Annotated in this window: 43 protein-coding genes, 1 pseudogene and 2 riboswitches (1 of these 46 running past the window's edge); of the genes and pseudogenes, 37 read left to right on the top strand and 7 right to left on the bottom strand. The window is 69.8% G+C overall.

What is annotated here, in order from left to right; genetic code table 11:
- The 5 genes from AC1D2H_RS27035 to AC1D2H_RS27015 form a co-directional block, all read right to left on the bottom strand.
- Positions 1–2368, bottom strand: partial view of a beta-galactosidase gene (locus AC1D2H_RS27035; protein WP_478013006.1) — the 5' portion only. Its footprint begins 29 nt before the window's first position; the window shows 2368 of its 2397 coding nt (coding positions 1–2368); the start codon lies at positions 2366–2368; its stop codon lies beyond the left edge, outside the window.
- 42 nt (positions 2369–2410) lie between these two features.
- Positions 2411–3028: a 2-dehydro-3-deoxy-6-phosphogalactonate aldolase gene (locus tag AC1D2H_RS27030; RefSeq protein WP_477934370.1), complete on the bottom strand. Its 618-nt coding sequence runs from the start codon at positions 3026–3028 to the stop codon at positions 2411–2413.
- A gap of 1 nt (position 3029) precedes the next feature.
- Positions 3030–3929: a 2-dehydro-3-deoxygalactonokinase gene (locus AC1D2H_RS27025; protein WP_477934292.1), complete on the bottom strand. Its 900-nt coding sequence runs from the start codon at positions 3927–3929 to the stop codon at positions 3030–3032.
- The gene (gene dgoD / locus AC1D2H_RS27020; protein ID WP_477934294.1) at positions 3923–5071 is read right to left on the bottom strand and encodes a galactonate dehydratase; all 1149 of its coding nucleotides are present in this window, start codon (positions 5069–5071) and stop codon (positions 3923–3925) included. Before dgoD ends, AC1D2H_RS27025 begins: the two co-directional genes overlap by 7 nt.
- A 395-nt stretch (positions 5072–5466) precedes the next feature.
- Positions 5467–6843, bottom strand: a complete 1377-nt coding sequence (locus AC1D2H_RS27015) for a hypothetical protein (protein WP_477934296.1) — start codon at positions 6841–6843, stop codon at positions 5467–5469.
- A 573-nt stretch (positions 6844–7416) separates the two neighbouring features.
- Here AC1D2H_RS27015 and AC1D2H_RS27010 point away from each other — a divergent pair.
- The 32 genes and pseudogenes from AC1D2H_RS27010 to AC1D2H_RS26855 all read left to right on the top strand — a co-directional run bounded on the left by AC1D2H_RS27010 (position 7417) and on the right by AC1D2H_RS26855 (position 49614).
- Positions 7417–7707, top strand: coding sequence for a hypothetical protein (locus AC1D2H_RS27010; protein ID WP_477934298.1), 291 nt, complete (start codon positions 7417–7419; stop codon positions 7705–7707).
- Between the two features lie 27 nt (positions 7708–7734).
- On the top strand, positions 7735–8289 hold the full coding sequence (locus AC1D2H_RS27005; protein ID WP_478013005.1) for a hypothetical protein: 555 nt from the start codon (positions 7735–7737) through the stop codon (positions 8287–8289).
- Positions 8214–8828 carry an OmpA family protein gene (locus tag AC1D2H_RS27000; RefSeq protein WP_478013004.1) on the top strand — a complete coding sequence of 205 codons (615 nt, stop codon included), beginning with the start codon at positions 8214–8216 and terminating at the stop codon, positions 8826–8828. Before AC1D2H_RS27005 ends, AC1D2H_RS27000 begins: the two co-directional genes overlap by 76 nt.
- 211 nt (positions 8829–9039) lie before the next feature.
- On the top strand, positions 9040–10053 hold the full coding sequence (locus AC1D2H_RS26995; protein ID WP_478013003.1) for a sigma-54 interaction domain-containing protein: 1014 nt from the start codon (positions 9040–9042) through the stop codon (positions 10051–10053).
- 161 nt (positions 10054–10214) lie between these two features.
- Positions 10215–10526, top strand: coding sequence for a DUF3467 domain-containing protein (locus AC1D2H_RS26990; RefSeq protein WP_478013002.1), 312 nt, complete (start codon positions 10215–10217; stop codon positions 10524–10526).
- A gap of 20 nt (positions 10527–10546) precedes the next feature.
- On the top strand, positions 10547–11137 hold the full coding sequence (locus tag AC1D2H_RS26985; protein WP_478013001.1) for a Pvc16 family protein: 591 nt from the start codon (positions 10547–10549) through the stop codon (positions 11135–11137).
- On the top strand, positions 11134–11904 hold the full coding sequence (locus tag AC1D2H_RS26980) for a hypothetical protein (protein ID WP_478013000.1): 771 nt from the start codon (positions 11134–11136) through the stop codon (positions 11902–11904). Before AC1D2H_RS26985 ends, AC1D2H_RS26980 begins: the two co-directional genes overlap by 4 nt.
- A 31-nt stretch (positions 11905–11935) precedes the next feature.
- A complete protein-coding gene (locus tag AC1D2H_RS26975) occupies positions 11936–13804 on the top strand; it encodes a phage tail sheath family protein (RefSeq protein WP_477934310.1) in 1869 nt (622 codons plus the stop codon).
- Between the two features lie 20 nt (positions 13805–13824).
- Positions 13825–14268 carry a phage tail protein gene (locus AC1D2H_RS26970; RefSeq protein WP_056197049.1) on the top strand — a complete coding sequence of 148 codons (444 nt, stop codon included), beginning with the start codon at positions 13825–13827 and terminating at the stop codon, positions 14266–14268.
- Between the two features lie 13 nt (positions 14269–14281).
- The gene (locus AC1D2H_RS26965) at positions 14282–15775 is read left to right on the top strand and encodes a hypothetical protein (protein ID WP_478012999.1); all 1494 of its coding nucleotides are present in this window, start codon (positions 14282–14284) and stop codon (positions 15773–15775) included.
- A complete protein-coding gene (locus AC1D2H_RS26960) occupies positions 15772–16251 on the top strand; it encodes a phage tail protein (protein ID WP_056197047.1) in 480 nt (159 codons plus the stop codon). Before AC1D2H_RS26965 ends, AC1D2H_RS26960 begins: the two co-directional genes overlap by 4 nt.
- Positions 16248–17192, top strand: coding sequence for a CIS tube protein (locus AC1D2H_RS26955; protein WP_478012998.1), 945 nt, complete (start codon positions 16248–16250; stop codon positions 17190–17192). The genes AC1D2H_RS26960 and AC1D2H_RS26955 overlap by 4 nt, the downstream gene beginning before the upstream one ends.
- 14 nt (positions 17193–17206) lie before the next feature.
- Positions 17207–17398, top strand: a complete 192-nt coding sequence (locus AC1D2H_RS26950; protein WP_457322840.1) for a hypothetical protein — start codon at positions 17207–17209, stop codon at positions 17396–17398.
- A gap of 12 nt (positions 17399–17410) precedes the next feature.
- On the top strand, positions 17411–18505 hold the full coding sequence (locus tag AC1D2H_RS26945) for a phage late control D family protein (RefSeq protein ID WP_477934317.1): 1095 nt from the start codon (positions 17411–17413) through the stop codon (positions 18503–18505).
- Between the two features lies 1 nt (position 18506).
- Positions 18507–19220, top strand: a complete 714-nt coding sequence (locus tag AC1D2H_RS26940) for a phage baseplate assembly protein V (RefSeq protein WP_478012997.1) — start codon at positions 18507–18509, stop codon at positions 19218–19220.
- Between the two features lie 20 nt (positions 19221–19240).
- Entirely contained in the window at positions 19241–20836 is a 1596-nt protein-coding gene (locus AC1D2H_RS26935; protein WP_478012996.1) for a hypothetical protein, read from the top strand.
- A 9-nt stretch (positions 20837–20845) separates the two neighbouring features.
- Positions 20846–21250, top strand: a complete 405-nt coding sequence (locus AC1D2H_RS26930) for a GPW/gp25 family protein (protein WP_057299552.1) — start codon at positions 20846–20848, stop codon at positions 21248–21250.
- 5 nt (positions 21251–21255) lie between these two features.
- Complete coding sequence (locus tag AC1D2H_RS26925; protein WP_478012995.1) at positions 21256–23529, top strand: putative baseplate assembly protein; 2274 nt, start codon at positions 21256–21258, stop codon at positions 23527–23529.
- A gap of 83 nt (positions 23530–23612) precedes the next feature.
- A complete protein-coding gene (locus AC1D2H_RS26920; protein WP_478012994.1) occupies positions 23613–26162 on the top strand; it encodes a phage tail protein in 2550 nt (849 codons plus the stop codon).
- Positions 26163–26182: 20 nt separating this feature from the next.
- Positions 26183–26494, top strand: coding sequence for a hypothetical protein (locus AC1D2H_RS26915; RefSeq protein WP_477934329.1), 312 nt, complete (start codon positions 26183–26185; stop codon positions 26492–26494).
- A complete protein-coding gene (locus AC1D2H_RS26910) occupies positions 26491–26718 on the top strand; it encodes a hypothetical protein (protein WP_478012993.1) in 228 nt (75 codons plus the stop codon). Before AC1D2H_RS26915 ends, AC1D2H_RS26910 begins: the two co-directional genes overlap by 4 nt.
- Complete coding sequence (locus AC1D2H_RS26905) at positions 26715–27629, top strand: hypothetical protein (RefSeq protein ID WP_477934333.1); 915 nt, start codon at positions 26715–26717, stop codon at positions 27627–27629. The genes AC1D2H_RS26910 and AC1D2H_RS26905 overlap by 4 nt, the downstream gene beginning before the upstream one ends.
- A gap of 13 nt (positions 27630–27642) precedes the next feature.
- Positions 27643–29523, top strand: coding sequence for a hypothetical protein (locus AC1D2H_RS26900; protein ID WP_478012992.1), 1881 nt, complete (start codon positions 27643–27645; stop codon positions 29521–29523).
- Positions 29524–29539: 16 nt separating this feature from the next.
- Positions 29540–34168, top strand: coding sequence for a hypothetical protein (locus AC1D2H_RS26895; RefSeq protein ID WP_478012991.1), 4629 nt, complete (start codon positions 29540–29542; stop codon positions 34166–34168).
- 54 nt (positions 34169–34222) lie between these two features.
- The gene (locus tag AC1D2H_RS26890) at positions 34223–35506 is read left to right on the top strand and encodes a hypothetical protein (RefSeq protein WP_478012990.1); all 1284 of its coding nucleotides are present in this window, start codon (positions 34223–34225) and stop codon (positions 35504–35506) included.
- The gene (locus tag AC1D2H_RS26885; protein ID WP_478012989.1) at positions 35503–37458 is read left to right on the top strand and encodes an ATP-binding protein; all 1956 of its coding nucleotides are present in this window, start codon (positions 35503–35505) and stop codon (positions 37456–37458) included. Before AC1D2H_RS26890 ends, AC1D2H_RS26885 begins: the two co-directional genes overlap by 4 nt.
- A gap of 9 nt (positions 37459–37467) precedes the next feature.
- Positions 37468–41472 (top strand): eCIS core domain-containing protein, encoded by a 4005-nt coding sequence (locus AC1D2H_RS26880; protein ID WP_478012988.1) that lies wholly within the window; start codon positions 37468–37470, stop codon positions 41470–41472.
- A gap of 19 nt (positions 41473–41491) precedes the next feature.
- Positions 41492–41836, top strand: coding sequence for a hypothetical protein (locus AC1D2H_RS26875; RefSeq protein ID WP_478012987.1), 345 nt, complete (start codon positions 41492–41494; stop codon positions 41834–41836).
- A gap of 78 nt (positions 41837–41914) precedes the next feature.
- A pseudogene (locus tag AC1D2H_RS26870) lies at positions 41915–42793 on the top strand (lysophospholipid acyltransferase family protein); the annotation flags it as partial.
- A complete protein-coding gene (locus tag AC1D2H_RS26865) occupies positions 42790–43707 on the top strand; it encodes an aspartyl/asparaginyl beta-hydroxylase domain-containing protein (RefSeq protein WP_478012986.1) in 918 nt (305 codons plus the stop codon). The pseudogene AC1D2H_RS26870 and the gene AC1D2H_RS26865, both read left to right, overlap by 4 nt.
- A 1-nt stretch (position 43708) precedes the next feature.
- Positions 43709–46285 carry an ATP-binding protein gene (locus AC1D2H_RS26860; RefSeq protein ID WP_477934348.1) on the top strand — a complete coding sequence of 859 codons (2577 nt, stop codon included), beginning with the start codon at positions 43709–43711 and terminating at the stop codon, positions 46283–46285.
- 65 nt (positions 46286–46350) lie between these two features.
- Entirely contained in the window at positions 46351–49614 is a 3264-nt protein-coding gene (locus AC1D2H_RS26855; RefSeq protein ID WP_478012985.1) for an amidohydrolase family protein, read from the top strand.
- Here AC1D2H_RS26855 and AC1D2H_RS26850 read toward each other — a convergent pair.
- Positions 49611–50447, bottom strand: a complete 837-nt coding sequence (locus tag AC1D2H_RS26850) for a hypothetical protein (RefSeq protein WP_477934352.1) — start codon at positions 50445–50447, stop codon at positions 49611–49613. The genes AC1D2H_RS26855 and AC1D2H_RS26850 overlap by 4 nt on opposite strands.
- A gap of 92 nt (positions 50448–50539) precedes the next feature.
- A riboswitch (glycine riboswitch) is annotated at positions 50540–50624 on the top strand.
- Positions 50625–50644: 20 nt separating this feature from the next.
- Positions 50645–50753, top strand: a riboswitch (glycine riboswitch).
- 27 nt (positions 50754–50780) lie between these two features.
- On the opposite strand from AC1D2H_RS26850, the gene gcvT reads away from it, so the two are divergent.
- The 4 genes from gcvT to AC1D2H_RS26830 all read left to right on the top strand — a co-directional run bounded on the left by gcvT (position 50781) and on the right by AC1D2H_RS26830 (position 56703).
- The gene (gene gcvT, locus AC1D2H_RS26845; RefSeq protein ID WP_478012984.1) at positions 50781–51893 is read left to right on the top strand and encodes a glycine cleavage system aminomethyltransferase GcvT; all 1113 of its coding nucleotides are present in this window, start codon (positions 50781–50783) and stop codon (positions 51891–51893) included.
- Between the two features lie 19 nt (positions 51894–51912).
- Positions 51913–52287, top strand: a complete 375-nt coding sequence (gcvH, locus tag AC1D2H_RS26840) for a glycine cleavage system protein GcvH (protein ID WP_056197006.1) — start codon at positions 51913–51915, stop codon at positions 52285–52287.
- A 21-nt stretch (positions 52288–52308) separates the two neighbouring features.
- Positions 52309–55197 carry an aminomethyl-transferring glycine dehydrogenase gene (gene gcvP, locus AC1D2H_RS26835; protein ID WP_478012983.1) on the top strand — a complete coding sequence of 963 codons (2889 nt, stop codon included), beginning with the start codon at positions 52309–52311 and terminating at the stop codon, positions 55195–55197.
- A 117-nt stretch (positions 55198–55314) separates the two neighbouring features.
- The gene (locus tag AC1D2H_RS26830) at positions 55315–56703 is read left to right on the top strand and encodes an L-serine ammonia-lyase (RefSeq protein ID WP_478012982.1); all 1389 of its coding nucleotides are present in this window, start codon (positions 55315–55317) and stop codon (positions 56701–56703) included.
- A 123-nt stretch (positions 56704–56826) separates the two neighbouring features.
- On the opposite strand, the gene AC1D2H_RS26825 is transcribed toward AC1D2H_RS26830, so the two are convergent.
- Positions 56827–57474 carry a hypothetical protein gene (locus AC1D2H_RS26825; protein WP_478012981.1) on the bottom strand — a complete coding sequence of 216 codons (648 nt, stop codon included), beginning with the start codon at positions 57472–57474 and terminating at the stop codon, positions 56827–56829.
- Here AC1D2H_RS26825 and AC1D2H_RS26820 point away from each other — a divergent pair.
- Positions 57473–57671 (top strand): transposase (locus tag AC1D2H_RS26820; protein WP_478012980.1); only part of this gene is annotated, 199 nt, incomplete at its 3' end. The two genes, AC1D2H_RS26825 and AC1D2H_RS26820, sit on opposite strands and share 2 nt — an antisense overlap.

Below are 57671 nucleotides of genomic sequence, written 5' to 3'. Positions count from 1 at the left end.
GCAGCAGGCGGGCGCCGCGCAGCTCGGCGATCTGGGTCTGGCCGGCAGAGAAAGTCGGGCGGTGCGCAGCGTCGATGTAGATGGGCGCATCGGCGCGCAGCGGCAGCACGCTGAGCTGGAGTTCCTGGCCCGGCTTCAGCGCGAACTGGCGCAGGCCGATCTGCCAGCGCTGGCCGTTGTAGTACCAGTCGTCCAGCATGCGGGGGCCGGCAAAGACGCGGCCGATGTCGCCGACGAAGTCCAGCTCCAGCAGCACATCCTCGGCATCAGCCGTGAGCGGCTGCTGCAGCTTCAGCGACCAGGTCGCCGCGCTGGCAAAGGCCTCGGGAATCGGCTGCACGGCCGCCTTGGCGAGGCCGCCCTTCAGCACGGGCGGTGCCTTGCCGGCGGGGCGCATGGCGGTGATCTGCAGCGTCGGCTCGCTCGCCTCGGGCTTGAACTCGAGGTGCTGCAGCGGGCCGTCCTGGCGGGTCTGCAAACCCGGCGCCCTGGGCTTGGCCAGCGCAGGGAAGACGGCCGCATGCAAGGGCTGCGTGGCCAGGCCGCGCAGTTGCAGCTTGCCATCGGCCACCCAGGCCTGCTGCTCGCTGAAGACGAGTCGGCGCTGGCCGGCGATCTCCAGAATCTGCAGCTGCGACAGTTCTTCCTGCGACAGCAGCAGCACGCTGACCGCACGACCGCCGGTCTTGCCGATGGTCAGCAGCTGCCCGCCCTGGGACGACATGGTCTTGACGCCATCGGCCAGCGCGAACTCGGCCTGCACGCCCGGCGTCGGCGCGAACACATGGACGATGCCCTGCGCGCCCGCATCCAGGCGCGCCACCGGCTGGGCCGTGGCGTAGCGCAGCTTCACACCGTCGAGATCGAGATTGAGGGGCCAGATGAAGTAGGCGCCGTTCGGGATGTCGACAGCCTGGCTGGGCAGCGTCAGCGTGCCGCCCGGCAACTGCACCTCGAAGCGCACACCGGTCTGGGCCGGCATCGCGTACTGGCGCACATGGTTGTTGAAGAACAGGAAGCCGCTGTCGCCCGATGCGCGCACGGACCAGCGCGGCGTCTGCAGGTCGGCCGGGTTGGCCGGCGTGCGCGCGGGCTGGCGCACCGTCATCGTTGCGAGCCGGGCGCCGTAGTCGCGCAGGAAATAGTGGAAGGGGCGCAGCTTGGCCAGCACCGGGCGCTGCTGGCCGTCGGGGCCGAGCGGCGCCTGGAAGTCGTAGCTGATGCGCGGCGTGTCGTTGTAACCGCCGCTGAGAGTGCTTTCCTCCAGGCCGGTGCCGCCCACACCCACCGGGTTGCGGCCACCGTGGAACATGTAATAGCCGAACAGGTTGACGCCCGAGCCGAGCTGCACCGGCAGCATGGCGGCGATGTCGTCGGGCGACACCAGCGTGCGGCGGCGGTACATGGCCGGCAGGCCAGGCCCGTATTCAGCGCCGAGGAAGGGCACCTTGTCCTTGTCGGTCTCGGCGGTGCCAGGCGCGTGGGACTGGGTCTGCGCGCCGAGGTCGCCGCTGACGCGGGTGTCGAAGCGGAAGGCGTGCGTCTCTTTGGGTGGCAGCTCCTGGGTGCTGGTCGCCCAGGGCTCGTCCGGATAGCCGCCGAACACGGGCGTCACCTCGCCGGAGGGGTAGACCGTGCCGTCCCAGCCGGTGACGGTGTACAGCGGCACATCCATGCCGGCCTTCAGCGCCAGTTTCTTCAAGGCGCTGATGTGTTCCTCGCCACGGCCAGCGCCGCGGAGGTTGTATTCGTTCTCCAGCTGCACGCCGATGACCGGGCCGCCGTCCTTCCACAGCAGGCCCTTGATCTGCGCGCCGATCTCGGCGTACAGGCGCTCGACATGGCCCATGTATTCGGCGTCGTTGCCGCGCGTGGGCATCTTGTCGACAACCCAGTCGGGGATGCCGCCGTAGCGCGCCTCGCCATGCGCCCACGGTCCCAGCCGCACGACCACCTGCAGGCCCGCGGCCTGCGCCAGTTGCACGAAGCGGCGCAGGTCGTGGTTGCCCTTCCAGTTGAAGGCGCCGGGCTGCTCCTGGTGGTGATTCCAGAACACATAGCTGGCGACGATGTCGATGCCCGAGGCCTTCATCAGGCGCAGCTGCGCATCCCATTGCGACGCCGGCGCGCGGCTGAAGTGGTACTCGCCCATGACCGGCAGCCAGGGCTGGCCGTCGCGCAGCAAATACTGGCTGTTGACGGCCAGCGTCTGGCCCTTGGGCGTGCGCGCCGTGCCGAGCTGCAGATGGCCGGTCGTCGGCGCCGGCACGTCGGCGCGGGCGTCCAGCCTGAGCAGCGTGTCGGCGCCGGCGGCGGGGCCGAGCGCCGCCAGCAGCAGCGCCACGCTCAGCGTGCGGATGCGGTCCATGGGAGTCTCCGGTGTTGTTGTTCTGGTTTTTTGGGTCGCGCGTCAGTACGCGCGCCAGGCCTGCACGAAGGCTTTCGCCCGCGCGGCCACATCGGCGGCGCCCATGCCGGGGGCATAGAGAGCCGAGCCGAGGCCGAAGCCGGCAGCGCCCGCCTTGCGGAAGGGCGCCATCGTCTCGGGCGTGATGCCGCCCACGGGGAGCAGGCGAAACTCCTTGGGCAAGACGGCGCGCATGGCCTTGACGACCGGCGGCGTGACGAGTTCGGCCGGGAAGAGCTTGAGCGCGTCGGCGCCGGCCTGCAGCGCCGCAAAGGCCTCGGTCGGCGTCGCCGCACCGGGCACGCAAGCCAGGCCGCGCGCCTTGGCGACGCGGATGACGGCCACGTCGGCATGCGGCATGACGATGAGGCGGCCGCCGGCGATCTGCACGTCGCGCACCGCGTCGGCACTGAGCACGGTGCCGGCGCCGATCAGCGCATCGCCGGGCATGCGGCGCGCCAGGCGGGCGATGGAGTCCAGCGCCTGCGGCGAGTTCAGCGGCACTTCGATGACGCGAAAACCTTCGGCGTAGAGGCTGTCGGCGATGGCCTCGACCTCGTCGGGCTTCACGCCGCGCAGGATGGCCACGAGAGGGAGTTGTTGCAGTGCCGGGTCGAGCATGTCAGTCAAGCCCCATGGTTTGCGCCAGCTGCCAGAGGCCGGCGGGCGCGGTGTTGTCGAGTTGCAGCGGCGCTTCGATGCCGAAGCGGCTGAGGGCGAGGGCGTAGCGCTCGCACAGCGCCGGGTCGCCGATGAGGGCGAGGCCCTCGGGCTGGCCGGTCTTCAGTTCGCTGGCGATCTCGTGGCCGATCAGCAGGCCGGAGAGGTAGTCGGGCAGTTGCTCGGGCGGCAGACGCTTGAAGAGGCCGAGCGTGCGGACGGCAAACAGCTGGTGTCCCAGGCCACCGTCCTTGCGCGCAGCATCGACGCCGGCGAGGAAGGCCTGAGGGGAGGGCGGGGCGCCGCCGTCGGCCGGCATCAGCCGGGCCAGCACGGAATGCTGGCGCAGCAGCGCGTACAGCTCGCCGGTCATGTGGGTGGCAAAACCCGTCACCCGGCCGGCCTGGACACGCGCCCATTTGGAATGCGTGCCAGGCAGCACGAGGCAGGACTGCGCGGCCAGCTCGGGATGCAGGGCGAGGGCGCCGACGATCTGCGTCTCCTCGCCGCGCATGACGTCGGGCTGGCCATCGTCATGCATCAGGCCGGGCAGGATGGCGATGCGCTCGTCGAGCTTCAACGCATGCCGGACCAAGGCAGCGGCATCGGCCGGGCAGGGCGCATAGGGCGCCTCACGCCAGCCATGCTGGCTGCCAACCATGCCGCAGGCCAGCACGGGCAGGGCGGGCCAGTCCGCCGTGATGGCAGCGAAGGCCTGCGCGAAGGCCGCCTCACCCGACAGCGTCGAAGCGCCCTGCTCGGACTGACGCGAGGCCAGCATGGCGCCGTTGGCCCCGAGCAGGAAGGCGCGCAGCCGTGTGCTGCCCCAATCCAGCGCGATGAGGCGGCCGTCGTTCACCATTCGGCCACGCTGCCATCCGCGTGGCGCCACAGCGGGTTGCGCCAGTCGGGCGCGTTCTTGCTCGCCTCGATGACCTTGTCCTCATCGACCACCACACCCAGGCCGGGCTTGGTCAGCGGCTTCATGTAGCCGTTCTCGATGTGGAAGTCTTCCTTGTTCAGCACATAGTCCAGCAGCTCGCCACCCTGGTTGTAGTGGATGCCCATGCTCTGCTCCTGCAGCACGGCGTTGTGCGAGACGAAGTCCACGTGCAGGCAGGCCGCCAGCGCGATGGGCCCCAGCGGGCAATGCGGCGCGAAGGCCACGTCGTAGGCCTCGGCCATCGAGGCGATCTTCATGCACTCGGTGATGCCACCGGCATGCGACAGGTCGGGCTGCACGATGGACAGGCCGCCGGCCTGGAAGACGCGCTTGAACTCGAAGCGCGAATACATGCGCTCGCCGGCCGCCAGCGGGATGGCCGTGTGTTCGGCCAGGCGGGCATAGGTCTCGTCCTGCTCCGCAAGCACGGGCTCTTCGACGAACAGCGGGCGATAGGGCTCCAGCGCCTTCAGCATGACCTTGGCCATCGGCGCGCCGATGCGGCCATGGAAGTCGATGCCGAACTCGATGTCGTGGCCGAAGGCGTCGCGGATCTCGGCGATGCGGGCCACGGCCTCGTCCACCTTGCGGGCGCTGTCGATGAGGCCCATCTCCTCCGAGCCGTTCATCTTGAAGGTGTCGAACCCCCCTTCGCGCAGCCGCTTGATGTCGCGGATGACGTCGGCCGGGCGGTCGCCACCGACCCAGGAATAGACCTTCATCTTGTCGCGCACCAGGCCGCCCAGCAGTTCGTGGACGGGGGCGCCCAGCACCTTGCCCTTGATGTCCCACAGCGCCTGGTCGATGCCGGCGATGGCACTCATCAGGATGGCGCCACCGCGGTAGAAGCCGCCGCGGTACATGACCTGCCAGAGGTCATTGATGCGGGACGGGTCCTGGCCGACCAGATAGGGCTCGAACTCGTGCACGGCGGCTTCGACGCTGCGCGCCTTGCCCTCGATGACGGGCTCACCCCAGCCGCTGATGCCGGCGTCGGTGTCGATCTTCAGGAACATCCACCGCGGGGCGAGGCGGTAGGTCGTCAGCTTGGTGATTCGCATGGGCCGTGAGGGAGACAGGAACGGCCGTGAGCTTAGGAGGGGCTGCTAGTTCTGAAATATCGATTCTTTGCGGGCAGCTATATGGATTTCGTATTGCTGTGTCGGAGCCAGAAAAGCAAAAGGGCTGCAGAAGCAGCCCTTGAGACGGTGGTGAAGCGATTTCAGTCGCGCTTGGTGGTGACGTCAGCGAGTTGAGCGATGACGGCCACGGTGGACAGCGCCAGAGCAACGATGAGCAGTTCCATTTGTTTCCCTTTCTTTGTTGATGCAGCGCTATCTTAGGGTTTTTACTTGGTTGTTGCGGGTTAACCCTATGCATTGCCGGCATGGAACGATGCGGTACCGAGCCTGCGAGCACTGCGGCGGCGCTATTTCGTGCAAAACGGCCGCGCCTGCTACTGCCGGGGCAGGGCCTCGTTCAGGTTGCCCTTGCGCGCGGTCAGGGCCTTGTGCAGCGCCGAGGGCGCGGCCGTCTTGAGCGGGCAATTCGCCGTGTTGATCGGCGGCGACGCCTGCTTGCACACCGACGGTGTCGTGCCTTTCAGGTCGCCACGGGCGCAGGCCTGGCAAATCCGGGTGAAGGCGGTCTGCAACTGCAGCGAGTAATCCAGCGGCGCCGCGGGCAGGGGCGTGGTCTGGTCAGCCTGCGGGTTGATCAGGTGGCCGCTGGCCACGTTGACGAAATAGGGCGCGAACTTGGCCGTGATCTCGGCCGGCGTGAGGGAGTCCGTAGCCTTGACGCCGCGCGGTGGCGCACCGAGTTGCGCGTCGCGCGGGTATTGGGCGGAGGCATGGCAGGCCAGGCAGGCCGAGCGCCAGTTGTCAGCCGGGCCGTTGAGCCGGCCCTGGAAGCCAGGGTAGGGCCGTTGCGGCCAGCCGCTGCCGTTGGCCTGCCAGACCTTGCCGGCCAGCGCGTCGTTGAGCTTGGACTCTTGAACCGGTGCGAAGGCAGCCAGGGTGCTGGCCTGCACGCCGGGGTCATTGCCCCACATCAGGCCGACCGGCTCGAGGTTGTCGAACAGCTTGTCGCCCTTGGCCGGCCCGACCCAGACATAGGTCCCGAACACCCAGCTGGTTTGCGTGGCGCGGGGATCCCTGACCGCCACGTCGACCTGGATCAAGCGAAGGAGGGTGGACGTGCCCGCCGCCATGGCACGCACCGTCGGCGCGCCCGCCAGGTAGGCGACCTCGGACACCGGAGCATCCGTGAACAGGAACTTGAACGCCACCGTTTGCGGCTTGAACGTCCAGCGTGCGCCGCCTGGGAGCTGCGGCAGCTTGGGGTCGCAGGGGTCGCTGAAGATCTCCTTGAGCGACGCGGCACCTTCGGCGTTGTACCAACCGATCGCCAGCGTCTTGTGCCCGGCTTTCGACTTCGGCGACAGATCGCCGGGATCCGGCCCGCGCTCCGTCGTCATGCCGATCAACGGATCCCGGCCGGTGGCGGTGTAGTCCATCCACGGGGTGATCCACCACGGCGAGTTGGCCGGCATGGTGATCTTGTTGCCCTTGATCGCGATCCCCGAGGCCTTGACCTCGCCCATCACCGCCGCGATATAGCCGCGCCAGTCGCTCTCGAAGTCCATGCCCGCCGCCTGCCAGGCATGCTGTGTCGCGGGAACTGTGCTGGGCAGGTCGGTGCGCCACGGCAGCTTGATCTTCTTGGCCGTGGCGTCGTAGGCGCTGCTGGCCTTGTCGGGGAACCTGGAGCAGAACCCGGCCTGTGCTGCCGTCGCGATGCCAAGGAGTCCGGCCAACAAGATCGCGCGCATATCGCCTCCCTGTGGCCCGTGGCGGGCCGTGGCTGATTCGCGCTGAATCTATGCCTGGTGGTCTGTGCGGTCCAGGGTGACGGGCGGAACTCTCGTCTGAATTGATGAGCGGCAGCGGGCGACCTGTCGGCGCGCAAGCACGCACGACGACAGAGGGAAGGGCTTCTCGCCAAGTCCCCAATCTTGTGGATACAGCTTCGATCAACTTGGTGTGAGATGCGAGCTGAGGAGGCGCTCCCGCAGCGGGGTGGACGGATGGGCACAAAACTCAGTCTCACGGCCGAAGGCGTCCTGGTATTGGACGACGGGCGTCGGACCATCGAGCTGCAGCGAAGCCGCCTTTTCGCCATGGGTGGTCTCGACTTGCCTTTTGACAGGCGCCGCTTCAGATACCCGGGTGAAGCGACCTCGCCGCCGCCGCCGCCGCCACAGAACGCGCCAGCTCCTCAGCCCCCCGAGCAGTCGACCAGGCCGGGCCGGCCGCGAATTCCGTTGCCCTCGATGTTCAGATCCCCACTCGACTCGGGACTGGAACTTCCCAGTCGACTCGTCCACGTCGCGCGGTTGGATTTGATGGATCCGGAGCTCAAGGAGGCATGGGGCAAGTCCATTCGCAGGGCGGCACCTGTCGCGCGGTACGCCGCGCTATGGAGCGACCTGAACAGGTATTCGGCCAAAGCCGTTGCCGAGCATCTGACTAGCCAGACCGAACACGGGGTGCTCGCCAACGCGCACACGCTGAACGTTCTGCTGTTGAAGCAGGATCTGACTGCGCCCCTGGACCTGGGCGACGTGGCGAGCAGGGGGGCTGAGCTGAGCCCTGGCATCCAGACCGTGCAGCTCTACTACGTGCCGGGCACGTAGTCGGCGCGCTATCAAGGACCCGGCCCCATGAGTGACAACGTGGATGCATACGCGACGCCGCGGGCAAATCTCCGCGAGAACGTCAAGACGATGTCGACCATTCTCGCCGGGACGGCGGGCGCGGTCATCGCCGGCTCGCCGTTTTCAGGAATAGGCGCACTGGACCTGCTGTCGCTTCGATTCTTGGCGGCCGTCGTTGGCCTGGCGACGGTGGCGGTCTGTCTGTACATGGGGTGGAAGGAACTCACCTTCATGCTGCGGCCGGACCTGCTGAATCCGATCATCCTGCGCGACTCCTTCACCAACGAGCAGATTCAGCAGCTGGGTCTGCCACCAGCGGAGACGGAAGAGCTCCTCCATGTGAAGGCGGAGTTCGACCGGACGCGCAGCGACCTGCTGCCGGAGAAGATCAACTCCTACGAGGCTTTCGAGAAATACCTCGACGACGAGTGGCAGGAGATCGAGACGCTGAAAAGGCGCTCGCGCAAAAGACGCTGGACGCGGCCGTGCTTGAAGCGCTTCGAAAGAAGTATGCGCAGTACGAGCAGAACCTGCGGGACATCGGCTTCTGGGCCACCGTGACCAGGCTGGCCGACAGAGTTGAACAGGGCCTGAAAAAGGTTCAGAACCTGGGCGCGGCAAGTCTGATCGCGCTGCTGGTGTTCGCCTGGGCCGCCAACCCGCCAAAGAAGGACGACGGGCCGGCCAAGCCCCCGGTGGTCCAGGTTGCGGTGTCCTGCGCGTCCTGTCCCGCAGGCCAGCCCACGCCAGCAGCGCGCAAGGTCACCTTCGCGAACAACTCGCATGAACTGGACGGCGCGGCATATGCCGTGCTGAACGAAGCCTCGACGACTCTTCGTCAGCAGCCGAGCCTGGGCTTGCTGCTGCTGGCCCACACCGACATGGTGGCAGGCGGACAAGTCAACCGCGCGCTTGCCGCCAAGCGGGCTGCAGCAGTCCGGCACGCACTTCAGGATCAGGGCGGCGTTGCCGCGGCCCGAGTGTTCGCCTCGGAACTGGCAAAGGCCGATCTGCCGGTCGTGACAGGCCCCGAAGTCGCCCAGCCGGAGAATAGAAGCGTCGAGTTGCTTTTCGTGCCGCTGCCTTTGCCGACACGCTGAACTTGCCGAAGTGCATGGCCTCCAATATGGCGACAATGTGCATTATGTTAAATAACAAATGCACGCCCCCCTAAGCTGTCTGCGAATTTCCGAGCGGTTAAGGATGACCTCTGCCGGGTTCCGGTCGTACAACCCCGGTTCGCTGCATGAAGCCATGACAGCCGCCACCGCAACGTGGCGACGTGGCAGGCAGCGAAGGAAGGCCCAGCCCGTGACCTCAGTGAGCACGCCCAAGCAGTTGCCTGCCCTGGTGTCAGGACAGGCCGGCGCACGGCCGGCGCGCGCGCTGAAGGACGCCTTGGCCGGCATCGTCGGCCCGAGCCCGGCGCTGGCTGCGCTGCGTGCGCGGCTGCCGCTGCTGGCGCGCTCGCAATGCAGCGTGCTGATCACCGGTGAAACCGGCACCGGCAAGGACTGCGTCGCACGCGCCCTGCACGAACTCGGCGAGCGCCGTGCTGGCCCCATGGTCAGCATCAATTGCGCGGCGCTGCCTGACACGCTGCTGGACAGCGAACTCTTCGGCTACGAGCGCGGCGCCTTCACCGGCGCGCATGCGGCCTATCCCGGCAAGATTTCCCTGGCCAGCGGCGGCACGCTGTTCCTCGACGAGATTGGCGACATGCCCTTGCATGCCCAGGCCAAGCTGCTGCGTGTGCTCGAGACGCGCGAGGTCTTCCCGATCGGGGCGATGCGCAGCCGGCATGTGGACGTGCGCATCGTCGCGGCAACGCATTGCGCGCTGGAACAGGCGGTGCGCAAAGGCACGTTCCGGGCCGACCTGTTCTACCGGCTGAACGTGGCTCGCGTCGAGCTGCTGCCGCTGCGGCAGCGACCCGAAGACGTGGCACCGCTGTTCGAGCATTTCGCGGGTCAATTGAACGACGCCGCCGGCGGCGCCGGCCCGGTGCGCGTGACACCGGCGGCCATGGCCCTGATGCAGCAGCACGACTGGCCCGGCAATGCCCGCGAACTGCGCAACCTGGTCGAGGCGGCCGGGCTGGTGTTCGACGGCCGGCCGCTGGACGCCGGCGAGCTGCCGCTGTCCTGCATCGCGGCGCACGACGGCAACGATGAATCGAGCCGCGTGATCGAAGCCCTCGAACGCTGCGAATGGAACCGCACGCGCGCCGCGGAGATGCTGCAGTGGTCGCGCATGACGCTGTATCGCAAGATGAAGCAGTTCCACATCGCGCCGGAACCTGGCCGCAGCGCACGTGCGCCGTAACACCAGCCTGTGACACCGCAAGTGCCTGATTCGCCGAGGCTTTCCCGGCGCCGTGTCACATCCGCCTTGTGACATCGTTCACGCACGAAGACGCAAGCCATTGATTCATATAGGCCCACACGGGCCGCCCGACATGGCACGCCCCTTGCGGAACAGCGTGCATGAAGTCGCCAATCGACGTACGACGTGACTGGGCCGCCGACGGTTGCGTCGTCGCGGCGGCCTCGGCCGGCTATCAATATGCCAACCAGTTCGAGGTCGGATTCAGCCGCAACGAGGTGCTGCTGCGCATGGCCCAGGCCTATGACGGCGAGGCGCTGACGCATGGCATGCCGACCCGCGTGGTGATGACGCCGGCCTATGCCAAGGCCCTGCTGCAGCTGCTGTCGGAGTCCATGCAGCGCTACGAAGCCGAGTACGGCCCGGTGACGGCCGCCGGCAGCGGCGTCGTGCCCCAGGACTCCACCTACTGATGGCCCGCTGACCTCCCGCCATGGCCAACGAGTCCGCCCTCCTCTCCCTCGCCGAATCGCTGGCGCAAAGGCTGGACAACGCCTGGACGCCCGCGCTGCGCCAGCGCCATGGCGACGTCTCCTTCCAGGCCGTCGGCAGCGGCGCCTTGCTGGCCGACCTCAACATACAGGGCGCGGTGCTGTCGGTCTGGCCCTATCGCGTCACCATCAACGAGCAGATGCGCAATCTGAGCGCGAGCGACGCACGCCGCACGCCTGGCCTGTCCAACCGCCCTCTTTCGCTGGACGTCCACCTGCTGCTGTCCATCTGGTCGGCCAACACCGCGCTGGAGCTGGCCGCGTTTGCCTGGGTGCTGCGCGAACTGCATCGCGAGCCCATCCTCGATGCGTCCACGCTGTCCAGCAACGGCGGCTGGTCTGCCGAGGAGGTCGTGCAGCTGATCCCGGCCGAGATCACGGTGGAAGACATGATGCGCGTCTGGGATGCCATCACGCCCAGCTACCGGCTGAGCGCGCCCTATGTGGCGCGCATCGTGCAGCTCGACGTCGAGGAGCCGGACGCCGTGCCGGTGGTGGCGCGGCGCTTCGACTATGGAGGCGTGCCCGCATGAGTGCCGTCTTCCACTCGATAGAGACGGACGTTCGCCGTGTCTGGGGCGCACTGCGCTTTGTCGATGCCATGTCCGGCCACACCATAGCGAGCCCGCTGCGGGTGGACCTGCCCGGCGCCCGGCTGCAGCGCAACCGCAGCGGCTTCTTCGTCGTGACGGCCCTGGACGACATTGCCAACCGCGACGCCCGCCGCGACTACGAGAACGCCTTCGATCCCATCCCGCCTGCGCCGGCGCTGTCCCTGCCCGGCACGGTGAGCGATCCGGCCGGCCGCTATCTGGCGCGTCGCTTCACGCTGGACCTGCCGCGCTCACCGCTCGCTGCCGCTCCCGGGGCCACGCCCGCCCTCTTCGACGCGGCGCCGGTCACGCTCGATCCCTCCGCCGCCACCAGCCTGCTGCCCACCTGGGCCGCCCTGCGCCTGAGCGTGCGGCGCACCGGCGCTCCCGCGGCCCAGGCCGTCATCCGCGTGCAACGCGCCGGCAGTGACGCCGTGCTGGGCCGCGGCATGACGGACGCGCGCGGCGAGGCCCTGGTGGCCGTCGTCGGCGTCGCCCAGGTCACGCCGGGCGCCGACGAGCTGGTGGTCGAAACCGAGATCGCCGTCGACGTCATCGTCAGCGCAGAGACCGCGCTGGCCCCCGGCGCCCTCGTCGACCCCGATCTGCTGGCCGCACGCGTCCTGGGCGCGGGGCTCTCCCGATTGATCGTGCCGCGCAACCTCGCCAGCGGCCGCATCGAAGTGATGAACCTGACGCTCCCCTGAGTCCTGCTTGAACGATTGAAGGAGGCACACCATGCCCGAATACCTCGCCCCAGGCGTATACGTCGAAGAAACCAGTTTTCGTGCCAAGTCCATCGAGGGCGTGGGCACGAGCACGACGGCCTTCGCCGGGCCCACGCGCAAGGGCCCCATCGCCACGGCCGAGCTGCTGCCCGAGATTCTGACCAGCTTCGCCGACTTCGAGCGCATCTACGGCGGCACGGCCAATCTCGACCTGCAGGCCGACGCGATCAACTTCCTGGCGCATGCCGTGCGGGCCTATTTCAACGAGGGCGGTTCGCGGCTCTATGTGGCGCGGGTGTTCCTGGCGCGCGGCGCCAACGACTCCGGCCTGGCGAGTACCGCTGACCTGCGTCCGGCCGCCGTCTTGCCCGCCGTACTGCCGGCCGAGGACGACACCAACCGCATCCGCTTCGTCGCCCGCTTCCCGGGCGCCAGCGGCAACGGCGCCGTGCCCACCCGTGAGCAGCCCCAGCTGCGCGGCATCCAGACGCGCGAAATCATCGCGCCCGCCCCGCAGCGCGTGCTGGACAGCACGCCCATCGGTTCGCTGGCCCGCAGCGGTGTGGCCGCACCCCACAGCTACTTCGTCAAGCGCGCCGATGGCTGGCATGCGCTGACCGACGCCGGCGATGGTGCCGTCACCGCACCCGACGCTGCCGCCCAGGCCGCCATCGCCGCCGCCGGCAACCAGGCCCAGCGCGACGCCGCGGCAGCCCTGCTCGCCTCCGTCTCGCTGATCACGCTGGCCGTCATTGCGACCGACGCCGATGGCGGCAGCCTGGCCATCGACGACCTCGGCTACGACCGCGGCCACCCACGCTGGCTCGGCACCGTGATGCCGCCGCAACCCAACCGGCGCGTCGACCAGATCGAGAACCTCTACGCCGCCAACCTCGGCAGCGCCGTCAACGCCTTCCAGCTGCTCGCCGCCCTGTTCCCGACGGCCGCTAACGCCACCGGCCGCCGCGGCTCCTTCGCGCTGACCGGCGGCAACGACGGCGCCGAGCCCATGGACGCCAGCTACATCGGCGCCTTCGCCGCCCTGGCCAAACTCGACGACATCGCCATCGTCGCTGCCCCCGGCTCCAGCGCCTATGCCGCGCGCGACGCCATCCGCAACTCGCTGATCACCCACGCCGAAGGCCGGCGCATGTACCGCATCGCTGTGCTCGACACCAACGCCGGCCTCAACGCCGGTGCCGCGCGCGAAGCCCGCGCCACCATCGACAGCAAATACGCCGCGATGTACTACCCCTGGGTCGTCATCGCCAACCCCAATGCGCGACCCGGGCGCGACGACATCCCGCGCGAGATCGCCCTGCCGCCTTCGGGTTTCGTCTGCGGCATCTACGCGCGCAACGACATCGAGCGCGGTGTCTTCAAGGCACCCGCCAACGAGATCGTGCGCGGCGCGCTGCGTTTCGAGCGCGACGTCAGCTTCGGCGAGCAGGAGGTGCTCAACCCGCTCGGCGTCAACTGCCTGCGCTACTTCCCGGGCCGCGGCTATCGCGTCTGGGGCGCCCGCACGGCCAGCAGCGACCCCGAATGGAAATACGTCAATGTGCGGCGTTACTTCAACTACCTGGAAGCCTCCATCGACCGCAGCACCCAGTGGGCCGTGTTCGAGCCCAACGGCGAGCGCCTGTGGGCCAACATCCGCGAAACCATCGCGCAGTTCCTCTACAACGAATGGCGCAATGGCGCCCTGCTGGGCGGCAAGGCCGAGGAGGCCTATTTCGTGCGCTGCGACCGCTCGACGATGACGCAGAACGACCTGGACAACGGCCGCCTGGTCTGCCAGATCGGCGTGGCGGCACTCAAGCCCGCCGAGTTCGTGATCTTCCGCATCGGCCAGAAGACCGCCGACTCGCGTGATTGACCAGCAGCAGGAGCACTTCCATGGCACGCAAAGTCCCCTACGGCGCCTTCAACTTCCTCGTCAACTTCGACGGCGCGGAAGCCTTCGGCGGCTTCTCCGACGTCTCCGGCCTCGGCTCCGAAATCACCGTGGCCGAGTACCGCTACGGCAACGACGCCGAGAACCATGTGCGCAAGATCCCCGGCGTCCACAAGGTCGGCGACGTCACGCTCAAGCGCGGCATCATCAGCTCCAAGTCGCTGTGGGACTGGGTCAAGGAGACCCGCACCACCGGCGTCAATGCGCAGAAGAACATCTCCATCACCCTGCTCGACGAGGCCCGCAACCCGGTGCAAGTCTGGCTGCTGCGCAACGCCATCCCGCTCAAGTACACCGGCCCCACACTGGCCGCCAAGGGCGGCGGCGACGTCGCCATGGAAGAGCTGGTGCTGTCGTCCGAAGGCCTGGAGATCGAGGCCGCGTGAGCGGGCCGCTTCCATGTACGGACTGAGCTTCGAGTCGACCCGCCCTGTCGAGCGCCCGCATCCGGCCCGCGCCGACATCGCGCTGTTCGTGGGCTGGACGACGCGCCGCGCCGGCGTGGCGCTGCCGCGCACGGTGTCGGACTGRCTCAACGCAAGGGRCTTCAAGGACGCCGCCGTGCGCGAGACCCTGCTCGGCATGCCGGCGCCCATCGACACCTGGGACGCCTTCGACAGCCTGTTCGACTGGCATGCCCGCGCCGTGCAGGGCCGCRGCGAACTCGCCGACGACTGGCTGGGCCTGGCGGTGCGCGACTTCTTCGCCAACGGCGGGCGCAAGGCCTATGTGCTCTGCCTGGGTCTGCCTTGGCCGCTGGGCTCGACACCCGCCGTGACGCTGTTCGACGCGCTGGACGTCGCCATGCAGCAGGCCTGGACGCTGGAGGACGTCAGCTTCGTGCTGGCGCCCGACCTGCCCGAGCTGCACGCGAATCTGAACCAGCCTCCCATCCCCGGCGACCCAGGCGTGGCTGCCGTCGTGCCCGAAGTCTTTGTCGAATGCGGCACGCCCACCTTCGCCACGCCGCCGACCAACGGCGTGCGGCAACTTGCGGCGCCGCGGCTGTCCGACGCGGCCTTCGAACTCTGGAACAGCAATGTGCTGAGGCTGCGCAACACGCTCGCGCGACAGCGCCGCGACCTGATGCTGCTCGTCGCCGCGCCGCTGGCCGCCCGCGACACCCAGGCCGCGCGCCAGCTCAGCGCCGCCATCACGCTGCAGACCAGCATGGTGGAGTGCGCCACGCCCTGGCTGCTGCCACTGCGCGAGGTGCGCACACCCGAAGGCCTGATCCCGCCCGATGGCGCGCTGGCCGGCCTGATCGCCGCTTCGGTGCTGGCCAATGGCCCGGTACGGCCGGCGGCAGGCCAGGCGCCCATGGGCGTGCTGGCCGTCGTGCCCCAGCCGCGCGACGAGGAGCTGCGCTCGCCCCCGCGCGGCCAGTTCGCCGGCTATCTGTCCAACCTCGACAGCCGCCGCAGCGGCTGGCCGCTGTCCGAAACCTTCGCCCTCTTCGGCCCCACGGCCAACGGCATCCGCCTGCTCAGCGATCCGTCGTTGAGCGCCGTGCGTGAATGGCGCAGCGCCGGCGTCGTGCGCCTGCTGGGCCAGTTGCTGCGCACGGCCCGCATGGTCGGCGCGACGCTCGTCTTCGAGACCTCCGGCGAAGCGCTGTGGGCGCGGGTGCGCAGCCGTTTCGAGGACATGCTGGCCAGCTACTGGCAGGCCGGCGCCCTGCGCGGCAGCAGCGCGGCCGAAGCCTTCAGCGTGCGCTGCGACCGCAGCGTGATGACGCAGAGCGACCTCGACGCCGGCCGCGTCATCGTGCTGGTGCAGTTCGCGCCGCAAGCCGCCATCGAGCACATCCGCATCGAGCTGGCCCTGGCCGAGGACGGCAGCGTCAACTGGCAGGACGCCGAGCCGCTGGCCCACACCGCGGAGGCTGCATGAGCGCCGATGCACGGGGCGCCCCGATCGGCGTGTTCAATTTTCATGTGTCCTTCAGCCGCGACCCGGTAGACGGCAGCGGCGGCGACGACGCGACGCTCTGCCAGGGCGCCTTCAGCGAGCTGACCGGCCTGGAAGCCACCATGGAGCCGCGCAGCATCCGCGAAGGCGGCCGCAACTGGGGCAGCGTGCAGCGCCCCGGCGGCGTCAACTTCGCCACCGTCGTGCTCAAGCGCGGCATCACCCGCTCGCGCGACCTCTGGCAGTGGTTCGAGCTGCTGGGCCAGGGCGGCTATGTGAACCGCCTCAAGGCCGAGATCGAGATCCGCAGCACGACCGGCGAGCGCGTCATGGGTTGGACCCTGCGCCGCGCCATGCCCGTCAAGTTCAAGGCCGCCGACCTCAATGCGCGCGGCACCGACGTGGGCGTGGAAGAGCTGCACATCGTCCACGAAGGACTGGAGCACTCGACATCATGACTGCTCCCAATGTCGTGAAGGCCAAGATCGTCCTGCAAAGGAATGGGCAGGACATCGACACCGTCGAGGTGCACTTCAACCCGGTGTCGCTGCAGGTCGAGATCACCAACTCCACCAGCCCGCAAAGCGGCAGCGGCAGCACCACGCAGACGGCCACCCAGTCCAGCGCCAAGCTCGGCCTGGACCTGCTCTTCGACACCACCCACACCGGCGAAGACGTGCGCACCATCACGCGCCGCCTGCGCGCCGCCGTGCGCTCGCCGGATGCCACCGGCACCCAGAGCGCCGAGTCCAGCGCCGCCTTCACGCCGCCCACGCTGCGCTTCGAGTGGGGCACCTTCACCTTCACCGGCATCTCGGACAGCTATCGCGAGACGCTGGACTTCTTCTCGCCCGAGGGCGTGCCGCTGCGCTCCAGCGTCGCCCTGGCCCTGAAGGAGCAGCCCAACGAGTTCAGCGCCCTGGAGCGCGACAACCCGGCCGCCGCCAACGCATCGCGCGCCCGCAGCAGCGCCTTCGAGGTGGCGGGCGGGCTGGGTGGCGCTGCCGGCATCGCGGGCCTGGGTGGTGACCTGCGCGCCGCCCGCGCCATCGCCAGCATGAATGGTGAGGCCAGCCTGCGCTTCTCGGCGGGCGCGACGCTTGCGGTGGGCGCCAAGGTCGAGCTCAAGGCCGCGGTGTCATTCGCCGGTGGTGCAGGTGTGAGCATCGGTGCCGGCGTGGGTGCAGGAATCGGCGCGGGTGCCGGCATTGGCCTCTCCGCCTCCGCGCCGACGCTGCGTTTCGACGCCGGTCGCCTCGCCCCGCCACCAGCGGCCCAGCAACTCGCCACCGACGTCGGCGCCGGCTTCAGCATCGACGGCCGCGCCTTGCCCGCCGGTGCGGCCGGCCTGCGCGCAAATGTCGGCCAGGCCCCGCGCGCCTTGCGCTTCGACGACTGAAAAGGAGCACCGACATGCCCGTCTTCATCGATGAAATCGTCGTCGACGTTCCGCCGCCGGAGAGCACCGCCGGCCAGCAGTCCCGCGACGCCCAGGGTGCGGCCAACGCCACGCCCACGCCGGCCTGGACGCCCGAATTCGCCCACATGCTGGACCAGCAACTCAGCGTCGCCCTCGAGCGCCGCGCGCGCCTGCTGGCCGACTAGGACAAACCGGTCATGCCTCCCGAAACCACCGAACGCCCCGTCTCCTCGCGCACCGCCTACAGCGCGCGGCCGACGCTGCGCGTGGACGGCCAGGCCCTGCCCGCGCTGGACGACCTCGTGCGCACCTTTGCCGTCACCGAGGCCGAGGGCGGCATGAGCAGCTTGTCTCTGGGCATGGGCAACTGGGGAATGGTGGACGGCAGCCTGGGCCTGGTCTTCGACGCCGGCAGCCCGATCAAGCTCGGCGCCCGTGTGCAGCTCTATGCCGGCGAGACCTCCGGCCCCACCGAGATCTTCGATGGCCAGATCCACGCCATCGAAGCCAGCGGCTCGGTCGGCGCGCCGCCGAGCCTGCTCGTGCTGGCCGAGGACAAGCTTTTCGCCGCCCGCATGAAGCGCCGCAGCAAGAGCCATGTGGATTCGAGCCTGGAAGACGTCGTGCGGGCCATTGCTGGCGACCACGGCCTCACCGTCGACGCCAGCGGCCTGCCCGGCGGCACTGGCCTGTGGGTGCAGTTGAACGAAAGCGACCTGTCCTTTTTGCGCCGCCTGCTGGGCCGTTGCGATTGCGAGATGCAGGTCGTCGGCAGCACGCTGCAGGTGCGCAGCAGCGCCGACATGGACCGCGGCACGCTGGACCTGACGCTCTACAGCCAGCTGCAGGAGGTGCGCGTCATCGCCGACCTGTCCAGCCAGGTCACCGAGGTCATGGCCCGCGGCTTCGACCCGGCCGCCGGCAACGGCTTCACCAAGACCAGCACCGGCGCTCAACCCGGTCCGGGAAGCGGCCGCACGGGCGCCTCGCTGTTGTCCGAGATCGGCATCGAGCGCAGTGAGAACCTCGGCGCCCTGCCCTGCCGCAACGACACCGAAGCCCAGGCCCTGGCCGACGCCGCCTTCGACCAGCGCGCCCGCCAGTTCGTGCGCCTGCACGGCCGCACCGAGGGCAATGCAGGCCTGCGCGTGGGCAGCCGCGTGAACCTGCACGGCGTCGGCCGGCGCTTCGACAACTGCTATGCCGTGGTGGAAGCGCGCCACCGCTTCGACCCCACCAGTGGCTATGTGACCGAGTTCGTCGCCCAGTCGGCCTTCATCGCCGACAACTGATATGGACCGCGCTCCCTTCAGCTTCGCCCCCGCTGGCAACCCGCCGGCCCTCGGCCCGGCTTGGCTGGGCGGCGGCGTCTTCATGGCCGACGTGACCGACATCAAGGATCCCGACAACCGTGGCCGCGTCAAGGTGCGCGTCCATGGCGTCGACGAGCAAAGCGGCGACGCCGAGATCTGGGCCATGCTGGTGGCTCCCTTCGCCGGCGACAACCGCGGCTCCTGGTGGGTGCCCGACGTCGGCGACCTCGTGGCCGTGGCCTTCGTGCAGGGCGACGCACGCATGCCCATCGTGCTGGGCGGCCTGTGGCATGGCGCCGCTTCGCCGCCCGAGAGCATGGACGGCGCCGGCAACAACTTCCTGAAGGTGATGCGCTCGCGCAATGGCGTGAAGGTCACCCTCGACGACCAGGATGGCCAGGAAAAACTCATCCTCGAAACCCCGGGCGGCCAGAAGCTGACGCTGAAGGACGGCCCCGGTTCCTGCGAGCTCGTCGACTCCAACGGCAACAGCATCAAGCTCGAGAGCAGCGGCATCACCATCACCGCCTCGGCCACCGTCACCGTCAATGCGGCGACGGTCAAGGTCAGCGCCGGCATGGTCAACGTGGATGCCGGCATGTCCAAGTTCAGCGGCGTGGTCCAGTGCGACACGCTGATCACCAACGCCGTCGTGTCGTCGAGCTACACGCCCGGCGCCGGGAACATTTGGTGAGGCCGGCAATGGCAGCCGTCATGGACCCCCACCCCCATCACGCCGTCGCCGTGGGCGGGCCGTCGCGCCAGCGCCCGCATGCGCCGGCCATCCTCGTCGACATCGAGGCCGGAGACTTCGTCGCTGCGCTCAGCGACGCGATCACCTCAACCACGTGGCCCCGCTTTGGCTGGCCGGCCTCGCTGTCCATCGCGCGGCTGCCCGACCAGGGCGCCCCGCGCGCGTTGTTCCAGCCCATCCACCGCCGCTTCAACCTGATCCTGTTCGACACCCACTGCGAAGTCTTCGGCTCGCCGCGCCTGGACCCGAAGAAGATCGAGTCCAGCGGCTTTGTCGTGCGCCGCTGGGCCGGGCCCGAGGACATCAACACCCAGGCCCTGGCCGACCCGCACAACTGGCAGGCCTGGCAGGCCGAGGGCTGGCGCAGCCTGCCCAGCGCCGCCGCCTTCGACGCCGATCCCGACCCGGCACGTCGCCCCACGCCGCGCACCGGCAACCCGGGCGTAGATGCCCGCCTGGCGGCCCTGCGCGCCGTGCATCCGGCCGAGGCCGTGAACCCGCTGCATGCGCTGATGCCCGAGGTCTGCAACGCCGCCCGGCGCAGCCTGCTCTATGGCCTCGTGCCCACCAGCGAGGCCCTGCGCAAGCCCAACAACGCCGCCGTGGATTACAGCGCCGTGCGCACGCCGGGCTCGCCCGCGCGCGACAGCTTCATGGCCCATCTGTCGCCCTATCTGTCCCGCGCCAGCATCCGCCCCCTGCCCGGCGCAGGCACCCGCTTCGACGCCACCTGGCTGAACGGCAGCGACCCGGTGGACGCGAGTGAGCCCGACAGCGGCGACAGCGCCGCCATGCGCGAGCAGTTCGCCGCCTTCATCCGCCAACTGGCCTTCGAGTTCGACATCAACGGCCGCGGCACCAGCCTGCTGCTGCTGCTCGACGAGCTGCTCATCGGTCGCAACATCACGACCTTCGGCGTCACGACCCGCGTCGCCATCGGCGGCGCGGCCTTCCTGCAGGCCTGCGTGCACGTCGCCACCGACGTTGACGCCGGCGGCGTCGACATCCCCGATGACTTCGGCCCCGTGCCCGACGGCTGGCTGGACCGCTTCACCAACGCCGCCCTGACCGTGCTCGAAGGCCGCGCCGCCGAAGCGCGCACGCTGGAGGGCCGCTTTGACGACGCCGAGGCGCTTTACGCCATCCGCGCCTTCGTGCGCGTGCGCGGCGAGCCTGGTTGCCCGACCCGGCTGGTATGGAGCGACATGACGCCGCTCTACCGCGTGGCACCCTGGTTCGCCTCCACCGGCACGCCGCAGGCTCGCATCTCTCTGCCCGCCTTCGACCGCGCTTCGCTGGCCGCCATGAAGCCCAACGTCGCCTTCGACGTGCCGCCGGGCCTGGCCAATCTGCTGATGCGCAACAAGCCCGAGGACTTCATGAAGAAGCCCAAGGCCGGCAGCGAGATCGGCCTCGGTTGGCTGTGCTCCTTCTCGATTCCCATCATCACGATCTGCGCCTTCATCCTGCTCAATGTCGTGCTGTCCCTGCTCAACCTGGTGTTCTTCTGGTTGCCGCTGGTGAAGATCTGCCTGCCCGTGCCCAAGAAGAAATAGAGAACAGCCATGGCCCGCAAGCTCGCCCCCGAACTCTCCCCGCCCATCGGTTTCCCGCTGCTCGGCCGGCCCGACGCCGACGGTCGCTGGGCCTGGCCGGGCCTGGCCCGCAGCGTGGCCGACGGCCTGCGCTGCGTGCTGGCCACGCGGCCCGGCGAGCTGCTGATGCACCCGGACTTCGGTGCCGGCGTGCAGGACTTCCTGAACCAGCCCAACAACCTCACCGTGCGCGCCCGCCTGCACGAGCGCATCGGTGGCGCCATCACCCGCCTCGAGCCGCGCGCCCAGGTGGAACGCATCGACGTGGACGAAGACCCCGAAGACCCGCGCGTCGTCCACATCGCCGTGCACTACCGCTTGCGCCGCACCGGTGAGCCCCAGCGCATGGCGCTGGCCTTGACCTTGGGGAGCTGATCACGATGCCGCTGCCCATCCCTCTGCTGGACGACCGCCGCGCCGACGACCTCGTCGCCGACCTGCTGGCCCGCATTCCCGCACACACGCCGGAGTGGACCGACCCGCGCGTGGGCGACCCCGGCCGCACGCTGATCGAGCTGTTCGCCTTCCTCGGCGACGCCCTGCTCTACCGCGCCAACCAGGTGCCCGAGCTGCAGCGCCGCGTCTTCCTGAACCTGCTGGGCATGGGCCTCAAGCCCGCACGCATGGCCCGCGGCCTGGTCACGCTGCGCCTGCCCGATGAAGCCCGCGAGGCCTTGGACCTGCGCGAGCGCGCCACCATCAGCCGCCCGGTGCCCTTCGAGACGGCGCAGGAGATCAGCGTCGCGCCCGTCACCGGCGAGGTCTACCTCAAGCAGCGCGTCACGGCCGACGACCACCCCGAGCTGGCCGACACCCTGGCCCAGCTCGGCGCCCTCTACGGCGGCCGCACGCTGGACGCCTACCAGACCCAGCCGCTGTTTGCCGACGGCGCGGTGGACGCCGGCGTGGACATCGTCGCCGACAGCGTCGACGGCTGCCTGTGGATCGCGCTGCTGGCGCCCAAGCCGGCACGCGGCGAGTCGCTGGTCACGCTGCGCGATCGCTGCGCTCAGCAACTGGCCCGCAACACGGCGGGTGCCGCGCGCCTGCTCAATATCGGCCTGGTGCCGGCGCTGACCGTGCCCGACGACCAGGAACTCGTCGGCGAACGCGAACGCATCGGCGTCAGCTGGGAGATCTCGGTCGGCGGTGCGCGCGCCACCGACTACCAGACCCTCGACCCCTCGGGCAACGACACCACCGACGGCCTGCGCCGTGCCGGCGTCGTGCGCGTGCTGATGCCCGGCCCCGAGCTGATCGGCGTCGGCGACTCGGCCCGCGGCATCGACGCCGTCTCCGGCGTGGACGACGAGCCGCCGCGCCTGGACGACCCCGACCGCGCCCAGCGCCTCGTCGCCTGGCTGCGCATGAAGCCTGCCGCCGGCGTGCAGCGCCTGCTGCTCAGCTGGGCCGGCCTGCACGCCGTGCAGATCGAACAGGGCGTGACCAGCCAGGGCCTCGTCGTCGCCCAGACTTCCGGCCGCCCCGGCGAAGTCATTGCCCTGCCGGTGCGCAATGTGCTGCCCGACAGCCTGCAGCTCGAGATCGCGGAACCTGGCATGCAGTACGCGGCCTGGACGCGCGTCGACGACCTCGCCCTGGTCTCTCACCGCGCCGAAGTGGCCCGCGATGCCCGCGCCTACGAGCTGGACGCCGAGTCCGGCCAGGTGCGCCTGGGCGATGGCATGCGCGGCCGTCTGCCGCCGGCGGGCTCGCGCGTGCGCATCGTGTCGGCCCGCTCCGGCGGCGGCCGTGCGGGCAATCTCGCACCCGGCACGCTGAAGGACATCGTCGCCAACAGCATCAACGCCAGCGGCCTGCCCGGCGCGGTGGTCAACACGCTGAAACTGTCGCAGCCGGTCGCCACCCTGGGCGGCGAGGACGCCGAGGACGTCGACGCCGCCCAGCAGCGCATCCCCGCCATGCTGCGCCACCGCGAGCGCGCCGTCACGGCCGACGACTACGCCAGTCTGGCCCGCGAGACGCCGGGCATGGACATAGCCCGCGTCGAGGTGCTGCCGCGCTTTGCACCGCGCACGCGGGCCTTCGGCATCCCCGGCGTCGTCGCCGTCATGGTGCTGCCGGGCACGACCAGCGGCGAGGTCGGCACCGCGCCCAACCCGCGCGCCGACCGGCCGCTGATCGAGGCCGTCCACGCCTGGCTGGAACCGCGCCGGCCGCTGGCGACCGAGCTCAACGTCATCGGCTGCGAGTACGTGCCGCTGTCCGTCTCCGTCGCCGTGGGCCTGCGCGACGGCGCGCCGCGCGAGGAGACGCTGGCGGCGGTGCGCGGGGTGATCCGGCGCCTGCTGTGGCCGCTCGCTCCCGGTGGTTTCGACGGCAATGGCTGGCCGCTGGGACGCGCCTTGGCCGATCGTGAGCTGGAAGTCGAAGCCGCCCGCGTGCCCGGCGTGGCGACGGTCGCCGGCGTCAACCTCTTCACCGGTGGCCCCGGCGCCTGGGCCCTCGCCGGCCGGGATGGCAACGGCCTGCAGCGGGTCGCCCTTGCGCCCTGGCAACTGCCCGAGTTGATGCAGGTGCTGGTGGAAGTGGGCAACGCGCCAGCCACCCGCGTTGGGCCGGATGCGGCCTCCGGCAGCGGCGCCAACGGCAGCAGCCGCGTCGCCGTGCCCGTCATCGTGGACCTCTGCTGAGATGAACAAGCCCCCACGCTCACTTCGCTCGCTGCCCCCCGAGGGGGCGCGTCAGTGCCTTCGGGCGGCCGGGCGGTACTGACATGGACGCCAACTCGCAACGCTTCTGGCTCTGGTCCCGTCCCGAGGACTGGGCGTTGGCCGAAGGCTGCGCCATCGCGCCGCGCGACGCCGAGCATGGCGGCGTGGAGCAAGTGCTGTCCCTGGCCTCGGAGCTGGGCGTGGCACCCATGATCGATGGCGTTTCGCGCGTCACCAGCGCCGAGACCGAGTTGGCCATGCTGCCGCTGCTGCGCGACCGCTTCGGCAGCTACGCCCGCTGGGACCCGCGGCCCACACCCGAGGGCCCGGGCGGCTCGCTGATGGGCTTTGGCGCCTTCCCGGGCGAAGTGCCGCGCTACGCGACCTCGGCGCCCGGTGCGCCCACAGCGATGGCCCCCGATGCCGATGACCGCATCGTCTTCGCCTTTGCCGACCGCGTCGAACTCTTCGACCTGCGCGACCGCCACGAGCCGGTGCGCCTGGAGCTGCCGCCGCTGTTCACGCCCCAGGCCGTCGCCTGTGACGCCCAGGGCGGGCGCTGGCTGCTGGACCGCGGCAACCGCCGCCTCGCCGTGCTGGCCGGCACGCCTTTCCCCGAACGCGGCGACGTGGTGCGCGATGCCGGCACCTTCCGCCCTCAGCCCGAGAACGCCGACGACGCGCGCCTCGAGCTGCTGCCCGAGGCCCTGCTCGATGCCGCCCTGCGCCCCATCGCGCTGGCCGCCAGCCCGCAAGGCCGGCTCGCGGTCATCGCCTGGGGTCCGGATGGCGAGCTGAACCTGATCGTCATCGACGGCGAAGCGCGCAAGAGCGCCATCCTCGAGGGCGCTGCCTACGCCCACGCCATTGCCTGGCTGGACGAGGCCGACGTCGCCCTGCGCGTGTCCGACCTGGCCGAGGCCCTGGTCTATCCGGCGGACGCAGCGCCCCGGCAGAAGCCCCTGGGTCGCCGCTACCCCAGTGCCGACGCGGTGCCTGGCGGCTTTGTCGCCTCACAGGACTGGCCGCCGCATCTGCCGCTGATGCGTCCGCAGGACGTGCCCGGGGCCGCGGAAAACGCGTCCTTCAGCCGCACCCTCGTGCCGCTGTCCTGGCGCGGCTTTGCTGCCAGCGGCATGGCCGAAGGCCACACGGTCGACACGCAATCCATCGACCTGGTCTGGCACCGCCTCTACGTCGAAGCCGTCATCCCGCCCGGCTGCGGTGTGCGGGTGGAGTTGCGCGCCTCGGACGAGAACGGTTTCAGCGGTGCCTGGTGGCCGCACTGGTTCGGCGACGCCAGCGCCTTGCAGGCCGACCTGCAAGCCGGCACACCGCGCGCCGCCTGGCTGGCCTGCCCGAGCGAACTGCCCCATCACGCCAGCCTGCTCGGCTGCGCGCCGCTGGCGAATCGCGTCGGCCTGTTCGGCGCCCTGGTGCAGCGCGCCGGCATGCAGCTGCGCGAACTGCGCGGCCGCCGCCTGCAACTGCGCCTGACGCTCTACGGCAACGGCCGCGCCACGCCGCAGGTGGCGGCCGTGCGGGTCTGGGGCGACCGCTTCTCCTATCTGCGCCGCTACCTGCCCGAGCTCTACCGCGACGACCCCGTCTTCGACCGGACTGCAAGCGGCGACGCGACGCGCCACGACTTCCTGGAGCGCTTCATCGGCCTGTTCGAAAGCGTGCTCACGCCGATGGAAGACCAGGTCGCCGACGCCCGCGTGCTGACGGCACCCGCGAGCGCGCCGCCCGATGCACTGGACTGGCTGGCCCGCTGGACCGGCGAGCGCTTCCCGTCCCGCCTGCCGACCGCGCAAAAGCGCGCCTGGCTGGCCAATGCGCCGCTGCTGCGCCGGCTGCGCGGAACGCGGGGTGGCCTGGCCCTGGCGCTGGACATCGCCACCGACGGCGCGGTGAGCCTGGGCCGCATCATCGTGCTGGAAGACTTCCGCCTGCGCCGCACGCTCGCCACGCTGCTGGGCATAGACCTGGAGCGCAGCGACGACCCGCTGCTGCCCGGCCTCGTCGTCTCCGGCAATTCCTTCGTCGGCGACACGCTGACGCTGGGCGACGCAGACGACGACCAGGCGCGCCGCGAGTTCCTGGCCCTGTTCGGCGAGGAGATTGACTCCGAGGCCGAGCGCGAGACCGTGGCCAGCGTCTACGAGCGCACCGCCCATCGCGCCACCATCCTCGTTCACGAGGGGCTGGACGAAGACCTGATCGCCATGGTGCGCAACCTCGCCGAAGAGATCGCACCGGCCCATGTCCTCGTCAAGGTGATGGCCGCCCGCGAGCCCTTCATGGTCGGCATCGCGGCCCTGGTCGGTGTGGACAGCTATCTGCGCGCGCCGGTGCCGCTGGAAGTGGCGCGCATCAACCGCAGCGGCGTTGGCCGCGGCGACCGTATCACCGGCGGCGGCGCGCTGGACTGGCGGCTGGACGACAGCAGCGGCCTCGTCGCCTTCGACGGCGCACCCAAGGCCCATCTGGACGCCGTCGCCATCGCCAGCCCCGGCGGCAATCTGCTGCTCGACGGCCGCCGCTCCGAACCCCCGCCCGACGGCGTGATCGCGCGCTGGCGCTTCACGCGACTTCCCGATCCCGAGTAGACCTACCAAGGAGTGCCACCATGGCCAAGTTCGAAATCAATGTCCCCTTCGAAACCGACCAGCCGACCGTCGTCGTCGAGGTCGACCCGCGCAGCCCGCTGGCCCGCGGTCGGCACAAGTTCCAGCTCGAGGTCATCGACGACTCCGGCAATGTGTCCCTGCCCGACACCGTGGACGTCATCGTCGCCGACCGCGAGCGCCCGACCGCCGTGCTGGCCGGCCCGCAGATCGCCGACCTCGGCAAGAACTTCGAGCTCAACGGCTCCAAGTCCTTCGACATCGGCGGCGTCATCAAGAGCTACCGCTACACCTATCTCGGCCCCGTGCGGTGAGCGACGCCATGGCCGTGCTGCCTGTCGGCAAGACGCTGGAGCAGGAGAAGCCGGTGCTGCTGGTCGAGAACAAGCTCGCGGCCGGCAAGCACCGCTTCAGCCTCGTCGTCGTCAACGAAAGCGGCGTGGAGAGCGAGGCGGTGTCGCTGGATGTCAGCGTGACTGCCGGTCGGGTCCTGCCCGTCCGCCCCGTGACGCCCATTGATATAGGACTGATCCGATGAACGCCCTCGATGAAGTCGATGCCCTGGAAGCCGCCGATCGCCTGGACCGGCCGGATCGTCCCTTCTACGACACCGGCGTGCTGCTGGGCAGCGACGACTTCCGCGACGAGCAGACCTACCACCGCTCGCGCCTGGCCCGCGCGCTGGCCTACCTGGCCGGCGCCGGCACGCTGATCGGCCTGCGCGCCGAAGCGGTCGCCAACGCGGCCGGCACCGAGCATGAGCTCAAGGTCGGCCCGGGTCTCGCCATCGATCGCCTGGGCCGCCTCATCGAAGTGCCCCGCGCCTGGTGCGTGCGGCTGGAGCCCTGGTTCGTCGCGCAATCCGCCGACGCGCTGCGCGCCGCCCATGGCGCCCAGGGCGTGGTGGCCGACCTGTTCCTGCGCTTCACGCCGCAAGCCCGCGGCCGCACGCCCAGCTTCGCCCAGGGCGCCTTCGACGCGACCGACGCGCTGGTGCCCAACCGCGTGCGCGACGCCTTCCGCTTCGAGCTGATCCTGCGGCCCGACGCCAAGGACGCACCGGCCACCGACTTCCTGCCCCGCTCGCGCTTCCAGGCCGTGCGGGCGCTGGCCCCGGCCGCCCGCCCCGACGCGCTGCGCGACGCCCTGCTCGACGGCTGGAACGACGCCACCAATGCGCACGCCCGCGACCTGGCCCGCCCCGACGGTGAGGCCCTGCCGCCGCTGCCCGAACACGGCGCAGCGGCCGATGGCTCGGACTCGCTGGCCGACCCGACCGCGCTTTTCATCGCACGGCTGCTGATCCCGACCGTCGAAGCGCCGGCGGCCGTGCCCGCAGGTACGCGCCCCACGCCGGTCTTCCCGGCGCTGGACGCCGCCCACATCGACAACACCAGCCGCCGTTTCGCCTATCCGGCCGATGCGCTGGCCGCGGTGTTCGGCATCTGATCGGAGACCCATCATGGCCATCCAGAAAGCCCCCCAGGTCTCATTCGGCGCCGCCAGCGGCACGCAGCGCACCGTCGTCAGCGTGGACACCGCCCGCGCGCTGCGCGAGGCCAATCTGATGGTGGAGGAGTCGCACCGGGTGCGGCCGCGCTGGTTCGACGGCAAATTCCTCTCCGCGCGTGACCTGACCCGCGAGCAGTCCTACTTCCTGGCCCGCCAGGCCGGCTTCGCACGGGCTCTCGGCGCGGGCGTGGTCGAGGGGCTGGAAGTGTCCCAGGGCAGCGTCGCCACCGAGCTGCAGGTCAGTCCCGGTTTCGGCTACACGACGGCGGGTGAACTGGTCGCCCTGACCGGGCCGGTGCGCGTGTCCCTGGCCCAGCTCTTCCAGCTGCAGACGCTGGCCCAGCAGCTCAGCGGCAGGAAGAAGCTGCTCACGCCGCCGCTGCGCAACCGCACCGGCATCTTCGTGCTGGGCCTGCGGGCGCTGGAGTTCAGCGCCAACCCGGTCTCCAGCTACCCCACCGGCCTGGATGCCGAACGCACCGTCGAACCGGGCGACATCGTCGAGGCCAGCGCGTTGACGCTGCACTATGTGGCGGACGCGCCCGGCGACCGTGTCGAGGCCTTGCGCGGCGAGCTGGCGCGCGAGGTCTTCGTGCAGCAGGCCGGCCCCAGCCTGCCGGCCGAGACCCTGGCCCTGGCCCTGGTGGCGCTGACCGGCGACACCGTGCGCTGGATCGACGTCCACCTGGCGCGCCGCACGGCCGGCCAATCGCATGCCGACGTGCTGGGCTTCGGCTTCGCACCACGCCTGCTGCGCGAGGCCCATCTGGCCCAGTACCAGGCGCAGCTCGACGATGTCATGAAGCGGCCGCTGGGCGCCCGGCCCAGCGCGGCCCAGTTCTTCTCCGCCCTGCCTGCCGCCGGCCCGCTGCCCGCCGCGGCCGTCAACACGGCGGACTTCAGCCAGAGCTGGCTGCCCGCCGGCATCGACGCCGAGCTGACGCTGGTGCCGCAGGACGAGATCGCCATGCTGGTGGAGGAGTCGCTGACGCTGCCGCCCATCGACCTGCAACTCGCCGCCGAAGCGCAGACCTCCACTTTCGTCAGCATCCTCGTCCCCGTGCCCCGCGAAGCCCTGGCCGCGCAGGCTCGCCTGCTGCGCCAGCGGCTCACACGTGCCCTCGTCGTGCCGGCCACGCGCCTGTCCGTCAAGCGCTCGCCGGCCGAATCGCTGCGCCTGCTCGAGAACACGCGGCTGGTGAAGACGGGCCTGTTCCCGCCGCCGGCCATCACCGACCCGGTCGACACGGCCTGGGCCAGCCTCGTCAATGCGCAGACCACGCTTTGGTATGCGCGGCGGCGCAATGTGGCGCTGCGGCCCGAGGTGGAGGGCGTGGCCGTCGCCGTCATCAACGAAGGTCCCAACCCCGACAACATCATCCGCGAGCGCTTCAAGGCCTTGGGTGAAACGGAACGCGTCGAGAAGCTGCTGGCCCGCTCCGACTCCCTTGCGCGGGCCGAGGCGGTGAAGCTGCTGTCGGCCGCCAAATTCTCCGAACCGCTGCTGGCGCATGCCGCGCTGGCCCAGTTGGAAGCGCACAAGACCCTGGACGAGGCCGCCGTGGCCGATGTCGCCACGGCCTTGAACACACCCGGCGTGGCCAATGGACTGGCCAGACTGGCCGCGCAGCGCCCCGACCTGCTCAAAGACAAGGAAGCCCTGCACAAGCTCGCCGGCAGCGAGCAACTGCTCGACATGGGCCGCACGCTGGCCCGCAGCAATGGCCAGGAGGCCGAGCGCCTGTCGGCCGATATCAAGGTGCCAGCGCGCGGCAAGGCCAACCTCGACAAGGTGCTGGCGGCGCGTTTCACGCCTGCCAAGCCGCGTTGAACCGGAGCTAATCACCATGGCCAGCGATCGCAGCACCCCCGCCCTGGACGGCTCGCGCATCGTCGCGCTGAACGTCACGCCGCCGGCCGGCACCGCGCGGAGTCAGCGCCTGGCGCTGGGCAGCGGCGAAGTGGCCGTGGCCGTGCAGCCGCGCCTGTCCAGCCGCACCGCAGCCGATGGCGAGCGGCGCATGAACGCCTTCGCCGGCCGCGCGCTGACGGCGCCGCTGCTGGAAGCCGAGCAGAACCAGCGCGCCCGCCGCATCGCCCTGCTCAACCGCGCGCTGAGTGCCGGCGTGGTCGAGGGCCTGGCCCTGGCCTTCGATGACGACGCCATCGCGGCGATTGACACCGCGGCCGCACCGCCGCCTGCTGCTGGCCTGGAGCTGGCCACCGCGCGCCGCGTCACCATCGAGCCCGGCATGGCCCTGAGCGCCGGCGGCGAGGAGGTCATCGCTCCTGCAGCCTTCTCCTTCGACCTGCTGGACCTGCCCGTTGTCGCGCCACGCTGGCTGCTGTCCGACGCCGACCCGGCACCCGCCATGCCGGCGGACGCCGACGGCAGCGTGCTCTTCGCCCGCGCCACCGGCCGCAGCCTGCGCACGCTGCTGACCCTGGGCCGGCCCCTGCCCCGGGTCGGCATCGTCGTGCTGGAACCCATCGAGCACCGTGTCGTGCAGGGGGCCGACCCCTTCGACCAATGCGAACGCGACCTCGATGCCGAGGCCTTCGAGGACCAGGTGCGCCAGGACGCCGCCCGCCCTGTCTTCTACGTCTGGCCCGACGAATGGCTGCCCCTGCCCGCGCCGGGCAATACCTGGCGCAATGCGCTGGCCCATGCCGTCTTCGCCCGCGAAGCCCAGCTCGGCAACAGCCAGAGCATGCCCTGGCATGCCAGCGGCGTGCCACTGGCCCTGGTGGCCGTCAACACCGTCTGGCAGCCGCTGTTCGCCGACCGCGCCGCCGTCGCGCGCCTGGGTGGCCGGCCGCGCGCCGAGGCCAATGCCCATCTCGGCGCCGGCACGCGCTTCCTCTGGCAGGCTCGCATCGACCAGTTCACCGAACACCTCACCGAGGCCGCCGCCGCAGGTGCCGACACCGTGGCCCTGGGCGACCAGATGCTGACACTGCCGCCGGCGGGCCTGCTGCCGCGCGACGCCGTCAACGCGCGCGCGGCGCGCCAGGTCTTCTTCCCGTCGACGCTGGACGTGGCCGCCTTGCCTGTGCCCCTCGAGCAACTGGACCTGGTGCTGGAAGCCGCCGCCGGCCTCGCCCCCATCGACCTGGCCGTGCGCGACAGCCTCTGCGTCTACGTGCCCGTACCGCAGACCGTCTTCGACCCCAAGCTGCTGCTGACCGAAGTGGCCGACGCCGATCACAAGATCGCCGATGCCATCGAGCGCCATGTCGACGACCGCGCCGACTGGCTGCGCCGCCGCCAGCGCCAGCGCCTGCAGCGCGAGGCGCTGACGATGGCCGCCGAAGGCCCCGACAACACCGACACCGTGCCCGACCCGCAGGACGATCCCTTGCGCCTCGAGGAGGAACGCCTGGCACCGCTGCAGCCCGCGCCGGCCGGCCTGCTGCACCGTTCGGCGAATGTGCGCGGCCTGCACCAGCATTTCCTGGATCACGCCGCCGAGACCCTGGCCGTGCAAAAGGGCGACGTGCTGTTCGCCTGGGTGCAGCTGGACCGCGAGTTCCCGCCGCGCACGCTGATGCTGCAATGGCAGATCGCCGGCAGCTGGGAGCACCGCGCCTACTGGGGCGAGAACCTGATCGGCTGGGGCCAGGACGGCACGCCTTCGCGCCTGCAGCAATCCACCGACACACCGCCTGTCGTGCCCACACCGGGTCGCTGGCACCGGCTGGAAATACCGGCCGCCGCGCTGGCGCTGGAGGACAGCGCCGTCGGCGGCGTGGCCTTCACCCTCTACGACGGCCAGGCCCTGTTCGGCCCTGTCGGCGTGCTGCGCAACGGCGCCGAGGCCGTCTGGCTCGACCAGAAGACGCTGGACTCCGGCACGCTGCGCGGCGAAGGCGAGTCCTGGGACTTCGTCGCCGCCGGGGATGCCGACACGGCCTTCGAGAGCGCCTACGACACCAGCGCCGACGCCAACGGCGCACGCGAGTCCACCGAGCTGGCCGCCCTGCTGGCCGACCCGCTGATCGCCGGCCGCAAGCTCGCGCCCATCACCGGCGACGACAGCAAGCTCAACCCCACCGAGGCCGACGCGGCCAAGCGCGGCTTCCAGACGCTGGCGGCGCTGATCCAGGCCAATGGCCTGCGCCAGACGGTCGCCGACCTGTCCATCCGCATCGACGAGGCGGACGATGCCGTCAACCTGGGCTATCTGCGCGTGCAGACCGACATGTACCGCCTGCGCCAGACGGTGCTCAAGCAGTCCCAGGCCAGCCGCTTCGCCGTTTCGCCCGCACTGACGCAGATCGCCGACCTCGACAACGCCAGCGCCACGCGCGAGCAGCTTTCCGACTTCTATGGCACGGTCAAGAGCGAGGCCCAGCTGACGCGCCCGGACGGCGCGACCAAGCCACCGACCTTCCCCATCCGCACGCGTACCGGCGGTGCCGTGCCGGGGCGGGCCGTCGGCAGGGCCGCCGCCGCGGCGGTGGAAAGGACGGCGCTGAACGTCAGCAGCAATGTGGGCATAGGCGCCAGCGTCGGCGGCTTCATGGCGCCTGCGCCCGCGCCCATCCGCAACATCGGCACCATAGGCGCGCCGATTTCAAACTTCGGACCGATCGCGGGCCTGACGCCGGCGGCGTCGGGTGTCGGCAGCGTCATCAACGCCGGCAACCTGGGCAGCGTCATCGGTAGCCAGTTCAACCTCGACCCGCGCATCAACCTGGGCGGCCTGATCCCGCTGGCCCCCGTGCCCGCGGCGCCGCCGCCCAGCACCAAGGTCACCGACGCCTCGGCGCTGACGGGCAAGGCCGAGATCCGCACCACCTCCATCGCCTCGCGGCTGGAACGGCCGCGGGCCATCGAGGCCAAGGACTTCACCGTCGCCACGCGGCTCGAAGTCATCAGCAAGCTCGCGGCGCTGGGCTTGGACCTGGATGAACTGGAGGTGCCGGGCATCGCCGAGAAGCAGACCATTGGCGGCGTGCTCAAGGAGTTCGACCCCGGCGGCCAACCCTTGCGCGCCGCGCCGATCAAGCTCAGCGCCCTCAGGCTGCGCTTTGCCGACATCAGCTTCGACCCCGACCCCGAGGACAAGGCCCGCGACGAATCGGCCTACTTCCTCGGCGGCGTGGACCTGTCGGACCACACCATCGCCGTGCTGCGCGCCGCTGAGGGCATCGTGCGCAAATACCGCGACGCGCTGGCGCGCTGCCAGAAATCGCTGGCGGCCATCGACGCCAGCCTCGGCGGCCTCGCCTCGCGCCTGGCTCTGGTGGAGCGCGAGCTGGCCGAGTCGCGCCAGGACGTGGCCACCGCCCGCGCCCTGCTCGCCGAGGACCAGCAGCGCGCCGCCGCGCTGAACGCCACGCGCGACGCCATCATTGCCGAGCACGTGAAATTCCTCGCCTTCGCGCGGGCCCGCATCGGCAGCCGCACGACAGCCCTGCCGTCGCGCCTGCTCGATTCGGCCCTGGAGCCCGACGCCGTGCCCGCCTGCCTGGCCGAGCACGACGACCCACCCGGCGACGTGGCCGCCATGATCGGCATCGTGCGCCAGGCCCCGGTCGACTGGTTCCCGGCCCTGCGCGCCCACCTGAGCCTGCTCGACACCCATTTCGTCGCCGACCGCGTGCTCACGGCCCTGCCGCTGACGGCCAGCGCCATCACCGCCACCAACGTCAGCGCCCTGACCCTGCTCAACGGCCTGGCCGGCGGCGCCAGCCAGCAGATCGCCTTCAACGCCGTGCGCGCCCAGGCCGAGAGCGTCAACCTGGCCCGCAGCGAAGCCCTGCCCTTTGCCGCCGTTGCCCTGTCTTCGGCCAGTCTCGGCCTGGTGGGCAAGATCGACCTCATCGCACGGAGCGCATCGCTGGCCGACCTGGCGGCCGCCAATGCCGAACGCAATCTGCTGAACCGGCGCATGACCGAGGAGATCGCCCGCATCGCCCAGGTCGCGACCTGCCTGCATGCCCGCCTGTCGACGGTGCGCGCCGGCATCCGCCTCGATTGGGCCGAGCGCTTCAGCCAGTTCGACAGCGTGGGCGACCTGGGCGACCTGTCGACGCTGCCGCATTTCGGCGAGCTGGAGCGCGACGACCGCGAGGACATCCGCGACCTGGCGTCCTGGCTGCGCCGCCGTGTCGACGCGAACCAGCCGCGCGCCGTGGCGCTGATGGCGGCCCTGGTGCGCGTCTGCCTGCTGGCCGCCAGCCACAGCCCGGCGGGCCAGCTGCTGACCGGCCGGCTGGTGCGGCCGATTCCCATCCATCCCGGCGTGCGCTTCGAAGTGCAGCCTTCCCTGCCCGACCGTCTGCGTGTCGGCATGAAGGTGCAGCTGATGGACCCGGTGCTCAGCGCCTCCCTCGGCGTCAACCGCATCGCGGCGCACGCCGTGGTGGCCGACATCGTCGGCGGCATCGCGCATGTCAGCGTGACCCAGACCGTGCAGGCCGGCTTCACGCCGAGTGCGCGGTCCACCGTGAATTTCCTGCTGGGCTGATCGACCATGGCAACCGCCGAAGTCACCGTCCAACGCCTGCGGCTGAGGTCGCGGTTGGCGGTGCCCGGCCTGATGACCAAGGTGGAGGACGCGCTGCGCGTGTCGACCAAGCCGCCCGCGCTGTTGAATCGCCTCGTGCTGGTGCGCCGGCTGCGCCTGCGTACGGCCGCGGGCGCCAGTGCGCAGGCGCTCGCCGCGCAACTCGAGCGGGCCTGGCAGCAACTCGCGGCGCAGGCTTGTCCCATCGAGCAGGCGAGCGAGACGGCCGAGGCGGTATGGGCAACCAGCCTGGCGGTGGCGCGCCAGGCCTTGCTGCGGCGCTTGCTGCGGGGAGAGTCGACCGCGGCCTGGTTCTGGCAGCGGCTGCTTCCGCCCCAAGTGGACACGGCATGGCCGCAGCGGGCCGTGGCACTGATGCTGGCCACTGAAGAAGATATGCCGTCGACGGGTTCTGCCGTCGAGCTGCGAAAGCAGGCTTTGCAGGCACGCCTGCTGCTCGAGTTGATCGCGGAACACCGGATGGCGGCGCAGTTCATCGCGGCCATCAGTGACGTGCAGGTGCAGGCGGTGCTGAGCTTGATCGAGAAGGCGCCGAGCGGAACGCCGGCATGGCGCCATCGGCGACTTCACGCCGCGGCGCGTGCAGCTCTGGCGGCGTCACCTGCGCCCAGTGTCGAGATGCCGCGCGCCCGTTTGTTCGAGGTGATGACGGGGATGCCCGTCGTCGCTGAAAGCCCGGTCATCGAGTGCAGTCCCGCGCATCCAGCCGCGCTTTTGTCTGAGCGCGAACCGACGAAAACCCAGACACCGAATCTGGACGAGCCGGCCGTGGCGGCGCCCCATTTCCGAACGGCCATCGCCACAACGGCGCCTGCGACTCGGGCTGTCACGGCCTCGCAACTCCAGGCCGTCCTCGACCCCGGCCTTGCCAGCCCCTGGTCCGGCCTGTGGCTGATGCTGCCCCTGTTGCTGCGCCACGGCCTGGACGATGCCGACGACCCGCTGGCCGCCTGGGCCGGCGCGATGCGGGCGGCGTGCCGGCGCTTTCGCATCCCCGACGACGACCTCATCCACACCGCTGTGGCAGGCCTGGACTTGCCGGCAGCGGAGAGCCCGTACTGGCTGCGCACCGCCCGCCTCGCCGCCGTCCACGACGCTGGCCTGCCGCTGCTGCGCATCGCCCGGCGCCGTGGCGCGGCCTGGGTGTCGCCCGAGCGCATCGACATCGAGTTCCCGCCCACCTCGCTGGACCTGCGCATCCGCCGCGCCGGCTTCGACATCAACCCCGGCTTCGTTCCCTGGCTGGGCCGCATCGTGCACTTCCATTACCCGTCATGAACCCCGCCGACTTGCCGCCCCAACTGACGATGCGCCCGCGCGACTTCGGCCTGGCGGCGCTGGGTGCCTTGCTCATTCATCCGAGCGAACCGACTGCTGCACCCGAGGAGCGTTTTTTGCGCGAGGCGCTGGCCGCCGCGGGCGGCGACGACTGGCGCAAGCACGCGCTGGCCAGCCTGGACAGAGACGCAGCCCTGGCTCGCGCTCGCGACGCCTTTGGTCTGAGCGCCATCGAGACTCTGGTGCTGGCACTGGTCGCCGCCGTGGAAGACGACCCGCTCGCCTRCCGCGTCATCGCCTGGATGCAGGCGCCCCAGGCCAGCCCGCGGCCCGCGCTGGCCCTGCTCGCCCGCGCCTTCGCGCCGCTGCACGAAAGCTTCTCCGACACAGACCCGCAACGCAGCGAGACCACGACCCTGCACGCCTTGGCCTATGGCCGCGCGACGCGCCACGGCCTGCTGCAAAGCGAGGAACCGAACGCCTCACGCCCGCTGTGCGAAACCGCGCTGCGCGTGCCCGCCCCCATCGCGGCCGCGCTGGCCGGCGTGGCTTGCGACTGGCCCGGTGCGCCGACGCCCGCGCTTTGGCCCGTCGCCGCCGTTCCCCTGCTCGACACGGCGCTGGCCGACTGGTCCCGCGACCTGGCCGCCATGCCGCGCTCCGGCCTCGTCATCCGCAGCGCCGCACCCCACGAGGCGCGCGGCCTGGCCGACGCACTCGTGCGCCGCCTGGGCGCCGAGCCGGCCTGGTTTGCCAATGCAGACGCCCTGCCGCCCGGCGCCGAAGCCTGGCTGGTGCTGACCGGCCGCGTGCCCGTCTTCGAGATCGACAGCGCGCCCGGCACCGTGACCTCGCTGCCAGCCCTCGCCGTGTACGACGGCCCGGCCCTGGTCGTCACCGGCCTGGACGGCGGCGTGCGCCGCGACGGCCCCATGGCCGACTGGCGCGTGCCGCTGCCTGATGCAGCGACGCGCACCGCGCTGTGGCAAGCCGCGTTGACCGACGACGCCCTGGCCATTCAAGCCGCCGGCCGCTACCGCGCCGGCTATGCCCAGATCAGCGACCACGCCCGCCTGGCCCGCCTGCTCGGTGCCGGCCAGGCGACGAGCGAGAGCCTGCACCGCGCCGCCTTGATGACGCCCTCGGGCCGCGCCCTCGACGCGCTGGCCCAGCCGCTGAGCGAGGCCGTGCCCGATGCCGCCCTGGTGACCAACCCACAGCTGCGCGCGGAGCTGGAGCGCATCGCCCAGCGCTGCATGCAGCGTGAGACCCTGCACGCCGGCCTGGGCGCTGCGGCCCGCACGCGCGCCTGCGACGGCGTGCGCATGCTGTTCACCGGCGGCTCCGGCACCGGCAAATCCCTGGCCGGCCAATGGCTGGCGCATCGCCTGGGCCTGCCGGTCTACCGCGTCGACCTGGCGGCCATGCTGAGCAAGTGGATAGGCGACACCGAGAAGAACCTCGCCGAGCTGCTGGCCCGCGCCGAGCATGCCGACGCCATCCTGCTCTTCGACGAGGCCGACACGCTGTTCGGCAAGCGCACCGAAGTGGCCAGCGCCAACGACCGCTTCGCCAATGCCCAGACCAACTACCTGCTGCAGCGCATCGAGACCCACAGCGGCATCGTCGTGCTGACGAGCAACAGCCGCGCCCGCTTCGACCCGGCCTTTGCGCGGCGGCTGGACTTCATCGTCGATTTCGTCGCGCCCGACGCCATGGCGCGGCGCAGCCTCTGGCAGGCCCATCTCGGCGAGGCCAGCGATTGCAGCGCCGCCGACCTGAACCGGCTGGCGGCCCTGGGCGACTTCGCCGGCGGCCATGTCCGCAATGCCGTGCTGGCCGCCGCCGCCCAGGCCCGTGCTCGCGGCGCACGCATCGCCTATGCCGACATCGCCGACGGCCTGCGCGCCGAGTACCGCAAGCTGGGGCGCAGCGCGCCTGCGGACCTGTAGCGATCGATCATGCAGGCGCGCACCGCCACCGCACGCAAGCCGCGAGGCGCGGCCAGCCGCGGGCCACCGCGGGCAGCGGCAGCCAAATCATCGGCCGCAGGCCTGCCCCGCTATCTGCAGGACAAGGCCGGCCCCGGCCAGCCACTCCCCGCGCCGGTGCGCACCGAGATGGAAGGCCGCTTCGGCGCGCCGCTGGCCGATGTGCGCGTGCATACCGACGGCGCCGCCGCCGAATCGGCGGCCGGCATGGGCGCAAGGGCCTACACGGCCGGCAGCGACATCGTCTTCGGCGCCGCGCATTTCGCGCCGGAAAGCCCGTCGGGCCGCGGCCTGCTCGCGCATGAGCTCACCCATGTCGTGCAGCAGCGCCGCGCGGACACGCCCGCCACCCAGCCGAGCGCGGCCGACGGCGGCGCCCACCACGACAAGGCCGAACGCGAGGCCGAGGCCAACGCCAAGAAGATTGCCAGCAGCGCACCGCTGACGGCCAAGGAAACACCTGCCGCCGCCGTGCAGCGCGACGGCATCCTGGACACCCTGGGCAACGCCGCGGGCGCCGTGGCCGACTTCGGCGGCGATGTGGTGGACGCCGGCGTGGATGCAGCCGGTTCTGCCGTCGAGGCAGTCGGCGAAGCCATCGGCGCCGTCGCCATGCGCCTGGTGCGCGAGGTGGCGCCCAGCCTGGTGCCCGTCATCGAGCGCGGCCCGATGGCGCTGCTGCGCGACATGGTGTCTTCGGCGCTGGACGGCCTGGCCTCGGTACTCAATGCCTTGGACCCCAGCGGCACGCTGACGGCCATGCTGGGCGTCTTCACCGGCCTGGTCGAGCGCGCCGCCGGCATCGCCGCGGCCCTGCTTTCGGGCGACTGCCAACCGCTGCTGAATGCCATCGACGAGCTGAAGACTTTCGTCACGGAGGTGGCCGGCGAGGCGTGGGACCGATTGACGACCTTTCTGCAGCCCATCGGCGACTTCTTCACCGACCTGTGGAACGGCTACGGCGCGCCGGCCATCGAATGGCTGCGCAGCAAGGCCGGCGCCGTGTGGGCGCGCATCGAAGCCTTCGGCACCGACATCTGGAACTGGACCGAGCCGATACGCAGTGCCGTGGGTGACGCCTGGGGCTGGGTCAAGGAGCAGCTCTTCGGCCCCGAGGAGGCCGGCAGCGGCGACAGCTCGGGCGGCATCGTCGGCTGGATCACGACCAAGGCCGGCGAGGCCTGGGACTGGGTGAAAGAGCAGACGGCGCCCGTCTGGCAGCCCATCGCCGCCACGGCCCAGAAGGTGGCCGACATGCTGCCGCCGCCGTGGATGCGCAACTTCGGCCAGCAGATGCAGCAGATGTCGACGCAACTCAACGCCTCGGCCACGGCCATGGAAGGCGGCGACGGCGTGGCCGAGAACCGCGACACGCTGGCCACGGTGCTGCCTTCCGTCACGCAGGTGATTGGCACGGTGCGCAACGTCATCGTCGACGCGGGCGGCTGGGTGTCGACCAAGGTGGGCGCGCTGGGCACGGCGGTGTCTTCTTTGATGGGCAGCCTGCGCTCCAGCAGCCTGATGGCCATGCTGGCCAATGCCCTGGGCTGGCTGGAGGACGCGGCGCTGCGCCTCGTGAGCTGGGCGGACGAGAAGGTGCGCGGCCTGTTCGACTGGATCCTGCAGGGCTTCGACGCGCTGACGCCCTTCATCGAGAACGCGGTGGGCGTGGTGCGCAAGCTCATCGGCGTGGTGGGCGACCTGATGCGCCTGCCCCAGCTCATCCTGTCCAGCGTCTGGGAGGCGATTCCCTGCTGCATCCGCGAGCCGATCAAGAACTTCGTCTTCAACCAGATCCTGGCGCGCATCCCCGTCTTCGGCCAGTTCTTCAGCGACCCGACGCTGTGGCCGCGGGTGCAGGCCACGGCGCTGCGCATCCTGCGCCAGGTGTTCGTCGACGGCGACCTGGCCGGCGCGGCCTGGACCTTCTTCCAGTCGGTGCTGCGCGTGCTGGGCCTGCCGCCGGAGCTGGTGGTGCAGGTGCTGGCCAAGGCCGCCGCGGCCATCGGCGACATCCTGACCGACCCGGTCGGCTTCCTCATCAACCTGCTGGGCGCCGTGAAGGCCGGCTTCGGGCGCTTCTTCGAGAACATCGGCACCCATCTGCTGAATGGCGTCAGCGGCTGGCTGTTCGGCCAGGCCGAGTCCGCCGGCATCACGCCGCCGCGCGACTTCTCCATCGGATCCATCTTCGGCTTCGTGCTGCAGGTGCTGGGCATCACCGTCGAGCACATCTTCGAGCGCCTGACGCTCAAGCTCGACGCCGCCACCGTGCGCCGCCTGCGCCAGATCATGAACCTGGCCACGGGCGCCTGGCATTTCCTGTCCATCCTCATCAACGAGGGGCCGGCGGGGCTGTGGGTGGAGATCCAGAACCAGCTGTCCAACCTGTGGGACCGCGTGCTGGACGGCGTCATCAGCTGGGTCACCGACGCCATCATCGGCCGCGCCACCCGCTGGCTGATGAGCCTGCTGGACGTGACCGGCATCATGCCGGTCATCAACACGCTGGTGGCCGTCTACAACGCCATCGAGTCCTTCATGCAGTACCTGCGCGAGATGCTGGAGATCGTCTCGAAGGTGCTGGACGGCATCCTGGACATCGCCCACGGCGCCATCGACGGCGCGGCCGTCTTCCTGGAGGACGCGCTGGACCGCGCCATGCCGGTGGCCATCGGCTTCCTGGCCAACCAGTTCGGCCTGGGCCGCATCGGCGAGCGCATGCACGAGCTGCTGGAGACGGTGCGCGCGCTGGTCGACCAGGCCATCGACTGGCTGATCGACCGCGCCATCGAGCTGGGCCAGGCCTTCATCGCGATGGCGCGGCGTGGCGTGGCGGCGGTGCGCGACGCGGCCAGCGCCGTCGTCGGCTGGTGGCGCCGCCGCTTCGGCTTCACCGACGAAAACGGTGAAGGACATGAGCTCTACTTCACCGGCGAGGGCCCCACGGCGCAGCTGACCATCGCGTCGACCCCGCAGTCCTTCGGCGCCTTTCTCGATGCGCAGGCCGCCGGCGCCAGCGCCGCCAAGCAGACCAAGATCGCCCGGGCCCGCGGCCTGTATGCCGATCTGCTGCGCGTGCAGCGCACCGCGGCGCCCCCGGCGGCGGACGGTTCCGCCACCACCCCCGGCGCCAACGCCGAGGCCGAGGTGGTGCTGCTGACGACCCAGCTGGTCGACCTCGCCAAGGAGATCATGGGCGGCGGCGCGGGCGCGTCCACGGCCCCGGAATTCGGCAACCTGGAAGCCGGCATGGGGCACTCGGTCACGGTCGAAAGGCTGACCGCCGTGCACCCGCCCGGCAGCGAGCCCAGCGTGTCGGGCGGCCTGTGGGAAGCCCTCGGGCGGCGCCGCCACGGTGGCTCGACCTACTACATCATGGGCCATCTGCTGAACCACCACCTCGGCGGCACCGGTGCCTCATGGGCCAACCTGACGCCGCTGACAAGGTCGGCCAACAGCAGCATGTCGGCGGGCTTCGAGGAGCACGCCAAGACCCGCGTGCACGGCTCGCCCGCGGTGCCGGTGCGCTTCGAGGTCAGGGCCACCTTCGGCCGCGACGCCCGCGCCGCCGACCAGGCCCGCCTGCGCGCCACCGGCAACCCGGACGACGCCGTCATCGCCGACATCATCCAGGCGGAAAGGGCCGTGCCCCGCACCGTGACGGGCACGGCCACCGACCTGTCGACCGGTCAGCCCGGCTCGCAGGTGCCGCCGCTGAGCCTGACCAACACCGTGGACGAGAACGTCGACAACTACGCGCTGTCCGACGCGCCGCGCACGCCGGCCTATGTGAGCGAGATGTCCGCGGCCGAACTGATGCGCCTGCCGGGCGTGGACGCGGCCATGGCCCAGCGCATCAACGCCGGCAAGCCCTACCGGACGCAGGCGCAGTTCGACGCCGTCGCGGCGCCCAACAACTGGGACAACGTCGTCGCGACGACCGCGTTCCGCCTGCGCCTGTACCGGCGCTGAACCTGCCCTGGAGCTGGCCATGACCTCCTACCCCAACTGCCATCGCGCCCTGTCGGAACCCTGCAGCTTCGCGCTGCTGCAGTGGCCGGCCCTGGTCGGCCTGCTGGCCATCGATGCGCCCGGCATGCTCTGGCTCGCCCTGCGCATCGTGCTGGGCCTGTGGCTGGCCGCCATGCTGATCGCCAGCTATGCCGGCGGCCGCGGCGTGGGCTTCGGCAACGCGATGCTGCTGCAATGCGGCCTCGTCGCCGCGGCGTGGTGGATGCATCCCTCGGCCTGGGCCTTCGCCTGGTTGGCGGCCATCCCGCTGCTGATGCTGGCCGCGCAACGACTGCGGCTGAGGCGGATGGAGATGCCGGCCTGAGACGACAATGGCGGCCGACGCAGCCACCAAACTCCCATAAGTGCTTGTTTTTGAACGAAAACATTTGACAAACCGACCGAGGGCATCGTGGGCCTGAGGCTGCTTGTCGGTTTCGTCTGGCTGCTGAGCTGGCTGCCCTTCCGGGTCATCTCGGCGCTGGGCTGGCTGATCGGCAGCCTCATCGCGGCGCTGCCGACCTCGCGCCGCCGCATCGGCGAGGTCAATCTGCGCCTGTGCCTGCCCGAGCTCAGCGAGGCCGAGCGCGGTCGCCTGTTGCGCCGGCATTTCGTCGCCATCGTGCAGATGCTGCTGGAGTACGGCTATGGCTGGTTCGCTTCGCGCGAGCGCCTCAAGCGCCTGATGCGCATCGAAGGCCTGGAGCATCTGCGCGCGCTGGACGGCCGCAATGTGATCTTGATGATGCCCCACTTCACCGGCCTGGACCTGGCCGGCCTGCGCGTGTCGCTGGAGACGCCGCTGGTCAGCATCTACTCGGTGCAGAAGGACCCCTGGCTGGACGCCTTCTTCCGCGCCAAGCGGCTGCGTTTTGGCACCGGCATCATCTTTGCGCGCCAACAGGGCACGCGACCGACGCTGCGGGCGCTGAAGGAAGGCTATCGCCTCTACTACCTGCCCGACCAGGATTTCGGCCACCGCGATTCGGTCTTCGTGCCCTTCTTCGGCGTGCCGGCGGCCACCATCGGCGGGCTGTCGCGCATGGCGGCCGTCACCAAGGCGGCCGTATTGCCCTGCTATCCGCGCCGCGAGGCCGATGGCTATACGCTGGTCATCGAGCCGGCGCTGCAGGATTTCCCGAGCGACGACATCGTGGCCGACGCCACGCGCATGAACGCGGTGATCGAAGCCCAGGCGCGCCGACAATTGCACCAGTACTTCTGGCTGCACAAGCGCTTCAAGTCCCGCCCGCCCGGCGAGGCTGATTTCTACGGACGATGAACCACATCCCCTATATCAAGCTGAGCGTCGTCGCGATCTTCATCGCGAGCACGCTCTATGTGCACTTCCGCGGCCGTGTGCGCCTGCGCTTCTTCCGCCAGTTGATGGACCACTCCACCTTCATGGCGCCCATCAACTGCCTGATGTACATCTTCTCCAAGCTGCCGGCCAAGCCCTATCTGCCGGTGGCGGGCTTCCCGGAGCTGAAGCTGCTGGAAGAACATTGGCAGGACATCCGCGCCGAGGCTTATCTGCTGGCCGCGGCCGGCGAGATCAAGAAGAGCGACAAGTACAACGACGCCGGCTTCAACAGCTTCTTCAAGACCGGCTGGACGCGCTTCCACCTGAAGTGGTACGACGAGGCCCACGCCTCCGCACGCGAACTCTGCCCGGTGACGACCGGCCTGCTGCAGCGCATCCCGACCGTGAAGGCCGCGATGTTCGCGGCCCTGCCTCCGGGCGGCCGCCTCGTCACCCACCGCGACCCCTTCGCCGGCTCGCTGCGCTACCACCTCGGCCTCGTCACGCCCAACGCCGACAGCTGCTACATCTCGGTCGACGGCGAGCGCTACTCCTGGCGCGACGGCCAAGGCGTCATCTTCGACGAGACCTATCTGCACTACGCCGAGAACCAGTCCGACATGATGCGCATCATCCTGTTCTGCGACATCGAAAGACCGCTGAACAACCCGATGGCACGCTGGTTCAACCACTTCATCAGCCACACGCTGATCCGTGCGGCTTCGGCGCCCAACTCCGACACCGACCGCACCGGCGGCATCAACCGGCTGTTCGCCTATGTGCAGCAGGTGCGCCTGTTCGGCAAGCGCATCAAGGCCAGGAGCCGCTTCGCCTATTACGGGCTGCAGTGGCTGATCTTCGGCGGCCTGCTGGTCTGGTGGCTGATCCCCTGACATGCTGAGGCTGCGCCTGCTCGGCGGTTTTGAGATCGAGCGCGCCGGCCGCGTCGAGCTGACACGCCTGCCCAGCCGCGCGGCGACGCTGCTGCTGGCCCGCCTGGCGCTGGCGCCGAAGCGCCAGCATCCGCGCGAGGAACTGGTCGAGCTGCTGTGGCCCGGTGTCGAGCTCGACGCCGGCCGCAACCGGCTGCGCCAGACCCTGTCGACGCTGCGCGCCTTGCTGGAAACGCCCGAGGCGCCGCTGCTCCAGGCCGACCGCCTGCAGATCTCGCTGCTGCCCGGCGCCCTGGCCTGCGATGCGCAGGAGTTCGACGCGACACGGGCCCTGGCCCTCTACAGCGGCGAGCTGTTGCCGGGCTATTTCGACGACTGGGTCGTGCAGGAGCGCCACCGGCTCGCCGCGCTGGCCGAGGCCCTGCCCGAGCGCGCGCCGACGCCCCCGGTGCTGCAGTTCGCACCTGTGCCGGCGCCGGCCCTGCCCTCCTTCGCCACCAGCCTGCCGCGCTATCTGACACGCTACTTCGCGCCGCCCGGCCGCCTCGAAGCGCTGGCCGAGCGCCTGCCGCAATTGCGCCTGCTCACCTTCATCGGCCCGGGCGGTGTCGGCAAGACGCGCCTGGCCGTGGAGCTGGCCTGGCGCCAGTTCAGCCAGCTCGACTGGAGCTGCGGCATGGCCGCCCTGGCCGAGGTGCGCGATGAGGCCGGCCTCGTCGCCGCGCTGGAGCGCGGGCTGACGGTGACGCGCGGCGGCGGCTGGCCAGCCATCGAAGCGGCCTTGCAGGACCCTGGGGCCTTGAGCCTGCTGGTGCTGGACAACGCCGAGCAGGCCATCGGCGTCGTGGCCCAGGCCGTGCAGCGGCTGCTGGCACTGGCGCCCACGCTGTGCCTGCTCGTCACGTCGCGGCATGCGCTGGAGCTGGACGGCGAAACCCTGGTCGACGTGGCTCCGTTGTCGGATGCCCAGGACACCGCCCTGGCCCTCTTCGTCGACCGCGCCCGCGCCGTGCGGGCCGACTTCCATGCCAGTCGCGACAACCAGGCCGCGCTGACCGAACTGATCGCCGAGCTGGAAGGCCTGCCGCTGGCGCTGGAGCTGGCCGCCGCCCGGGTGCGCAGCTTTTCGCCCGCGCAGATGCTGGAGCAGTGGCGCAGCCCGCGTGCCGATGCCCAAGCCTTGCCGTCCTGGCTGTCCAGCCCGACCCGGGCGCCGCGCCACGCCTCAGTGGCCGGTCTGCTGGACTGGAGCCTCGCCTTGCTGGGCCCCGAACCGCGCGCGCTGCTGCAACGCCTGGCCGCGCTGCCGGGCGCCTTCGCCTGGCCCGATGTCGCGGCGCTGGACGGCACGCCGGCCCTGCTGAACGAGCTGACCGGGCATTCGCTGATCCAGGCCGGCGGCGACGCCGAGCCGCGCTATCGCATGCTGGAGTTGCTGCGCCGCGGCGTGCTCGCGCGCGTCGACCCGGCCGAGCAGCGCGCCGCACGGAGCAGCCTGCGCGCCGCGCTGTGCGACTGGGCGGACTCCCTCGGCCTGCAGGCGCCCATCACGGCCTGGCTGCCACGGCGCGAGCAGGCCCGGGCCCTCATCGCCCAGGCGGCCGACGACGGCGACGCGGCCAACGGCCTGCGCCTGGCGCTGGCCATGCGCCCCTGCTGGGAAAGCGACGGCGTCGACCGCACGCTGGTGGACCAGCTCGGCCTGCTGCTGCAGTTGGCGCCGCCCTCCTCCGCCGGCCATGAGCTGCGCGCCCACCTGGCGTTCACGCATGGCGACCGCAGCCTGGCGCTGGCCGAGGCCGAGCAGGCCCTGCAACTCGCCGGCAGCGACCCGGCCGCTCGCGCACCCGCCCTGGTGCGGCGCGCCTGGGTGCTGCTGGCCGGCGACAACCGCGAACAGGGCCAGACCCGGCCTCTGGAGGAAGCCATTGCGCTGGCCCGCCGCGTCGGCGACGCCTCCACCGAAGCGCGCGCCTGGCAGCAACTGGCCGCCATCGCCGTGTCGCGCGGCCAGCCGGCCCAGGCCGAGGCGCTGTACGCCCGCGCCCAGGAGCTGTGGGAGGCCGTCGGCCATTCCCGCCAGGCGGCCGCGCGGCTGCGCAACCGCGCCCAATGCCTGATCGAGCTGGGCGACATCGCCACGGCCGTGGGCTGGATCACGGCCTGCCAGCGGATGGCGGAGGCGGACGGCGACGGCGTCGGCCAGCTCGACGCGGCCTATTCCCTCGCCATGGTTCACGAGTCCCGGCGCGACTGGCCCGCCGCACTCGCGGCCGCGCGGCAGGCGCTGCGCATCGCCCACGCGCACCAGCATCTGCATGCGCGGGCATTGACGCTGCAGCTCTTCCCCCGGCCGCTGGCGAGGCTGCGCGACCCTGAGCGCGCCCTGCGCCTGGCCGCGTTTGCCGAGCAGTATTGGCAGCGCCACCTCGGCGCCCTGGGCGGCCGCGAGGCCCGCTCGCTGGCCCGCGTGCGCCGGCTGGCCACCGCGCAGCTGAGCGGCGACCAGGCCAAGGCCGCGTGGATCTCCGGACAAACCCTCAGTTTGAGCGAAGCCCTGGCCCTGGCCGGGGCGTGACGAACGGGCGGGCAAGCGGCCCTTCGCTAGCATCGAAGGTTTTGGTCTTCCCAACACCTGCCTCCATGCACCGTCTGAACGCCGCCCCCGCCCTGCTGCTGGCCGCAGCCCTGGCCGCGAACGCACAAGAAGCCGCCAAGCCCGCTGCCTGGAACGTCAATGCGCCACCCGGCGTGGCCAAGACGGCCACCATCGACACCAGGACCGGCACCTGGATGAGCGTCGATGTCAGCCCCGACGGCAAGACGGTCGTGTTCGACCTGCTGGGCGATCTCTACACGCTGCCCATCGCCGGTGGCGAGGCCAAGGCCTTGACGCACTCCATCGCCTGGGAGCAGCAGGCCCGCTTCTCGCCGGACGGCAAGCAGATCGCCTTCCTGAGCGACGCCGGCGGCGGTGACAACGTCTGGGTCATGAATGCGGACGGCAGCAATGTCCACGCCGTCACCAAGGAAGACTTCCGCCTGCTGAACAACCCGGTCTGGCACCCCAATGGCAAATACCTGCTGGCGCGCAAGCACTACACCGGCACTCRCAGCGCGGGCTCGGGTGAGATCTGGATGTTCCACGTCGACGGCGACGCGGCCAAGAACAAGGGCGTGCAGCTCAACGAAAAACCCAACTGGCAGAAGGACCTGGGCGAGCCGGCCATCTCGGCCGATGGCAAATACCTGTACTACAGCCAGGACACGACGCCGGGCCGCGTCTTTGAATACAACAAGGACGGCACCGCCGGCATCTACACCATCTTCCGCCAGGACCTGAACGACGGCGCCGTCGAAGCCTTCGTGCAAGGCCCCGGCGGCGCGGTGCGCCCGACGCCTTCGCCCGACGGCAAATACCTGGCCTTCGTGCGCCGCGTGCGCAACCAGAGCACGCTGTTCCTGAAGGACCTGCAGAGCGGCCGCGAGTTCCCGGCCTGGGGCGGCCTGTCGCGCGACCTGCAGGAGATCTGGGCGATGTGGGGCGTCTACCCCAGCTTCGCCTGGATGCCCGACAGCAAGGAGATGGTCGTCTGGGCCGAAGGCAAGATCTGGCGCGTCGACCCCTTCAAGAGCAAGGCCACCGAGATTCCCTTCCACGTGAAGGACACGCGCGAGCTGCGCGAGCCGATGCGCTATGCGCAGGAAGTCGCGCCTGAGAAGTTCGCCGTGCACCAGCTGCGCGGCGCCCAGGTGTCGCCGGACGGCAAGCGCGTCGTCTATTCGGCGCTCGGCTCGCTGTACGTGAAGGACTTGCAGGATGGCGCTCAAGGCACGCCGCGCCGTCTCACGAAGCAGAACGACGCTTTCGAGTTCGCGCCGAGCTGGTCGCGTGACGGCAAGAGCCTGGTCTATGCGACCTGGCGTGACGACACCCAGGGCACGGTGCGCCGCCTGGACGTCGCCTCGGGCAAGGAGACCGTCCTCGTCAAGGAGCCAGGCAAATACCTCGAGCCGCGCCTGTCGCCGGACGGCAAGCAGCTCGTCTACCGCAAGGTCAAGGGCGGCGGCCTGACCAACCCCTGGCACAGCCTGGACACCGGCCTCTACCTCGCCGCGGCCGACGGCTCTGGTCTTGGCCAGCGCATCTCCAAGGAAGGCGATGGCGCCCAGTTCGGCGCCCGCARCGATGAGCTGTTCTTCACCAAGACCAGCAACACCAGCGAGGTCGAGATCCGCAAGGCGCTGATGCGCCTGAATCTCAACGACCGCAGCGAGACCGAGATCGCCCGCAGCGACGTGGCTTCCGAGTACAGCGTGTCGCCGGACGGCCAGTGGCTGGGCTTCGTCGAGCGCTTCCATGCCTATGTGACGCCGCTGCCGCGCGTGCAGGGCCAGTCGGGCAAGGTCATCAGCGTCGGCGCCAAGATGGACGCCCTGCCGGTGCGCCAGCTCGACGTCAACGCCGCGTCCGGCCTGCACTGGAGCGGCGACAGCAGGCGCCTGCACTTCGCGCTGGGCGACGAGCTGTTCACGGCCAATGCCGAGGGCAAGAGCACTGAAAAAGAAAAGGCGACCGCGCAGAAGATCGGCTTCGAGCAGGCCAGCGACAAGCCCAGCGGCAAGATCGCGCTGACCGGCGCGCGCATCGTGACGATGAAGGGTGATGAAGTGATCGAGGGGGGCACCGTCATCGTCGACGGCAACCGCATCGCCGCCGTCGGCAAGGACATCGCCATCCCCGCCGATGCCAAGCGCATCGATGCCAGCGGCAAGACCATCGTGCCGGGCTTCATCGATGCCCACTGGCATGGTGCGATGAACGACTCCGGCCTGATCCCGCAGACGAGCTGGGTCAACCTGGCGTCGCTGGCCTTCGGCGTGACGACGCTGCATGACCCGTCCAACCTCAGCTCGGCCATCTTCACGCAGAGCGAGATGCAGCGCGCCGGCATCGTCACCGGCCCGCGCATCTACTCCACCGGCACCATCCTCTACGGCGCCAAGACGCCCTTCTCGTCCACCATCAACGGCCTGGACGACGCGCTGACCCACCTGAACCGCCAGAAGGCCGAAGGCGCCATCAGCGTGAAGAGCTACCAGCAACCGCGCCGCGACCAGCGCCAGCAGGTGCTGGAGGCCGCACGCCAGACCGGCATGATGGTCGTGCCGGAAGGCGGCTCGCTGTTCCAGCTCAATATGAGCATGATCGTGGACGGCCACACGACGGTGGAGCATTCGCTGCCGCTGGCCGAGGTCTGGGATGACGTCCGCCAGCTCTGGAGCCAGAACGCCGTGGGCTACACGCCGACGCTGAACGTCGGCTACGGTGGCCTGGACGGCGAGCACTACTGGTATGCCCGCACCGACGTCTGGAAGCACCCGCTGCTGAGCCGCTATGTGCCCAAGAGCGTGCTGGAGCCGCGCTCCGTGCGCCGCGTCACCGCGCCCGAGGAGGACTTCAACATCGTCCGCGTGGCTCGCACGGCCACCCAGCTGTCACGCGCTGGCGTCAACACCTCCATCGGCGCCCATGGCCAGCGTGAGGGCCTGGGTGCGCACTGGGAGATGTGGATGTTCGTCATGGGCGGCATGACGCCGCACGAGGCGCTGCGCGCCGCGACCATCAACCCGGCGCGCAACTTCGGCTTCGACAAGGACCTGGGCTCGCTGGAACCGGGCAAGCTGGCCGACCTCGTCGTCATCGATGGCAACCCGCTGGCCGACATCCGCCAGTCGGATCGCATCGCGCAAGTGATGCAGAACGGCCGCCTCTACGACGCGCAGACGATGAACCAGGTCGCGCCGGTGGCCAAGGCCCGCAAGCCGCTGTTCTTCGAAGGCGCGGACGGCCAGAGCATGCCCATCGATACCGAGGCCCTGGAAGCGGGCCACGTCGGCGACTAAGTGCGGGACAAGCGCCGCCGGGCCAACAAAACGGCGGCGCCGCACAGCGCCATCAGCAAGGTGCCCGGTTCGGGCACCGGTGCTGCCTGCAGATAGTTGAAGCCCGAGGCCGAGGTGAGGGCCACCTGGTCTTGCTGCACGCCATTGAGCGAGACGGTCATGCCGCCCCAGCGCAGCGTGTGCGACAGGTCGAAGGAGGACGTGGCCAAGGCACCGCCATGGCCGTCATTCGCCGTCTGCGCCGTGCCCGTCAGCTCCACGATGAGGGGCAGCATCTGGCCGGTCAGGAAGGTGGCCGTGCCATGCAGCGTGGTCAGTGGGTCGCCGACATAGCCGTGCACGCCAAGCACCGGCGAGTTGTTGTAGAGGGTGGCATCGCCGCCCAGGTCGTAGGCACCGCCGCCGACATCCGCCCTGACCTGCCAGGACGCCGAGCCGATGTTGGAGTTGCCGACGCTGAGGCTGCCGTCGAAGTTCAGCTGGAAATTCACCGTCACCTGCGTGTTGGCGGCCACGCCCGGCAGGTCCAGCTTGAAATCGTCGCGCCAGATGGCGCGGGCGACGCTGTTCAGGCTGCCGGTCGAGTCGCCATCCACCTTCAGCGTGCCGATCTGGGCAAAGGCGTGGGCGTGTCCGCTGGAACTGGCGCCCCCTGTGACCAGGCCGCTGGTCAGTTCCGCCGACCCCTGCTGGGTCAGCACGGGGTTGACCGGCCCAGTGCCACCGCTGAAGTTCGGGTTCACGCCCAACTGCGCGGTCACGAGCGTGGATGCCTGGGCGCCGATGCAGCCGAGTGCCAACGCGAGGATCGTCAAATTGCGCGAAAGCTTCATGGCCTGTCTCCTGGGTTTGCAAACAGTCTGCCGCGCCGGTTTTGAAAGTGCAGCCCCCTAGATCTTTGGGCGTCCTTCATTGGCATCTAGAATCCCCCCGGTCAGGAGAGCGCCCCGTTGCAATTGGGGGCCGCCGAAGGCGCAACAACGCTCAGGCAGAAGGACTGACAAGACGTGGCGAGTGACAGACACTCGACGCGTTCCTCACTGGAGAGAGGCCGATCCTTGAGTCGGTCCACCGAAGGGGCAAGCCCGTGGCGATTCGCCAGGGTCAATCTCTCAGGTACCCCGGACGGCGAGGACATCCAAACCCGAATTCCGTCGGAGCCCTTGATGTCCTCTTTGCTGCAAACGCCTCTTCACGCCCTCCACGTCGAACTCGGCGCCAAGATGGTGCCCTTCGCCGGCTACGACATGCCGGTGCAATACCCCGCCGGCGTGATGGCCGAGCACAAGCACACCCGGGCCGCCGCCGGCCTGTTCGACGTGTCCCACATGGGCCAGGTGCGCCTGGTCGGCGCAGACGCCGCAGCCGCCCTTGAAACCCTGGTGCCGGTCGACATCGTCGACCTGGGTGTGTTCAAGCAGCGCTATGCCCTGTTCACGAACGACCAGGGCGGCCTGCTGGACGACCTGATGGTCTGCAAGCGCCCCGACGACCTGTTCGTGGTGGTGAACGCCGGCTGCAAGGACCAGGACATCGCCCATATGCAAAAGCACATCGGTGCACGCTGTGAGGTCATTCCTGTCCCTGAACGCGCGCTGCTGGCCCTGCAAGGCCCGCAGGCCGTGGACGTGCTCTCCCGCCTGAACCCTGAGGTCGCCAAACTGACCTTCATGACCGGTGGCTTCTTCAAGCTGGACGGCATCGACACCTTCCTGACCCGCTCGGGCTACACCGGCGAGGACGGCTACGAGATCTCCGTCCACCAGGACGACGCCGTGGCTCTGGCCCGCAAGCTGCTGAGCCATGCCGAGGTCAAGCCCATCGGCCTGGGCGCGCGCGACTCGCTGCGCCTGGAAGCGGGCCTGTGCCTCTACGGCCACGACATCAACGAGACGACCACGCCGGTCGAGGCCGCCATCACCTGGGCCATCCAGAAGGTGCGCCGCGCCGGTGGCGCGCGTGCCGGCGGCTACCCGGGCGCGGCCGTCATCGATGAGCAACTGGCCAACGGCGCGGCTCGCAAGCGCGTCGGCCTGGTGGGCAAGGAGCGCATGCCTGTGCGTGAGGGCGCCAAGATCGTGGCAGCCGACGGCACCGAGATCGGCACCGTCACCAGCGGCACACTGGGCCCCACGGTCAACCAACCGGTGGCACTCGCCTATCTCGACAAGGCGCATACCGCCGCTGGCACCGAAGTCTTCGCCATCGTGCGCGACAAGCGCACGCCGATGGTTGTTTCCGCTACCCCCTTCACCCCCAACCGCTACTACCGCGGCTAAACCTCTCGGAGCCTGAACGATGAGCATCAAGTACACCCCCGATCACGAATGGCTTGACGTCCACGGCGACGGCACGGCGACGGTCGGCATCACCGTGCACGCGCAGGACGCGCTGGGCGATGTGGTCTTCGTGGACCTGCCCGAAGTCGGCAAGACCTATGCCGAGAAGGAAGTCGCCGGCGTCGTCGAGTCCGTCAAGGCCGCGGCCGACGTCTACATGCCCGTCGATGGCGAAGTCGTCGAAGTCAACGAAGCCCTGCGCGACGACCCGGCGCTTGCCAATACCGACCCGCTCAAGGCCGGCTGGTTCTTCAAGGTCAAGCTGAGCAATCCCAGCCAGCTCGATGCCCTGATGGACTCGACCGCCTACGACGCCCTGTTGAAGACCCTGTAAATCCTCGAAGCAAGACCCGCCATGCCGACGCCGCTTTCTCAACTCGAAGACGCCTCCGAATTCCATGCCCGCCATATCGGGCCGGATGCCGTCGATGAATCCCTGATGTGCGCCGCCGTCGGCGTGGCCAGCCGGACCGCGCTGATCGACGCGGTCGTGCCCAAGTCCATCCGCCGCGCCCAGGGCATGAAGCTGCCCGCGCCCATCACCGAGGCCGGCGCGCTGGCCGAGCTGAAGCTGATCGCCGGCAAGAACAAGGTCTACAAGAGCTTCATCGGCCAGGGCTATTACGGCGTGCACACGCCGGGCGTCATCCTGCGCAACATCCTCGAGAACCCCGCCTGGTACACGGCCTACACGCCCTACCAGGCCGAGATCTCGCAGGGCCGCATGGAGGCCATCCTGAACTTCCAGACCATGGTGACCGACCTCACCGGCATGGACATCGCCAACGGCTCCATGCTGGACGAAGCCACCTCGGCCGCCGAGGCCGTCACGCTGGCCAAGCGCGGCGTGAAGAGCAAGAGCAACACGCTGATCGTCGCCGGCGACGTGCACCCGCAGACCATCGAGGTCATCCAGACGCGCTGCGCGCCCTTGGGCATCGACGTCAAGGTCGGCATGGCGCCCGCGCTGATGGCCGAGAACGACTATTTCGCCGTCGTCTGCCAATACCCCAGCACCACCGGCCTCATCCATGACCTGAAGGCCTTTGCCGACCAGGCCCACGCCAAGAGCGCCGCCTTCATCGTCTGCACCGACCTGCTGGCGCTGACGCTGCTGGTCTCGCCCGGCGAGTTCGGCGCCGACATCGTGGCCGGCAACAGCCAGCGCTTCGGCATGCCCATGGGCGCCGGCGGCCCGCACGCCGCCTTCCTGGCCTGCAAGGACGAGTTCAAGCGCTCCATGCCGGGCCGCCTCGTTGGCGTGTCCAAGGACGCGCAAGGCCACCCGGCCATGCGCCTGGCGCTGCAAACCCGCGAGCAGCACATCCGCCGCGAGAAGGCCACCTCCAACATCTGCACGGCCCAGGTGCTGCCGGCCGTCGTGGCCAGCATGTACGCCGTCTACCACGGCCCGCAAGGCCTCAAGCGCATCGCCGAGCGCGTGGCCAGCTACACGGCCATCCTGCACGCCGGCCTGACGCGCCTGGGTGCCAAGGTCGTCACGCCGCATGTGTTCGACACGCTGCTCGTGGAGTGCGATCCCGCCCCCGTCATGGCCAAGGCCGTGGCCGCGCAAGCCAACCTGCGCAAGATCAGCGACAAGCACGTCAGCATCGCGCTGGACGAGACGACGACGCGCGCCGACCTCGAGGCCATCTGGAGCTGGTTTGCGCCCGCCGGTGCCGCCGTGCCGACCGTTGCCGAATTCGCCGCCGGCGTCGACAGCCTGATCCCGACGCAACTGCGCCGCAGCAGCGCCTACCTGAGCCACCCGGTCTTCAACACCCACCACAGCGAAACCGAGATGCTGCGCTACATCCGCAGCCTGTCGGACAAGGACCTGGCGCTGGACCGCAGCATGATCCCGCTGGGCTCCTGCACGATGAAGCTGAACGCCACGGCCGAGATGATCCCCATCACCTGGCCGGAGTTCGCGGGCGTGCACCCGTTCGCGCCGCAGGACCAGCTGGCCGGCTACACCGAGCTGGACCAGCTGCTGCAGAACTGGCTGACCGAATGCACGGGCTATGCCGGCATCAGCCTGCAGCCCAACGCCGGTTCGCAAGGCGAGTACGCGGGCCTCTTGGCCATCAAGGCCTGGCATGAGTCGCGCGGCGACCACCAGCGCAACGTCTGCCTGATCCCTGAAAGCGCCCACGGCACCAACCCGGCGTCGGCCCAGATGGTGGGCATGCAGGTCGTTGTGACCAAGTGCGACAAGGAAGGCAATATCGACCTGGTCGACCTGAAGGCCAAGTGCGAACAGCACGCCGCCAAGCTGGCCGCGATCATGATCACCTACCCCTCCACCTACGGCGTGTTCGACACCCACGTGAAGGAAATCTGCGCGATGGTGAAGGCCCATGGCGGCCGCGTCTACGTGGACGGTGCCAACATGAACGCGCTGGTCGGCGTGGCGGCACCCGGCGAGTTCGGCGGCGACGTCAGCCACCTGAACCTGCACAAGACCTTCTGCATCCCGCACGGCGGCGGCGGCCCGGGCGTCGGCCCGGTCTGCGTCGTCGATGACCTCGTGCCCTTCCTGCCCGCGCACCGCACCGCGGGGCTTGGCAAGGAGACCAACATCGGCGCCGTCTCCGCCGCGCCGCTGGGCAACGCGGCCGTGCTGCCGATCTCGTGGATGTACATCCGCATGATGGGTGCCGAGGGCCTGAAGAAGGCCACCGAGGTGGCCATCCTGTCGGCCAACTACGTCGCAGCCCGCCTGTCGGACCATTACGACATCCACTTCAGCGGCAACATCGACGGCGTCAAGGGCGGCGGCGTCGCCCACGAGTGCATCCTGGACCTGCGCCCGCTGAAGGACAGCTCCGGCGTCAGCGCCGAAGACGTGGCCAAGCGCCTCATCGACTACGGCTTCCACGCACCGACGCTGAGCTTCCCCGTCGCCGGCACGCTGATGGTCGAGCCGACCGAGAGCGAGTCCCGCGCCGAGCTGGACCGTTTCATCGACGCGATGATCCAGATCCGCCACGAGATCGCCGACGTCGAATCCGGCAAGGTCTCGCGCGAAGACAACCCGCTGGTCAACGCGCCGCACACGTCCATGGTCGTCAGCGCGACGGAGTGGGCTCATGGCTACAGCCGCGAAGCCGCCGCGTTCCCGCTGCCCTCGCTGCGCCGCCAGAAATACTGGTCGCCGGTGGGCCGCGTGGACAACGTCTGGGGCGACCGCAACCTGTTCTGTTCCTGCGTGCCGCTCAGCGAGTACGAGGAAGCCTGATCATCACCATGCCCTCTGAGATGGGGGCGAGTCACGAGGCCCGGCAAACCCGGTTCTCGGGCTCCGCTGGATGAAAACGGGCGGCCAAAAGCCGCCCTCTAACCAATCGAGGCAGTCATGGCCGTTTCCGTTTTCGACCTCTTCAAGATCGGCATCGGTCCGAGCTCCTCGCACACGGTCGGCCCGATGCGTGCCGCCCGCCTGTTTGGCCTGCGGCTTCAGCACGACGGCCTGCTCGACAAGACGAGCCGCGTGCAGGTGGTCCTGTACGGCTCGCTCGGTGCCACCGGCAAGGGTCACGGCAGCGACAAGGCCGTGTTGCTGGGCCTTGCCGGGCATGAGCCGGACTCCGTGGATGTGGAAGCCATCCCCTCCCTGCTGGAGGCGATCCGCGCCGGCGACCTGAACCTCGTCGGCCAGCACCAGGTGGCCTTCGACGAGTCCAAGGACCTCGTCTTCAAGCGCCGCGAGACCCTGCCCTTCCACGCCAACGGCATGCGCTGCATTGCCTTCGACGCAGACGGCAACGAGATCGCCAACCGCGTCTACTACTCCGTCGGCGGCGGCTTTGTCGTCAGCGACGAGGTGGCGGCCGACGGCAGCAAGCAGAAGGTCATCGCCCCCGACACGACGGTGCTGCCCTACCCCTTCAAGTCCGGCGACGAACTGCTGGAACTGACCAAGCGCCACGGCATCTCCATCGCCGAGCTGATGCGCCGCAACGAGTGCCATTGGCGCACCGAAGCGGAAATCGACGCCGGTCTGATGAAGATCTGGGGCGTCATGCAAGCCTGCGTCACGCGCGGCTGCAAGACCGAAGGCATCCTGCCGGGCGGCTTCAAGGTCAAGCGCCGTGCGGCCCAGCTGCACCGCGACCTGACGGCCAACCCCGAGGCCGCGCTGCGCGACCCGCTGCAGGTGATGGACTGGGTCAACCTCTATGCGCTGGCCGTCAACGAGGAGAACGCCGCCGGCGGCCGCGTCGTCACCGCACCCACCAACGGCGCGGCCGGCATCGTGCCCGCGGTGCTGCACTACTACACACGCTTCGTCCACCACGCCACCGAACGCGGCGTCGTCGACTTCCTGCTCACCGCCGCCGCCATCGGCATCCTCTACAAGGAAAACGCCTCCATCAGCGGCGCCGAGGTCGGCTGCCAGGGCGAGGTGGGCGTGGCCTGCTCGATGGCCGCAGGCGCCTTGTGCGCCGTCATGGGCGGCACGCCGGAGCAGGTCGAGAATGCCGCCGAGATCGGCATGGAGCACCACCTGGGCCTGACCTGCGACCCGGTGGGCGGCCTGGTGCAGATCCCCTGCATCGAGCGCAATGCCATCGCCTCGGTCAAGGCCATCAACGCGGCGCGCATGGCGCTGCGCGGCGACGGCACCCACTTCGTCAGCCTCGACAAGGTCATCAAGACCATGCGCGACACTGGTGCCGACATGATGACCAAATACAAGGAAACGGCCCGCGGCGGGTTGGCGGTCAATATCGTCGAATGCTGAGCGCCGCCAGAGCGAACGGCGTATTGGGCTTGGGCTCAACGCCCGCGGCGTTGCCCAGCAGCGCGGTCAGGTCGACGGCAATCATCCAGCCGCAGATACAGGGCATTTGAGGAAGTTGGCGAGTTACGCCAGCCGCAGCACGAGGAAGCTCGCGAAGCTCTCCATCAGCAGCGACGCGACGAACAGCACGATGCCGCAGACGAAGGTGCCGACGAGGAAGCCCGTCTTGTAGCTGAGGTAGCCGATCCACTCCAGGAAAAGCAGAACAGCGAACACACAAATGATGCTGCCAACGACCTTGAGGTCGTACAGGTAGTAGCCGATCATCGCCGCGACAAAGACCACGAGGAAGGTGATCAGGAAGCCGCCGGACCTCCTGGTGAATGGCGAAGCACCCACCAGAAAGCCTACGCCCAGAGCGATGGTGCAGTAGTACTCCAGGCCGATGGCGAACAGGCCCGCTTGCGCAGGCAGCAAGCCCATCACCTTCGTGATGCTGTAAGCAGCCAGCACCACCAGATGTCCCCAGATGACCGCGCCTGTCGCCTTGTCGTTGAAGAACAGCGTGAGCACACCCGGGCGGTAATACATGCCGAAGCTCAGGATGCCGGAAAGACAAATCGCGGCGAAGAAGCCGAAGATTTGCGACTGGTAAGCGAGAGTCAGGGCACCAAAGTACACCATGCCCCAGAAGCTGGCCACCGACATCGGCGGCACGCTGAATCGCCCCGGGTTTTGAGGAGGCTCCAACCCTTGAGAAGATGGAGCCATGAACAAGTCAAACAAGTTCTCACCTGAGGTCCGTGAGCGCGCGGTGCGCCTGGTGCAAGAACACCGAGGTGAGTACCCATCACTGTGGCTGGCAGTGGAATCGATCGCGCCGAAGATCGGCTGCGTGCCGCAAACACTGCTGACCTGGGTCAAGCGCCAGGAGATCGACACCGGCGTGCGCGAGGGCGTGACGACGT

Source organism: Roseateles sp. P1_C1_2 (assembly GCF_056406535.1).
Note: the sequence above shows the minus strand (reverse complement) of the source record. Positions and strands in the feature narration are given on the sequence as shown.

What these genes read in the sequence shown, in the direction of transcription:
- AC1D2H_RS26950 (WP_457322840.1), top strand. Translation starts at nt 17,207, where the DNA reads ATGCCCGTCTTCATCGATGAAATCGTCGTCGACGTTCCGCCGCCGGAG.
- AC1D2H_RS26935 (WP_478012996.1), top strand. Translation starts at nt 19,241, where the DNA reads ATGGACCCCCACCCCCATCACGCCGTCGCCGTGGGCGGGCCGTCGCGC.
- AC1D2H_RS26905 (WP_477934333.1), top strand. Translation starts at nt 26,715, where the DNA reads ATGAACGCCCTCGATGAAGTCGATGCCCTGGAAGCCGCCGATCGCCTG.
- AC1D2H_RS27010 (WP_477934298.1), top strand. Translation starts at nt 7,417, where the DNA reads ATGGATCCGGAGCTCAAGGAGGCATGGGGCAAGTCCATTCGCAGGGCG.
- AC1D2H_RS26825 (WP_478012981.1), bottom strand. Translation starts at nt 57,474, where the DNA reads ATGGCTCCATCTTCTCAAGGGTTGGAGCCTCCTCAAAACCCGGGGCGA.
- AC1D2H_RS27005 (WP_478013005.1), top strand. Translation starts at nt 7,735, where the DNA reads ATGAGTGACAACGTGGATGCATACGCGACGCCGCGGGCAAATCTCCGC.
- AC1D2H_RS26990 (WP_478013002.1), top strand. Translation starts at nt 10,215, where the DNA reads ATGAAGTCGCCAATCGACGTACGACGTGACTGGGCCGCCGACGGTTGC.
- AC1D2H_RS26940 (WP_478012997.1), top strand. Translation starts at nt 18,507, where the DNA reads ATGGACCGCGCTCCCTTCAGCTTCGCCCCCGCTGGCAACCCGCCGGCC.
- AC1D2H_RS26895 (WP_478012991.1), top strand. Translation starts at nt 29,540, where the DNA reads ATGGCCAGCGATCGCAGCACCCCCGCCCTGGACGGCTCGCGCATCGTC.
- AC1D2H_RS27015 (WP_477934296.1), bottom strand. Translation starts at nt 6,843, where the DNA reads ATGCGCGCGATCTTGTTGGCCGGACTCCTTGGCATCGCGACGGCAGCA.
- AC1D2H_RS26960 (WP_056197047.1), top strand. Translation starts at nt 15,772, where the DNA reads ATGAGCGCCGATGCACGGGGCGCCCCGATCGGCGTGTTCAATTTTCAT.
- AC1D2H_RS26970 (WP_056197049.1), top strand. Translation starts at nt 13,825, where the DNA reads ATGGCACGCAAAGTCCCCTACGGCGCCTTCAACTTCCTCGTCAACTTC.
- AC1D2H_RS26830 (WP_478012982.1), top strand. Translation starts at nt 55,315, where the DNA reads ATGGCCGTTTCCGTTTTCGACCTCTTCAAGATCGGCATCGGTCCGAGC.
- AC1D2H_RS26930 (WP_057299552.1), top strand. Translation starts at nt 20,846, where the DNA reads ATGGCCCGCAAGCTCGCCCCCGAACTCTCCCCGCCCATCGGTTTCCCG.
- AC1D2H_RS26980 (WP_478013000.1), top strand. Translation starts at nt 11,134, where the DNA reads ATGAGTGCCGTCTTCCACTCGATAGAGACGGACGTTCGCCGTGTCTGG.
- AC1D2H_RS26975 (WP_477934310.1), top strand. Translation starts at nt 11,936, where the DNA reads ATGCCCGAATACCTCGCCCCAGGCGTATACGTCGAAGAAACCAGTTTT.
- AC1D2H_RS26880 (WP_478012988.1), top strand. Translation starts at nt 37,468, where the DNA reads ATGCAGGCGCGCACCGCCACCGCACGCAAGCCGCGAGGCGCGGCCAGC.
- gcvT (WP_478012984.1), top strand. Translation starts at nt 50,781, where the DNA reads ATGTCCTCTTTGCTGCAAACGCCTCTTCACGCCCTCCACGTCGAACTC.
- gcvP (WP_478012983.1), top strand. Translation starts at nt 52,309, where the DNA reads ATGCCGACGCCGCTTTCTCAACTCGAAGACGCCTCCGAATTCCATGCC.
- AC1D2H_RS27030 (WP_477934370.1), bottom strand. Translation starts at nt 3,028, where the DNA reads ATGCTCGACCCGGCACTGCAACAACTCCCTCTCGTGGCCATCCTGCGC.
- AC1D2H_RS26945 (WP_477934317.1), top strand. Translation starts at nt 17,411, where the DNA reads ATGCCTCCCGAAACCACCGAACGCCCCGTCTCCTCGCGCACCGCCTAC.
- AC1D2H_RS26865 (WP_478012986.1), top strand. Translation starts at nt 42,790, where the DNA reads ATGAACCACATCCCCTATATCAAGCTGAGCGTCGTCGCGATCTTCATC.
- gcvH (WP_056197006.1), top strand. Translation starts at nt 51,913, where the DNA reads ATGAGCATCAAGTACACCCCCGATCACGAATGGCTTGACGTCCACGGC.
- AC1D2H_RS26860 (WP_477934348.1), top strand. Translation starts at nt 43,709, where the DNA reads ATGCTGAGGCTGCGCCTGCTCGGCGGTTTTGAGATCGAGCGCGCCGGC.
- AC1D2H_RS27025 (WP_477934292.1), bottom strand. Translation starts at nt 3,929, where the DNA reads ATGGTGAACGACGGCCGCCTCATCGCGCTGGATTGGGGCAGCACACGG.
- AC1D2H_RS26900 (WP_478012992.1), top strand. Translation starts at nt 27,643, where the DNA reads ATGGCCATCCAGAAAGCCCCCCAGGTCTCATTCGGCGCCGCCAGCGGC.
- AC1D2H_RS26850 (WP_477934352.1), bottom strand. Translation starts at nt 50,447, where the DNA reads ATGAAGCTTTCGCGCAATTTGACGATCCTCGCGTTGGCACTCGGCTGC.
- AC1D2H_RS26915 (WP_477934329.1), top strand. Translation starts at nt 26,183, where the DNA reads ATGGCCAAGTTCGAAATCAATGTCCCCTTCGAAACCGACCAGCCGACC.
- AC1D2H_RS26955 (WP_478012998.1), top strand. Translation starts at nt 16,248, where the DNA reads ATGACTGCTCCCAATGTCGTGAAGGCCAAGATCGTCCTGCAAAGGAAT.
- AC1D2H_RS26920 (WP_478012994.1), top strand. Translation starts at nt 23,613, where the DNA reads ATGGACGCCAACTCGCAACGCTTCTGGCTCTGGTCCCGTCCCGAGGAC.
- AC1D2H_RS26925 (WP_478012995.1), top strand. Translation starts at nt 21,256, where the DNA reads ATGCCGCTGCCCATCCCTCTGCTGGACGACCGCCGCGCCGACGACCTC.
- AC1D2H_RS26985 (WP_478013001.1), top strand. Translation starts at nt 10,547, where the DNA reads ATGGCCAACGAGTCCGCCCTCCTCTCCCTCGCCGAATCGCTGGCGCAA.
- dgoD (WP_477934294.1), bottom strand. Translation starts at nt 5,071, where the DNA reads ATGCGAATCACCAAGCTGACGACCTACCGCCTCGCCCCGCGGTGGATG.
- AC1D2H_RS26875 (WP_478012987.1), top strand. Translation starts at nt 41,492, where the DNA reads ATGACCTCCTACCCCAACTGCCATCGCGCCCTGTCGGAACCCTGCAGC.